The organism is Streptococcus parasanguinis, assembly GCF_040908565.1.
Lineage (GTDB): Bacteria > Bacillota > Bacilli > Lactobacillales > Streptococcaceae > Streptococcus > Streptococcus parasanguinis_AC.
Genome location: NZ_JBDGEA010000002.1, coordinates 126,775 through 184,445, shown reverse-complemented (window position 1 = coordinate 184,445; position 57,671 = coordinate 126,775). Strand labels below are relative to the sequence as shown.

Below are 57,671 nucleotides of genomic sequence, written 5' to 3'. Positions count from 1 at the left end.
CAAAGAAAGGACAGCTCCCCACCATGGAATTTTTTAAAAAATCCTATACCTATGCTGCCTGCTTTGGCCTTCTTTTGACCAGCAGTTTTAGCTACTCGATGCTCAAGACCTTTGTCTTATCCGATGCCATCCAAACCGTAAAAGCTACTACTACGGACACTAAGGCAGCCAAAAAAGCAGCTGCTTCAGCTACAACGACCGATACTAGCTATTCAGATGACAATATCCAGGTGACTTTAACAGAAAAAACAGTTGAAAATACCCAGGTTTACATCGCAGATATCACAGTCAGCTCGGCAGATTATCTCAAAACAGCCTTTGCACAAAACACCTACGGGACAAATGTAACGGCTAAGACCTCCGTCACGGCCGCCAACAACAGTGCTATTCTAGCAGTGAACGGTGACTATTACGGGGCTAACAGTACAGGATACGTCATCCGAAATGGAGTGGTCTACCGCGATACCGTTCGGGAAGATTCAAGCAATGGTGACCTAGCCATTTACAAAGATGGATCCTTCAAAATTATCTATGAAGATGAGATCTCTGCAGATCAATTGGTCAAAGACGGGGTCGTCAATCTCCTTGCCTTCGGTCCTTCCTTAGTTGAAAATGGTGAGATTACGGTAGACACCAACTCAGAAGTTGGACGATCCATGGCATCCAACCCACGTACAGCGATTGGGATCATCGATGAAAACCACTACATTATCGTCGTGTCAGATGGACGGACTTCAGAAAGTGAAGGACTATCTCTCTACCAATTAGCGGAAGTGATGAAGTCTTATGGCGTTAAAACAGCCTACAACTTGGATGGTGGTGGATCTTCTACCCTTTACTTCAATGGCCAAGTTATGAACAAACCAACAACAAATGGTACTATCTCAGAAAGGGCGGTGAGTGACATTGTCTACATCGGTTACTAATCCTATTAAACAACGGTTGAAAAAGACCATCCTCTGGTACACTCTAATCTCAGCATTTTTCTTTGTCGGAAGTCGCATCTACGAACACTTTAGTTTTGGCGAAACTTCCGCCTTCATGCACTACCTCTTCTTGATTCCTTTTATCAGTGGGGCCCTACTAGTGGCTCTACAGTTAATGGTGAAAGGCCTCTCTCGCCTGAGTCTCAATCTTTGGAATTCTGGAGTGGCTACGCTCACAGCCGGAGCCCTCTACCGAGGGATTGTCAATCTCTCCGGTCGCTCTACCACAATGGATCAGCCCTATTATTACCTTGGAGTTGCCTTTCTAGCACTGGCTCTGATCAGCCTCTTCTTTGTTCGCAGTGTCTGGATAGAGAAAACAGCCTAAGACATGAAAAACGTCCGTTTCTTAAAAGAACGGACGTTTTAGTTTGAAGTCAAAGTATTCTGAGAAACTTTCCTTAGGTGAGAACGGACGTCAGCGAACTTCTTCAAAGTTCCATGACTTAGTTTTGAACCTAAAGTTTCAAAACTCCCGAGTGCTTGAAACAATATTGTTTCAAGCACTTTTCTCACGGCGGAAAGTCCCAGTAAGGAGTAAATGATATCTATTGCAGAATCATTTAATTTTTTATGCAAAAACAGTTTGTATACTTTCTATCCCCAGTTAACCTTCGCGTTTTTTGCTGACTACAAAGCCTGCTAAAGCTAGTGAGGTCATGCCAAAGAGGCTAAGGACTGTGGAAGCCAATTCTTCTTGACCTGTTTTTGGAAGACCTGTTGCTGGTGTAGCAGCTACTTCTGCTTGGCCACCCGTATGATAAGTGACAGCGACTGGTTTGACACTTGCTACTTCTTTTGTTTCGCTTGCAGCTGGTTGAGCTGGAGTTACTGGGTTTTCAGGTTGAGGTGTTGGGGTAGTAGGAGTCACTGGAGCTACAGGATGGACTGGATTTACAGGACTTACTGGATCAACTGGCGATGGCTGTGGTTCCGGTTGTGGTTGAGGTTCTGGAGTTGGTTTTTCTTCTTCCACTTTTTCCACAAATGTCTTGTTACCCAAGATTGAAGCAGATAACTTCTTCCCTGCCTTATTCACATCTTCGATGTATTGGATAAAGACTTCAGTATCTGGATTAATCGCACCGATCAATTTTGTATCGCGGAAGACTGAGAAGCCATCACCACCACCATACAAGAAGTCGTTGATAATCGCCTTGTAGGTCTTGTTGCGATCAATTTCTGTGCCATCTGCCTTGTAGACTTTCACGACCTTATATGGATTTTCTTCTGTTGCATCGGCTGGTTTTGTATAGGTGTACTTGATCCCTGCCATTTGCAAGAAGTAAAGTTCTTTCTCATCATACTGTTGGTCCAAAGCTTTATAGATTTGGTCTCCGGTAATTTCGACTACTTGGAGGATATTTCCAAATGGTTGCACCGCTTGAGCTGCACCCCAAGTGACTGTTCCGTCTGGTTTCACCACGAGGTCTGCACGGATTCCTCCATTATTAGTGAAGGCAAAGTCAACATCTGGATAACCTGATTTTTTGGCAATATCTAGTTGCGCTGCTGTGACCAAATCTCCAACAGCACTTTCTTTTTGCGCATTCAATTCACGGGTAATATTTTCAGCCTTGTCTGCTGTACCGATTTTTGCTTCTGTTACTTTTTTAACCGTCGCATTAGCATCATCAATGATCGCTTGAACCTTGGCATCTTTAGCTTTACCTTTAGAAGGATCGACAGCGATAATTTTAGCAGTTGGGGCTTTGACAAAGTCAGCTGTATCTGTATCTAGGACCCCACGGACATCAGAGTAGGCCTTTCCTTGAGAAGTTCCTTGCACAATCAAGGTATTTCCGACCATCCCATTTGTATATTGGTGGTTGTGGCCTGCAAAGACAAGGTCCACAGAGTTTTCAGGATAGATCTGGTTTAATTTTTTGATCATGTCTGCGGCAGGACCTTCTGCTACTCCATTTTTACTAGTGGCAGCAACGTGGGCCAAGACAGCGATAGCATGAACACCTTGGTCATTTAATTCACGCGCATATTTGGCAATGGATTCTGCTTCATCCAAAACACGGTATTGTTCATGATTTTTACGCAAAACAAGATTTGGGAATTCTGTCGTAACAACCCCGATAAATCCGACCTTAACGGTCTTATCATTGACTGGGATTTCTTTGATGGTATAAGGTTTCCAGTCAAATGGGATTTTGTTGGTATCCTTGTCGACCAAGTTAGCAATCACGACTTCTTGTTTAGAAGCTTCATGAGGATACTCATCGACGATCTTATTGAATTGACCAGGTGTTGGGGCTTCTCCCTTCATGATCCGGTTGAATTCACCAAGTCCTTCGTCAAACTCGTGATTACCAAGAGTTCCGTATTCAAAGTTCATTTCATTGAAGACTTTTACAGTTGGTTCATCTTGAAGAAGGGCAGAATTGGCTGGACTAGCTCCGACCATATCTCCAGCTTGCACACGGATGCTGGCATTTGGCGTTCCGGCATTCTCCGTTTCAAAGTCTTTTTGCGAATCGTTCAAATAGGTTGCCAAAAGTGGGGCTGTTCCTGCGTTTTTCACAGTTTCGCCTTCTAAACGAGCTGTCCCCGTTTGTTCCAAGGCACCGTGGAAGTCATTGACCCCCATGAACTGCACGGGCAATTCGTCTGCAAAGACACTATTGATCGCAAAAACACTGAGACCAGCAGCGACTGCTAGGATACTGCTTTTCAAGACAACTTTTTTCTTCATTAAATACTCCATTTTCTAATGTCGGACACTTCTCCAAAAAGGAGAACGCAGAACAGTTGATTTGCTGCAATCAGCTCTTCCATTTTACTATTTTTTCGGCTTTTCTTCAACATTTCTTTGAAAACTCTTCCATCTTTCTCTAGAAAACGCTTGATTCCCGAACTTATATCCAGCTGTCTTTTCTTTAGTTCCTAGATCTATAGTTTAACTTGTAAAATAAAAAATCAGTCCCTAAAGGTTCATCAAAAAAGAACTGAAAACTGTTGTTACGTTTAAGAGTAAGATAGTCACAATGAATCATATGAATCGACTATACTTTTCTCCTATCAATACAAATCCTTTGTGCTATAATGTGATTTATGGAAAATAATAAAAGTACAATCACTAGAAAAACTTTCAGAAAGCAGGAACCTGATGTCCTGGGTAAGGCAATCGCTTCTACCCCTTGTCTATCAGAAGCCCAAATTCATGGCCTCCTGGTAGACAAGGAAAGTAGGTGCCAACACTATCATTCTCCACTAGATATTCTTGCCCTAAAATGCTATGACTGTCAAAAGTATTATGCCTGTTATCAATGTCATGATCATATAGAGGATCATAAATTTCGGGCTTATCCTTGCCACTTAAGGCAGGATAAGGTAGTTATCTGTGGTGTTTGTCTACATGAAATGACTATTGAAAACTATCAAAAGTCTGTCTCTTGCCCTCATTGTCACAGTCGGTTTAACCCAGCTTGTTCAAAACACTATGACATTTATTTTGCAAAATAAAAAGATTAAAGACATTGTTCGTGTGAACAGAGCCTTCAATCTTTTTTTATTGGAAGTAGCTATGATTTTTTAGAGAGTTTAAAATGGGTTTCATCACCAAAGCGACAACAAGGCCTTTCAAAAGATCAGGAATGATAAAAGGCACTAAACCAACAGCTATAGCACCAGACCAAGGCATATTGCCAAGGAAGTGAAGACTGATGATACCTCCAACAAAGACAAGAGCATCACCTAAAACAAAAGCCAAGAAATTTTTCCAAATAGGAGCTGTAGCATGAGTCAGTCTAGAAGTGACAAATGCAAAAAGTGGATAGGCGAGCAAATAGCCTATAGAAGGTTGAACGAAGGATTGAAGGCCACCTCCTCCACCTGCAAAAACTGGTAAACCAATAGCTCCTAAGAGAAGATAGAGGAGTCCAGCTAATGCAGCTTCTCTTGGTTTAAAAATAGCGGCCACCAGCCCCACAGCAAAGGTCTGTAATGTGATGGGAACGACACCAATCGGGATAACTATTTGAGCCAATGCGGCAATAATAGCAGCTCCGAAAGCTGGAAGAACAATTGAAAAAGTATGATGTTGTTTCATTTTTTAGTTAACCTCACTTTTGAACATGGTTAACCTATTATACCAAACAACCCCTTAATGGTCAACCAAGATATAAAAACAGGTTGACTGTAGAAACTGGAATTTGTTTGTAATTTTCTTTTTCAAGTAATCCCACTTACCAGTATTCTTTTTTTAGGAAATCATTCACCTAGTTACTGATGGGCTAATCAAATATTTTTAAAAAATATCAAGTTCTTTTACCGCTAGCATCATCGATGTAATCCACAAGGTAATTCCACCCTCTGTGGATAGAAGACTTCCACAAACTGATGAAACAGCGCCTAACTGTTTCAAAAAAAGCAAGTGAAAATGTAAAAGACGGTCTGAATAAGACAAAAAAGCCGGATTGTACCGGCTTTTTCTATTAGTTATTTACGTTTTCCCATTTCCAGTTGTGTACTTCTGGAATATCATCACCGTGTTCACGGATGTAAGCATTATGGAAGGCAATTGTTTCGTCCATTTGAGCTGCAAATTCAGCTGCTTCTGCTCCAAGAGCTGCATTGGCTGCATCTTGTGCCAATTGGAAGCGATCTAATTCAGACATCACACGCATATCGAATGGTGTTGTGATATCTCCGTTTTCACGGTAACCATGTACACGAAGGTTATGGTTGTGACGGTTGAAGAAGATGTCACGGATCATACCTTCATAACCATGGAAAGCAAAGATCACTGGCTTATCAGTTGTGAATACTTTGTCGAATTCTTCGTCTGAAAGACCACGCGGATCAACGGATGGATGACGCAATTTCAAGATATCTACCACATTGACAAAGCGGATCTTCAATTCTGGGAAGGCTTTGTGCAAGATTGTGATGGCTGCAAGAGCTTCAAGGTTTGGCTCTGTACCTGCAGCTGCAATGACAAGATCTGGCTCTTCATCTGCTGACACAGTTGATGCCCAATCGATCACCTTGTATCCTTCACGAACCAATTCTTCCGCTTCATCAGCTGAGTAGAATTGAGGACGTGGGTGTTTTGAAGTAACAATCAAGTTTACCTTGTCTTCTGCCTTGAAGGCTTTATCCATCACTGCAAGCAAGCTATTGGTATCTGCTGGCAAGTATTCACGGATGTATTCAGGAGTTTTCTCAGCCAAGTGAGTCAAAATACCTGGATCTTGGTGAGTGTAGCCATTGTGGTCTTGTTGGAAGACTGTTGAAGTCGCAATCAAGTTCAAGGCAGGGTAGTTTTTACGCCATGTCGTATGTGTCTTCGATTTACGCAACCATTTGAAGTGTTGAGTAATCATAGAGTCTACGACACGAAGGAAGGATTCGTAAGAAGCGAAGAAGCCATGACGACCTGTCAAGACATATCCTTCCAGCATTCCTTCTGCTTGGTGCTCTGACAATTGAGAGTCAATGACACGTCCAGCAGGGCTCAAAGCTTCGTCGTAGTCTGGTTTCATACGTCCTAACCATTGACGGCTTGTACGAGTGAAGACTTCTTGAAGACGGTTTGATTTGGTTTCATCTGGTCCAAAGATACGGAAGTTGTCTGGGTTTGCATCCACAAGATCTGCTGCATACTTACCAAACTCGATCATATCTTGCGCCATGATAGCACCTGGTGTTTCGATCTTGAAGGCATGTTTCTTCCAATCAGCAGTGTCCATTGGTTTGATGACACCTGCGTTTGTGATTGGATTCATCGCCATGCGACGGTCACCTTTTGGTGCGATTTCTGCAATTTCAGGAATTAATTTACCAGTTTCGTCGAACAACTCAGCTGGACGGTATGATTCCAACCAAGAAAGAAGAGCATCCACATGTTCCATGTGGTGAGCATCTACTGGGATTGGCACTTGGTGAGCACGGAAGCCACCTTCAATTGGTGTTCCTTCCCAAGCTTTTGGACCTGTCCAACCTTTAGGAATACGAGCAATCAAGACAGGGTATACTGGTTGAGTTGCTTCTTCTGCAGAACCTTTACGAGCTTCTGCTTGGACTTTCTTGATTTCTTCAATCGCTTCGTCCAATTTTTCTGCAAACAAAGCATGAGCTGCTTCGTGGTCGTCAGAAATAGCCGTTACGTCTGCAAAGATTGGTTTCCATCCAAGACCTTCAAAGAAGAGGGCTAATTCTTCGTCTGTTTTGCGTTCGAAGATCGTTGGGTTGTGGATCTTCCCACCGTTGAGGTAGAAGATTGGAAGAACAGCACCATCGTTAACTGGGTTCAAGAAGGTATTGGCCAACCAACCAGCCATCAATGGACCAGTTTCTCCTTCACCATCACCGATTACGGTTGCAGCAATCACATCTGGATTATCTAAAACAGCTCCAGCTGCGTGAGAAAGAGCATAACCAAGTTCTCCACCTTCGTGGATAGATCCTGGAGTTTCAGGTGCCGCGTGAGAAGCAATCCCTCCTGGGAATGAGAAGATTTTACATAGGTGTTTAAATCCTTCTTCATTTTGTGGGATATTTGGATTCAATTCTGTATAAGAACCATCTAAGTAAGAGTTGGACACCATTACTTGTCCACCATGACCTGGTCCTTCAATGTAGAACATATCCAAGTCATACTTGTTGATTGCACGGTTCAAGTGTGCGTAAATAAAGTTTTGACCAGGTACAGTTCCCCAGTGTCCGATTGGGTGAGCCTTCAAGTCGTTTTCGACCACTTCACGTTTCAACAACGGGTTGTCTTTCAAGTACATTTGAGCAGCTGAAATATAGTTTGCTGCGCGCCACCACGCATCCACTTTATCCAAGTATGTTTTGCTGTTAAAATCAACAGTCATATTGTCTCCTCACAATTTCTAGACAGGTCTTTTGATCAACCTGTTCATTTTTATTATATAGTTTAAACAATCTGTTTCAGCGTCAAACAGATGATATTGAAGAAAATATTCAATATTACTTCTATTCTATCAAGATTTTCACTTTTTGTACATTAGAAAGTAAGAAAAATATTCTTTGAATATCAAATTTTTTCATCTAAAATAGGCTTCACTATTCTCACAAAAATCCATTGCAAACGGACTTTATCGTTTTTAACAATCAAACAAAGTCCTGTATTGAAATAGTGTTCAATTTAGAACACTTTTTTTCCATTTTAAAAAACACAATTGATACAATCTCATCAGCATGGATACCCAGTTTAAAGTCCATTTTATTGCTAGCTTCACTATAAAATAAGGGACTATTTTTTCAATGATTTTAGTTTAAGTAAAATTAAAAGGAAGAAGATAGGATCATTCTTTCGATTTTCCTAATCTTCTCCCTATTTTTTCATAGATCTATCAACCTACTTAAAGCTAGACCTGGCGGTGAAAAAGGGCTTTCGTTGCCTGATGAACTTGATGAGCAACTTCTGCATTATTCATCGTGTATAGATGAATTCCTGCTACATCTTGCGTTACCAAATCCACAATTTGGTCTACAGCATAGGCAAGTCCTGCTGCTCTGAGTGACTCAGGGTCATTCTCATACTTGTCTAATATAGCCTTAAACTTACGTGGAAGATGAATATTCTCACAAGTCTTCAAGAGACGAAGCGCTTGGTTACGGTTGAGGATTGGCATGATCCCTGCATGAATGGGCACATCAATTCCAGCCAAGGTACACTTGTCTTGGAAATCATAGAAACGCTCATTGTCAAAGAAAAGCTGAGTTACAAGACTTGAGCAACCTGCATCCACTTTTTTCTTGAGATGTTGAATATCTGAGATTTGGTTTGGCGAATCAGGATGTCCCTCTGGATAGCAGGCCCCAATAATTTCAAAATGCGGTGCCTGGTCCTTAATGAATTCAATTAGGTCTGTAGCATAACGGAAATCTTTTTGAGGCTCCACATCAGGAATGATATCCCCACGCAAAGCCAGGATTTTCTGAACCCCAACCTTATCCAAATCTGCAATAGTCTCAGCAACCTTATCCTTAGTCAAGTAGATTGCTGGCAAGTGAGCTATGGTTGGAATGTCTAGGTCGTTTTGAATATGATCTGCTAAAGCAACCGTCGTTTCTTTAATATTGTATTTATTATTGCTAGCGGTCACACTAATAAAGTGTGGCGCCAAGGTCCGCATACTTTCAAGTGCCTGCAAGATATTTGCATTGCCTACGGCAGGATTAGGAGGAAAAACTTCAAATGAAAGAGACGGTGTGTGTTGTGACATATTCTTTCCTTTTCTTTTACTTCTTTGACCAAGTCCTGCAACCACTAAATTTTGTCAAGAGAGTGATGTGAAAACCTTCTACACCAATATAGAAGGTTTTCTACAAATTTCTTACAAGTGTTCACGCGCTTCTTTAGCGGCTTCAACCAGTTTGATCAAGCTTTCTTTTGTTTCTTTAATTCCGCGAGTCTTCAAACCACAGTCAGGGTTGATCCAAACTTTGCCACTTGGTACTTTCGCCAAGATCGCTTCGATAGTGTGATCAATTTCACCGTCTTGTGGGACACGTGGTGAGTGAATATCATATACCCCAGGTCCAACTTCTGTTTGGAAGTTTTTGGCTTTGAGTTCGTCCAAGATTTCAAGGTTTGAACGGCTTGCCTCAAATGAGATGACGTCTGCATCCAAGTTGTCGATGGCTGGGATGATATCTGTAAATTCTGAGTAACACATGTGCGTGTGGATTTGTGTGTCTGGTGCTACTGTTGAGTGTACCAAACGGAAGGCTGGAATCGCCCAGTCAAGGTAGTCTTCGTACCAGTCACTACGACGGAGTGGCAATTTTTCACGAAGAGCAGCCTCGTCGATTTGGATGATTTTCACGCCTGCAGCTTCAAGGTCAAGAACTTCATCCTTAATGGCAAGAGCGATTTGAAGAGTAGAATCCTTGATAGAGATATCTTCACGTGGGAATGACCAGTTAAGGATGGTAACAGGTCCAGTCAACATCCCTTTAACAGGTTTGTCCGTACGGCTTTGTGCGTAGCTAGACCATTTCACAGTGATTGGGTTGAGACGAGTGACATCACCCCAGATGATTGGTGGTTTAACCCCACGCATACCGTATGATTGTACCCAACCGTTTTTAGAGAAGAGGTAACCTGACAAGTTTTGACCGAAGTACTCAACCATGTCGTTCCGTTCAAATTCACCGTGTACAAGCACATCAAATCCAACTTCTTCTTGCCATTTAATCCATTCATCAATTGTTTCAGCAAGGAAGGCATCGTATTCTTCTTGAGTCAATTCACCCTTACGGAAGGCCAAACGTTTAGCACGAACTTCTTTCGTTTGAGGGAATGAACCGATGGTTGTTGTTGGAAGCGCTGGAAGTTTGAAGGATTCTTTTTGGATTTCTTCGCGTTCTGCGAAAGCTGGCAAACGAGTGTAGTCTGCTTCTGTCAACGCTGCGATACGAGCATGCAGTTCAGCATTTGCTCCGACACGTTCGGTTGCAAAGAGTTCTTTGTTGGCAGCAAGAGCTTGATCTCCTTGGCCATTGCGGATGGCATCCAAGTCACGCAATTCACCCAATTTTTCAACCGCAAAGGCGAAGTGGTCCAAAATAGCTGGTTCAAATTCTTCATTAGCAGTTGTAAATGGCACATGAAGAAGGGAGCAAGAAGTAGTCAAGACAACCTTTTCAGCTGGAGCTTGATCCAGGATTTCTAAGCTCTTTTCATAGTTATTGCGCCAGATGTTTTTCCCATTCACAATACCAGCATAAAGGGTCTTATCAGCTGGGAAGCCACCTTTCACCAATTCAAGTGTTTTCTTTCCTTCAACAAAGTCAAGACCAATACCATCTACTGGCAAGTTCACAAGGTCATTGTAGACATCACGAACATCACCAAAGTAGGTTTGAATCAAGACTTCAAGGCCTTTCTTGTCCGCCAAGAGTTTGTTGTAGAGGTTCAAGAAGAGAGCTTTTTCTTCAGCTGACAAATCTTTGACAAGAGCTGGCTCATCGAGTTGGATACGAGTCGCGCCAAGCTCTGCCAATTTTGCAAAGACTTCTTGGTAAGCAGCAGCCAGGCTGTCGACGAAGTCTTCCGCTTTCACACCATCTTCAAAGTCAGATAATTGAAGGAAAGTGAATGGTCCAACCACTACCGGACGAGTGTTGATTCCCAATTCTTTAGCTTCTTGGTACTCATCAAAAATCTTGTGACCAGCCAATTTCACTTCTGTTGTTTTTTCAAATTTAGGAACAATGTAATGGTAGTTCGTATTGAACCATTTTTTCATTGGAAGGGCACGCACATCCCCTTTTTCACCTTGGTAACCACGCGCCAAAGCAAAGTATTGTTCAAGGTCTGTCAAATCCAAGTTTTGAACAGATGCAGGCACGACGTTGAAAAGGAAGGCTGCATCAAGGAAATTGTCGTAATGTGAGAAGTCATTTGAAGGAATCTCTGAGATGCCTTGCTCTTTGACAATGTTCCAGTGTTTAGCACGCAAGTCTTTGGCAGCTGCCAAGAGCTCGTCTGCTGAGATTTCTTTTCTAAAGTATTTTTCAGTTGTAAATTTTAATTCACGGAATTCACCCAAACGTGGGAAACCGATAATTGTAGTTGACATGTTGTGTCCTCCAAAAATTCTAATTGACACTATCATATCAGAAGATAGCCATCTTGTATAATTGCTTTTACACGAATTTTGATATAGGTAAAAACTATAACACGGATTTAATAGGCCTTGGGACCAGAGATCAAAAGTAAAAACTAGGACTGCTTATAAATATTTCCTATAGCCCATGTATCACCGAACCATTTTTGAGCGGATTCTGCTAGAAGAACAGCCCCTAAAAAGCAAAACAGGTCTCCTCTACCAAGAAAGACCCGTGGGAGCATAAACAAACTGCTCTTGTTTACAAATCTAATAAATCTAGTAAATTCTATAAAAATTTATTCGTTAGAATTATTCTATCATCTACTGAAACTTTCCGCCGTGAGAAAAGTGCTAGAAACAATAGTGTTTCTAGCACTCGGAATTATTGAGACCTGAGGCTCAATAATTAGTCTTGGAACTTCGTAGAAGTTCGCTGACGTCCGTAACTCACCTAAGGAAAGTTTTTTAGATGACGTCGTTCCCAATCTGACAGGCCTTCTCTATTGAGAAAGACCTGCTTCTACGAGGAAGTAATTTCCTCTATTATTTTTACTTTTATTAGGCTAATTTGACACAGAAGGCATCCCAAGGGGCTAACTTGCCCGATTCGAGGACTTGCTCCACCTTGGTATTGGCAATGAGAACCTCTTCAACTCCATTGACAAGTGGTAAGTCTTGCTCTTGACTTGAGAGATTGACCACAACCAAATAGACTTTCTCTCTTTCTACCCGCTTGTAAGCAAAAACCTTGTCTGCCGCGTCCACCAATTCATAATCAGCCGTCACAAGCCAAGGATGCTCTTTTCTCAAGGCCACCAGAGCTTGGTAGGTATAGAAAATGGAGTCTGGATCTGCTAGGGCAGCCCCAACATTGATCTCTTTGTAGTTTGGGTTAACCGCAAGCCATGGTTGACCTGTCGTAAAGCCAGCTTCTGCTTCATCATTCCACTGCATCGGTGTCCGTGCATTGTCCCGACCAATATGGCGGATCTGATCCATGATCACTTCGAGTGGCACTCCTTTTTCTAAGGCTTCATGGGCATAGTTGATTGACTCGATATCTTCCACATCCTCGAGGGTCTTAAATGGATAATTGGTCATCCCAATTTCTTCCCCTTGATAGATATACGGAGTTCCCTTCATCAAGTGAAGCAGAATAGCCAAAGCCTTGGCAGATTTGACACGGTAGTCGCCATCATCCCCCCAAGTTGACACAATCCGTGGGAGATCATGGTTGTTCCAAAAGAGGGAATTCCAGCCTTCGTCTTTTCCTAATTCCGTCTGCCACTTGGTGAAAATTTCTTTCAATTTTGGCACATCCAATTCCTTAGCGTAGTGCCATTTTGGTTGACCCGGTTGGTATTGAAGACCAATGTGTTCAAATTGGAAGACCATGGACAATTCTTGATTTTTTGGATTGGAATATTGCTTAGCAATCTCTGGAGTCGCTCCCCAAGTTTCTCCCACGGTGAGCAGATCCTTATCGCCAAAGGTAGCTTGATTCATTTCCTTCAAATAAGGATGGAGCATGGGACCATTGCTGATGATTTCCTGATCTGGGATCTTACCGATCATATCGATGACATCCATACGGAAACCACCAATTCCCTTTTCAATCCAGAAATTCATCATGTCATAGATCTGATGGCGAAGCTCCTCATTTTCCCAGTTGAGGTCTGGTTGCTTCTTACTGAAGTTATGCAGGTAGTATTGGCCTGATGCTTCATCAAATTCCCAAGCAGAGCCACTAAAAGCAGAAATAATGCCATTGGGCTTATCGCGCCAAATATAGAAATCCCGCTTTGGACTATCTGGATTTTCACGTGCTTCGATAAACCAAGTATGCTCATCAGAGGTATGGTTGACTACCAAGTCCATAATGATTTTGATCTTACGTTTATGGCCTTCTGCGATCAATTCTTCCATATCTTCCATATTACCAAAGATGGAGGCAATATCCTCGTAATCCGAGATGTCATAGCCGTTATCATCCATGGGACTCTTGTAGACTGGTGAGAGCCAGATCGCTGTAATCCCTAATTTTTCCAAGTAGTCTAGCTTGCTCGTGATCCCCTTGAGATCCCCGATGCCATCGCCATTACTATCCTTGAAACTCTTTGGATAAACTTGGTAAATTACGGCATTATGCCACCATTTTTGTTCCATTTTTTTCTTCTCCTTTATGATTGTGAAATCACTTTCATCATACAAAAATAGGGGTAAAATTGCAAGAATTTACAAGTCTTCATTCTCTTCACTGGAATAAATCACTTCAAAGAGACGTTGACGCAAACCTTCCTCTAAAGGCGTAATGATCTTCATCAACTGTTTCCAATTCTTGGCTGTTGAACAAGCCGCAAATAATTCATTCTTCCTATCGTAGGCCAGGTTGGCAGATTTCAAGAGCTCAAACATCCGATCTTCTTTGGCAATAGGACGTGATCGCAGCTCACCCATCGCAATTTCCTGACTGTGATTGTCCACTAAGATAGGGGTTGTCTCAAAGGTATGGAGGAAGAACCGGTGCTGTCTCTTTTCAGGAAGCAGCGTTCGATCACCTGTTAAATCCAGCTTAATCTTTCTTTCATCCCAATTGACAGTTAGGCGGGTTTCAACCTTGTTATCTCCTTCTCCTTCAACGAGTACGAAGGAACGATTGTCACCTGGGAAAAGATGCCAGTCCAGCATTTCTGGGAGCTCTACCCCTGTCTGCGGTTGTGCATCCATAGGGATGATGGCTCCTGCACGCGCAAAGACCGGAATATCCTTGCTAGCTCTAAAGACTGTAAGCTTGCCTTTTCCTTCGTATCTCCAATCATGGAAGAAATCATACCAAACTCCGTCTGGGAACCAAACACTCACAGAAGCACTATGATAGACAGGATCCAGAGCCTCTGTAATTGGAGCCACCATGAGTTCACTACCAAAGAAATATTGATTTTTAGCCTCATAAGCCTCTTCTTCGTTTGGGTAATGGTAATAGAGGGGCTGAACCAAAGGCAGTCCTTCTTCATGCGTCGCCACATTCATGGTGTAAAGATAAGGCAGTAAGCTGTGACGCAGGTGCAAATACTGCTTCATCCAGCGACAGGTCTCAGGCGAGTAAAACCACGGTTCCTTGCTGTTAAAGGCATTACAAGAACTATGGAGACGATTGATCGGGCTAAAGACCCCAAATTGCAACCAGCGAAGAGCCAAGTCTTCATCATAGTAACCCCGCATATGACCACCAATATCGTGACTCCACCACGTATAACCGATATTTGAAGCTGTGCTGGTAAAATAGGGTTGAAAGGCTAGGGATTCCCAAGTCACAATGGTATCCCCTGAAAAACCGATCGGATACCGGTGGCTGCCAGGACCTCCATAACGCGATAAGATAAGACCAGCTTGACCTGTACGACAATTGTCTAGATAATGATAATGATTTAACAACCAAAGGGGATCCATCTTGCCATGACTTCCCTGTTGCCAATCAATCCACCAAAAGTCGACTCCTTGATCTTCCAAGGGATGATGGACATCTTCGAAATAAGCTTCGCGAAAGGCTGGACTGTAAAAGTCAAAGCTAGCCGCTTCTTCTTTTTCCGCATCTAATCCCAAGCGTTTTGCGACCATGGGGTAAGCATCTTCGAAGGCGCGAATCCCATCTGCTGGATGGACATTTAAGGTCACCTTTAAACCACGCTCATGAAGACCATGTAAGAAGGAAGCTGGATCAGGAATCAAGTCCCGGTTCCAACTATAGCCCGTCCAACCACTTCCAAAGCGAGCAGGAATTGCTGTCTTGTGCCAGTCCATATCGATCACACTGACAGCTAAAGGCACCCCTTCAGCTTTGAAACGATCCATTAAATCTATGTACTCCTGACTGGTATAAGGCCAATACCGACTCCACCAGTTTCCCAGAGCATAACGTGGCAAGAGGGGTGGTTGTCCCGTCAGATGGTAAAAATCTTTCAAGGCCCCTAGATAATCGCGCCCATAACCGAAGAAATACAGATCCACTTCTGGACATGGCCGTGCTCTAAATCCGCTTTCGACATCATACAAGTAGGAACTGGAATCGTCCAAAAGAGCATAACCGGCCTTGCTCAAGATCCCATCTTCCAACTCCATAGCTCCATCGACCTCGTCAAGCGTCCGACTGGTCCCTTTCAAGGTCTCAGGTTGATCTCCATAGTGCCACCGGCTACCATAGACTGCATACTGACCCTTGAGCTCGATAAAAAGCCGATCCGGTGTAAAAGGTCCCTTTTCAAAATGAAGGTGGAGATGCTCCGTATGCAGATCGAGGACCTCTTCTGTCTCTACGACCTCACAGGCAACAGGTCCAAAATCACGATTTTGCACAACTTGCGTCTGACCATCTTCAAAAATACCACCCTCTGAATATTCCAAGCGCACCAAAGATTCCGTTAATACGGAGATCCGGTAGTTCTCTCCCTGTATCACTGATCCTGCCATTTGTCTTTCCTCCTCTTTTTTATGGGGCACCTGACTGCCCGCTTTTTATCTGCTTCTCCTCACTGCGTAAGCGTTTACGATTTTACTATAGCACTCAAAAAAAGGCCTGTCAACACCTGACAGAGCCTTTCCTAAAATTTTATGAGATCAACTTCCCCAACGGATCAAGAGATACATGAGACTCGATCCAAACATATCTGCCAAGGCAAGCATGAGGAAAAATGGCAAGAGATTCTTGACGACCTTGAGGACGGACGTTAGGTGAAATTATCCAGTGGATGATTTCAGCAATCCAGGAAGTTCCATGGCTAAATTAAGATACAGAGGGCGTCTGCGGAGTAAAAATTAAAAATCATTTTTCTGCAGAATCATTTCATCTATTTTAGTTAAAAAATAGGTTATCAACATTCTGAGGCTGGGACAAAAGTCCTAGCCTCTCAATTGTCTTTGGATTGTCGAGCAAGACGCAGTGGTTGAGTGGGCTCTACTACGCTGATTTCATCAGCTTTTACAGCCCTACTCAACTGTGCGGAGGTGGGACGACGAAATCGAATTCTAATGAATTACCGATTTCTGTCCCACTCTCAATTACACGATTAGTCTAACAAGTCTTGGATTCTATCCAGATACTGGTTGTCTGTCACCGCCATCACGCGTACCTTAGCTGGCCAGATAAAGTCGGGAGCAATCTGAATATGAAGCGGTTGATCTTCCGCATCTCGATAACCAATAATGTTGAGATGGTACTCCTCTCTGACAGCCAAGTCCTGAAGGCTTTTTCCTACCCAGCTGGATGGAACCGTAAACTCGACTACTACCACTTCTTCATCCAACTGGAAAACTTCAATCCGGTGTTGGAAAAGAATCATTTTAGCGAGGGACATGCCTGCTTCTACCTCTGGCAGGATGACCAAATCAGCCCCAATCTTTTCCAGAATTTCTTTGGTCACTTCATTTTTGACCTTGGCAATGACGTGCTCGACTCCAAGCGCCTTACAGTGCATGACAGCCAGCACACTGGACTCCAGGTTTTCACCCGTCGCGATCACGACTGTGTCACAGTTCCCAATATCTGCTGCATCCAAGAGGTCCAACTCCGTAATGTCTCCAACAATTCCAGTTGTAATCATGGATTCATACTGATTAATCACATCTGCGTGATCATCAATTGCAACAATATCCACATCCTGGTCCTGCAGAGTTTTCAGGACACTCTGTCCAAAAATTCCTAATCCTAAAATTCCAATGGTTCGATTCGCCATGAGTTTCTCCTATCCGATAATGATGTCTGCTTTAGCATATTGCAAGGCATCTGCCTTCTTAGCTTTGTAATTTTTCAAACTGACCATGAGGGTCAAGGGGCCGATCCGACCGATAAACATAAGCACCATGATGATCCCCAGCCCTGCTCCATTTAAGGTCGAGGTCACATTGGCTGTCACGCCTACTGTCGCTAGAGCCGATACTACCTCAAAGACCAGGTACAAAAAGCGTTGACCATCCGGAGTCACGAGACAAAGACCAAAGAGTCCAAGGAGAAAAGTCAACTGGAAAATCACTGCCGTCCCCAAAGAGCGTTGGACCAAGTCTGGTGCGATGGTGCGCTTACCCAGGTTGGTATGTGGCAAGCCGAGCAACTCTTTGCGCGCTAAGAGAATCAGCACCAAGAAGGTGGTGATCTTCATCCCTCCTGCTGTCCCGCCTGGTGCTCCTCCTAGGAACATCTGTAAGAGATAGATAAAGAGCGTCACTGGCCGGACTGCTGTATAATCTAGCGAAGCAAAACCAGCTGTCCGCATACTGACAGTTTGGAAGAAGCTGACCAAGATCTTCTCTCCTAATGGAAGGGACCCAATCGTTGCTGGATTATTAAACTCTGTCAAAAGACTAGTCACTGTCCCCAAGAGGAGGATCGCAGCTGTTAACCAGAGAACCACCTTAGTATGGAAGCGAAGAGTTCGCCGTCCTGATTGATTGCGGGCCTTGGTGGCTAGGTCAAACCAGACCATGAAGCCCAAGCCCCCAGTAATAATAAGAGCAGACAAGGTCAGATTGACCAACCAATCGGTCTGGAAGCTCATCATACTATCGCCTCCAAAATTATCAAAGCCCGCATTACAAAAGGCCGAGACCGCAACAAAGATGGAGTTAAAGATCCCATGCCCCCAGCCAAAGCGAGGGATAAAGCGGGTCATGAGGAGCAAGGCCCCCACCCCTTCGATGGTAAAGGTGGTAATAAAGATGGAGCGGACAAAACGGGCCAAGCTCTGGTTATTGCTAAAACTAAAACTGTCTCGAATGGTCTGCCGGTCCTTGTAACTAAGTTTTTGGCGACCTTCCATAAAGAAGAGACCAATAAAGGTCAAGATCCCTAGGCCTCCGATCTGGATCAAGAGCATACAGATCAATTGCCCCCAACCATTATAGGTCGAAGCCACCGACTGGGTAAAGAGCCCCGTCACACAGACCATGGAGACCGCTGTAAAGAGGTGGTCGATATAGCCTGCTTTTGAGCTCGCTTGCTGGACAAAAGGCAGACTCAATAAGAGCGAGCCCACCAGGATAACCAAGGCAAAGCTGAGAAAGATTCGCCTTGCCGGAGACAGGCTTTTAATTTTGGCCTGCCATTGTTTAAAAAATAATTTGACTAACATAGCTTCATTGTATCATAAAAAGAGAATAGACCTACAAGTGATGAACCATTTCTAGGCACAATTCTAAGGCCTTCTCAAAAGCTTCAGATCCCCAATCACGCTGGTCATAATTTTCCAGATCTGCAAGAGAATCTGCGGTAAATAGGAGCAAGCCCCAAACCGCATCACGAAGCTGGGCGACAGCTGCCAATGAGGCACACTCCATCTCCACAACATGACACCCTTCTTCAATGCGATAGGCCACCTTGTCAGGTGTTTCTCTGTAAAAACCGTCCGTCGACCAGGTCATGACCTCTTGATAAGGAATTTCTTTTCCTTTCAAGACAGTTTCGATGGCGGTCAGTGCACGACTGTCCACTTCCATATAACGAGAAGGCGCTACATAATGGTAACTGGCTCCCTCATCTCGCAAGGCCTTGGTCGGGATCAAAAAGGCATTTTCTTCCATGTCAACCAAGACGCCACAGCTTCCTGAGGAAATGATTTTTCCCACCCCATAGCCAATCAACCAATCCATGAATTGGGCAGCAGGTGCAGATCCAACTGGCGCTTGTGCCAAGCAGACTTTCTCCCCTTGGTGCTCCAGAACATAGACTGGATAAGCCTTGGTAGCTGAGAAAAAGGTAGCCACTTGCTCAGCTCCAACAGTCTTGGCAAAGCGATCAATCTCATCCCCTAAGAAAGCATAAACGCATTTTTCAGGCAGGTGCAGGTCTAACCCCTCATGGGTCGGCATCAGGACTGCCTGTGGGTTGTCGTCAAACTCTAAAATAGGAATTTCATGTTTTTGGATCATCCCTTCTCCTTTTTAATGGGTATTTCTTTAATGACACGGGCTGGGTTTCCTGCAAGGACCACATTGTCACCGAAGGATTTGGTCACGACTGCCCCAGCGCCAGCGACCACATTATCACCCAGCGTGACACCAGGAAGGATGGTGACCCCTCCTCCTGCCCAGAAATTGTCTCCTATCGTAATCGGAGCTCCGTACTCAAGACCCGAGTTGCGCTCATCTGGATCCAGCGGGTGTAAGGGAGTCAAAAATTGGCAATTGGGACCAATCATGGCATTCTTTCCAATCGTAATGGGACAAATATCCAACATGGTCAAATTGTAATTGGCATAGAAATGCTCTCCCAAATGGATGTTGACCCCATAATCCACAAGAACCTGACGATTGAGATAGAGGTTTTCACCAGTAGAGCCAAACCACTCTTTGATGATGGCCTCTCCTTTTTTAGGATCCACCTCTTGATTAAAGGCTTCCTGCTTCTCCCGAGAGGCTTTGGCCAAAGCCCGTAATTCAGGGTCCGCAGGTCTATAATAGTCACCTGCAATCATTTTTTCATATTCACTGGCCATAAGGAAACCTCCACGTTATTTTGACATATTATAGCAGAATTCCCCCTTTAAAACAAACGTCAGAAATAAGGTTTATAAGAAAAAGATCATAAACACTTAAATATACTTAACAGCGCTTGTATCCACTTACAAAATGATGTACAATAAAGGCAAGAACAGCAATAAGGAGCGAATTCATGTACCAGGAACAACGGCTCGAAAAAATCCTAGAACTTTTAGAAGAGCGAAAACAGCTATCCGCTAAAGAAATGGTCGATTATTTCAAGGTCTCAAAAGATACTATCCGCAGAGACTTTGCCCTTCTGAGCCAACGTCAGCTAGTCCGTAGGACCCATGGTGGACTTCTCCCCTTAAACAAAGAACCTGGCCCTTCTTACCTAGACCGCAGTCAGAAAGCCAACAAGGAAAAGACTGTCATGGCTCAAAAGGCCCTGCAATTGATCCAAGATGGACAAATGATTTTTCTTGATGTTTCCACCTCGATGACCCTGCTTGCTGGCATGCTGAATAAGGAAGTCACGGTCTATTCGCATTCCCTTGACAATGCCATCCAGCTCAGTAGCCATTCCCAGGTTGACGTTCATCTCTTAGGCGGGAAATTCTACCCTAAAAACCGCTTCTACTATGACGCGAATCAAGCACACATGCTGGACAATCTTCGCTTTGATCTTGCTTTTTTTGGAGCGAGTAGCTTAGCCAATGGCGAAGTCACCTTTGAGGATGCTGAAGACGTTGCAGTCAAGTCTCTCGTTTTTGAACGGACTCGTACCAAGGTGCTGGTGGCAGAAAGTGCCAAGTTCCACCAACATGCCAACTATTATCTCGCTCGTCTCCAGCAATTTGACTATTGGATTACTGATCAAAAACCAAGCCCTGACATCCTTAAACAAATCGGCAGTGAAACCACTATTCTCTATTAGGAGGTCCCCATTATGTCTCACATTCGTCTCATCATCAGCGACATCGATGGTACCATCTTAAATGATCACCATCAGATCGATCCACAGTTGGCAGCATTGATCCCGGATTTAAAACGCAAAACCATTCCTTTCGTACTGGCCTCTGCTCGCTCTCCAAAAGGGATGGCTCCCATCGCGAGAGAACTCGGTATAGAAGACTGCCCCAAGGCTTGCTACAATGGTGCCTTGATCCAAAAGGGAGAGCAGGTTCTTTTCGAGCATCCTTTGGACAAGACGGAAGCCCGGAACTTTATCGACTGGGCCAAAGCACACTTTCCTCAGGTTTCGATCAACCTCTATAGTGGAAAAGACTGGATGACCGACCGCCTTGACCAATGGAGTCAAGAGGAGGCCCGGATTACAGGAGAAAAACCTCTCATTCTTCCCCTATTGGATCCTTTGCTGGATGCGACAAAGCCCCTCCACAAATTGCTCTTAATTGGAGAGCCAGAAAAGATCCAAGCTCTCTATCGCACTATCTCTGCCACTGACTTCCCTTCCACCGCCTTTTATCTCTCCAAAGCCAACTACCTAGAAGTCACAGCTAAGAACGTTTCCAAAGAAGATGCTCTGGTTGAGCTCGCCAACCATTACCACTTGAGCTTAGAAGAAGTCCTCACCATGGGAGACAACTTCAACGACCTCCCTATGCTCAAAAAAGCAGGCATCGGGGTCGCTATGGGCAACGCTCCACAAGAAGTGAAAGAGGGAGCGACTGTCGTGACAAAGACCAACAATGAAAACGGGGCTGGGCAAGCGGTTGAAACCTATGTGTTGATTTAGAAACATAAATAAAGTGACTAGCTAGTATTTTTGACGGATAAAAAATATAGTAGAAATAGCGATAAAGTAAGGATTCCTGCGGATTAGTAGGAATCCTTTTTCTATTACACCATTTGTATATTTAAATTATTTTATGAATATTTTCCTCAATCGGTTCTTTATCAATAACTAGGGATAAAAGAAAACCAAAAACCCTTGATTATTATACCGTTGACAAGTTTTTCAAAAACCTGTATGATAGAAAAAAGTTTATTAAAAAGGGGACGTATTTTGAAAAAATATACTATTTCACGTAAACAAACTTTAACTTTAGCATCCGTTGTTTTAGGAACTGTCTTCACAGGAACGACTATTGCTTCAGCCGATGACGTTGCACCTAGCACAACCCAAGCTGCTCCTGTAGCTACTACAGCAGCAAAATCACCTATCACTGCTGCAACAGAAGAAATCAATGCCAAAGCCAATACACCAGTTGTTCCTGCTGATAAAGCAAAAGCTGGGGATATTATCGCTGTAGACGTCAAGAAAACTGGCCCATCTGCTAAAACAGACGGCGCAGACACCACCACTACTTCAACAGCAACCATCAAAACGACTAGCTTAGCCGATCAAGACACACCTGTTGGCGCTTCAAAACCAGTATCATCTACCAAGACAGCTACATCAACTAAGGAAACAGCTGACTACACTGAGACAACAACTGAAACCGTCAACAAAACAACTGTAGTCGAAGTGACAAAAGAAGCCGATGTGGTCAATAAAAAAGAAGTCCAAGGAACATCCGACATCGTCTTTGTCATTGATAAATCGGTCTCAATGGATTCCCACATCAATGATACGATGAAAAATGTTGAGACATTCGTCCGTAATTTATCTGCAAAAAATATCCAAGCACGCTTGGGATTGGTTGATTATGAAGACTCAGAGCATACCAACTACCATGATTTTAATGGATCAAAATTCACAACAGATCTAGAAAGCTTTATTTCTGCTTTAAAAGCAATCAAAACCATCGGTGGTTATGAAAATGCTACTGTTCCATTGCACCATATCGCTACTTCAGCAGACTACAACTGGGGGACTGGAGCAAACAACCATCGCTTTGCTTTCTTGATCACAGACGAAGACATTGATCTTACAAAAGATACACCAACCAAAGAAGCAACACTGAAGGCCCTTCAAGATGCAGGTATCTCTTTGACCGTAGTTGGTGAAACATTTGACAAAAAAGACTTTGATCCATTGGTCAATGGGACAAATGGTCTCTACCTAGATATTGACAAAAACTTTGCTGACTTGTTGAACGTTCAATTTGCCAATAAAGTCGTTGAAACCGTCCAAAAAGGTCGTGTCTTCAAGGTACAAACAGACAAGTATGAGTTGATTTCAAAAACTCTTCGCGTGGCGAAAGCAAAACCACAAACACCTAGCATCCAAACGCCTGCAACACCGACTCCTACTCCTCAAAAACCGGCTGTTGTAACACCTGAGAAACCGACAGTATTCACACCAGCTAAAAACGAGCCTGTGAAAACCGCAGTCTATATCGCACCAGCAGCTCTTCCTCAGAAAGAAGCAAGTCTTCCAAATACAGGAAGCAAAAACTCCATTGCTTTGACGACTCTAGGTCTTGGTCTTCTTAGCATGGGTGCTGCCTTTGGACTCTCTCGTAAAACAAAAAAAGACTAACATGAAAAAGCCTAATCAAATGATTAGGCCTTTTTAGCTCGGTACGAATGATTTCTGTTTGCCATTTTCATCAGGAATGTTAGAATCTTCAACTTCTACCAAGAGATTCTTGCCCTCCGCTATGATATAATGGGGACAGTACAAGGGAGGAAACCAATGTTACAAGAACTAGCCTTTACAGGCCAATGGAGACACTATCAAAAACGCGTTCTCGATAAGAGTGACGCTTTTATGGCGGATGGCCACCTGCATTTGGTAGCAGCGCCCGGCTCTGGGAAAACAACCCTGGGTATCGAATTTATCCGGCGCTTTGGTCAGCCAACCCTGATCTTAGCTCCCACGGTCACCATTCGCCAGCAATGGGTGGACCGGATTATCCAGGCATTCCTGAGTGATGAAAGCCAAGCGGAGCAATTAATTTCACAAGACTTAAAACATCCTAAGCTGATTACAGTGGCTACCTATCAGGCCCTACACAGCGCCATGACCCAAGTCGTCGGTCAATCACAAGCTGAGGATACCGATGACCAGGCAGAGATTGAAACATTTGATTTCAAAGGTTTTGATATCTTTACTACTTTCAAAGCCATCTCGCTTGGGACCCTTTGTTTAGATGAGTGTCATCACTTACGCAATGAATGGTGGAAGAGTTTGGAAGCCTTTCGTCAAGCCTTCCCTGACTTAAAGATGATCTCCCTTACCGCTACCCCTCCCTATGAAGGAGACCCTGCCCTTTGGGATCGCTATATCCGCATGTGTGGTGAGATCGATGAGGAAATTACGGTACCCGAATTGGTCAAGGAAGAGACCCTTTGTCCCCACCAAGACTATGTCTACTTTGCCTTTCCAACAAAGGAAGAGCAGGCTCAGTTGGACGCCTTTAGCCAACAAAAGAATGCTTTCTTGCAACAACTGACTTCCGATCCCCTATTTTGCCAATATCTCCAAAACTGCCAGGCCTTATCTGGTCAGATCAGCGATGATGAATTGCTCAATGAGCCCAAGTATCTCTCTGCCACCCTGATCTTTCTTCGTAGCAAGGGAATCGTCTTTCCCAAACGTTTCCAAGACCTTTTAGGAGCTAAAAAACTTCCTGCTTTCACCATGGACTGGCTAGAAATTCTCCTGCAAGGCCTGCTTTTTCAGGTTCCCCACTGGTACAATCTACCAGAAGAATACGAAAAGCAACTCCTCCATGAATTAAAAGCAGCTAGTTTAATCGATCGAAAACAAATCAAACTAGTCCGCAACAAAAAACAAGACCTCCTGCTGAACCAATCCCTTGGAAAACTCAATGCGGTTCGAGAGATTTTCAAGGCGGAATACCAGGCTCTTGGAAGCCAACTGCGCCAACTGGTTTTAACAGACTATATTCGCCAAGACTTTGAAGTTCATCTCGGGGATAAGGATGCCCAATTCACTCAGTTGGGAGTACTCTCGTATTTTGAATCCATTCGCAGAGAAAGCATCGAGCTAACGACTCCTCCTGCCATCGCAGTCTTAACAGGTAGTATCGTCATCATCCCGACGGTCGCTAAGCCAAGATTGGAAGAGCTTCTAGGAGCGGATCGACTGACTTACCAAAGTGTCGGCCAATTATCTCCTGATGACTTTCTCAAAGTTCGCTTAGTTGGTTCTCAACATGATTTAGTGACAGCTGTGACCCAGCTCTTTCAAGAAGGTCTCATCCAAGTCGTGATTGGAACCAAGTCTCTTCTGGGAGAAGGCTGGGATGCTCCTTGTGTCAATTCCCTGATCCTAGCTAGCTTTGTCGGTAGCTTTATGCTCAGCAACCAAATGCGAGGTCGTGCCATCCGAGTGTGGCCTGAGGATCCAGACAAGACCAGTAACATCTGGCATCTGGTCTCTATCAGCCTTTCCCTAAAGAAATGGTATGAAAAGTCCGATCTTGAAAAAGAAGAGATCGAAGCCATCACTGATCAGCTGAAAGAATATAGTCCTGATCTGGAGCTCTTAGAAAGACGGATGAAGCAATTTTTAGGCCTCCACTACAAGGAACCCTTTATCGAATCCGGTATCGAGCGTCTAGCCTTTGACAATATCCGCTATACCAAAAAACAGTTGCAAAAACTCAACGAAGAGACCTTAGAGCGCTCCACTCACCGCCAAGAGCTCCGAGACGGCTGGCAAAAAGCCCTTCCGATTCTGGAGAATATGGAGATTGCAAATGAGGTCCAAGTGGATAAACACTTCCTGCCCCTGGCTCTATTTTTTGACGCCAGAAAGCTGGCTCGCTGGCTGACGGCCGCCACTTTGACCGATGCTTTCGCCAACCTGATTTACTATTCACATAGAGGTGGATGGAATACAGCTTCTCTTATTTTTCTATTCGTCTTAGCTGTTCTCGCACTCCTTGCTTGGCTCCGCTACTATCTCTATAAGAGTCCTTATAAACGATTAGAAGTTTTTGGCCAGGCCATTCACCAAGCTTTACTCCTTTCTGGCCAGATCCAGACCCAGGAGACCCGTATCCAAGTGGTCCGAGACAGGAAGGATGCCATCAACACGCTGATCTATATGAAGGGCGGAACCATGCGAGAGAAAGAAGTCTTCTCGCAAACCATGATCGAATTTTTCGCACCGATTGAAAATCAACGCTATATCTTGAAAGCACAAGAAAAGGTATCCGATCAGACAGAATATTTCGCCGTGCCAAGCCTCTTTGACAAACGGAAAGAAGATGCCCAAGCCTTTGTCGAGCAGATTCGAAAGAGTATAGGCAAATATGACCTCGTCTATACCCGAAGTGCCGAAGGTCGTGCCATTCTCCTAGATGCTCGCATCAAGGCCCTAGCCAACAAACAAGAGCGCACCTTCACCAAGAAGCAAGTGATGTCGGATTTGAAGTAAGCATTTATTTCAACATTAAAAAAATTCTAGTAGACAGCCTCTACTAGAATTTTTTTGTTAGTCAATGACAATCATAGCCTTAATGGTCTTGCGTTCGTCCATGTCTTTATAGGCTTGATCAATCTCATCCAAGCTGTAGCTATGGGTGAAGACGCGACCTGGATTGATATCGCCATCAAGGACGGCCTTGAGCAAGAACTGCTTGTCATAGGTGGTAACAGAGGCTGCTCCACCTGCCACGGAAATATTTTGGGCAAAGGTCGATCCAAGCGCACGATTATTGTAGTGAGGGACACCGACGAAGCCTAAGCGACCACCATTATGAAGAACCCCAAGGGCTTGGTCGACGGCTGCCGCTGTACCGACACATTCAAGAGCAGCATCTGCTCCTCCACCAAGGATTTCACGGACCTTGTCAATCCCTTCTTCCCCACGATCCGCTACGACGGCTGTCGCACCAAATTCCAGAGCCAATTGTTGACGGTCCTCATGCCGGCTCATTAGGACAATTTGCGATGCTCCCCGCATCTTAGCTGCAATCACAGCACATTGCCCCACGGCTCCGTCCCCAATGACAACCACTTTGTCACCCCGTTTTACATGAGCCACACGCGCTGCATGGTAGCCTGTCGGCATGACATCTGCTAGCGTCAAGAAGGATTTGAGCATGGCTTCTGTATAATCTGATGGTTGCCCAGGAATCTTGACAAGAGCCCAGTTAGCATACTCGAAGCGCATGTACTCTGCTTGAACCCCATCAGACCAGTTGCTGCCGATATGGCGGTCACAGGTCCCATCATAGCCAGCGCGGCAGGCATCACACTCCCCACAGCCATGAGTGAAAGGGGCGATGACAAAGTCTCCCGATTTCACCGTTGTAATAGCTTCTCCAATTTCTTCAACGATCCCAATAGCTTCGTGCCCACTATTTTGGTGCCCCTCTTCAATATCTGGATTGCGGTAGCTCCATAGATCAGAGCCACAGACACAGGTGCGAACGATGCGGAGAATGACATCATCTGGTGCTTCGATGTGTGGACGCTCCACTTCTACTAGACCCACTTGCCCAGCTTTTGTATAGACTGTTTTTTTCATAGGGACGACCTACTTTCTATTGCTTACTTGACTATAGTATACACTTTTTATCGAGCACTAGCCCACTTCCTGCTTTCAAACTCCATCATTTAATCATATTTTTTTCCATACTTCTTTTCAAGCATTTTCTTAACTAGATAGGGCATCTTGACATTCTCTCGACCTTTTTTAGCAATCAATTTTTTGACGAAATCAGGCATCTGAATATCTTTTTCTGCTTCCAAAATCTGACCTGTACTTGAAGGAGCTTCCAACTCATCAAAAGTCTCTAGCTGAGGTTGATAGTAACGATAGTCACCATCTATATGAGACTGAATGGCTGACAGAAGAGCTTTAATCAGTCGTGAATCGCTATTTGGCATAGGAGGTCGGTGATAAGCCACTCCGAGCTCTTGGCATAGCTCCTTACACTCCACATCATTATCAAAAAGAACCTCAATATGCTCACTAATAAAAGCAATCGGAACAAAAATATAGTGGTTCGGGTGTTCACTCTCATCTCGCAGATATTCTAAGACATCTGGTTTAATCCAAGGAATACCTATATCACTCTCACTCTGCCATGTATTGGTATACTGGTCTTCTTCAAGGCCTAAAATTTCCACAATCAAGCGACTATTGTCATAAATCTGATCGATATAAGGATCACCAAAATCAAGTGCCAAAACTGGGACACTATGAGCTGAAAAAATCACCCTAAAGCTGTCATCTCCAATCTTATCTAAAATCTTTTGGATCTCATCAGCCCAATAGTGGAGTAGGTCATGTTCACGGTACCAATCCTTGATAATTTGGAACCTAATCTGCTCACTTTCTAAAAATTTCTCATACCCCATGACAGAATAGTAGGAATAATGAGGCTCTAAAATCAAGCACAAACATTCTTCAATTCCGTCATTCTCCATCTCTTTGATTACATCAGTGATAAAAGGGCGGGAAAATTTATTAGCAAAGTAAACCGACGCTTGATTTCCAAGAGCAGTAGCAACCATGTCCACTTCTTCTCTAGTTATCCTTTGGAGTGGGGTTCCACCGATTCGGACGTAATTGTCATATAAAGTCTGAATTTCATGTGGTTCAGGACGAACCCCACGGCGTATATTTGTGAAAAATTCCGCTACTCCTTCATAGGTAATCTCTTCTGGTGACCCAAAAGTCATCATCAACACAGCTCTTTTACTCATAACTACTCCTTACTATATACTTTCCACTATTTTACCATGAAAAGGATTTCTTTAGGAAACTCTTTTATAAATCATTTGGAAGAAGCAACTAATTTTCTAGGTAAATACACAAGCTATTAAAAGAAATCATTCAAAGAAAGTGGAACAAATATCTTTTTATGTCCAATCCGATACTGTATTATTCTTTGAAAACAACATCTATTTGAAATGACCATCTTTCATGTAAGGAGAGAAGATTTGAATCTCTTTCTAAGAATTTCTACACAATAGAAAAAGTGGATAAAGAAACATTCTTCTATCCACTTTATTGTTTACAGCTTTTATTCGCTACGTAAAGATTCCACTGGGTCTTTCTTTGCGGCGATGCGTGAAGGGATGAGACCAGCTAACATGGTAAGGACAATGGAGATACCGATCAAGATGAGCGCTGCTTCCCATGGTAACCGCGCCACGTTCTCCACGTTAGTCATTTTCGCAACGACGGCATTGATTGGAAGTGTTGCAAGGAGTGTAATTCCGATACCGAGCACTCCGGATATAAATCCTTCGATGGCTGTTTCGGCAGTGAAGATACGACGGATGTCTTTCTTCGAAGCCCCCATTGCACGTAAGATTCCGATTTCTTTTGTACGTTCGAGAACCGAGATGTAGGTGATAATTGCAATCATAATCGATGATACGATGAGCGAGATGGCTACGAAACCGACAAGTACGGTTGTAATCACGCCCACCATTGTCGTAATCGAAGACATGATGGTTTGAATATCGTCGGAGTAGGCGAGCACTTTGTCATCTTCGCCGGCATCTTTTTTAGCCGTATTATAGGCGTTGATGAAGTCCTTCAACTCTTGTTTTTGTTGGAACGAAGAGGTGTAGAACTCGATGGCAGCCGGTTTGGATTTGTCGATGACACCCAATTTCGCGAGGTTTTCCTCGTAAGTGGCAGCCGAGTTTTCGTTGTATTGTTGGATGTATTGCGCTTGTTGTTCAGGCGTCAATTTGACCAATTGGATTTTTTCTTCTTCGGTTAAATCAGCCGAATTGAATGGTTTTGGATCTTTGGCAAATTCTTTTCCAGTAAATACATTGATGGTTGGGTTGGCTTCTTGCTCTTTTACGATGTCACTGTTTTGAATTTGTTCAGAAGTGTAATCGATAAGGGCGCTTGTATAAGCCACACCGCCAGAAGGAGAGTTCACACCAGAACTGGTGCCTTCTTTTTGACGAAGAACACCGACGATTGTAAGCTCGAGGCCATTCTCGATTTGCGTCTTCATGTAGGCTTCGTCGTCAATTTTATTCATCCATTGGTTGTTTTCTTTCACGAAACGGTTCGTGTTCACAACGGCTTTGAATGTTTTCCCGATGAAATCACTATATTGATACGTTTGTGATTTAAGTTCGTCGAGTTTCTTTACATCGTTTAATTCGCTAGGGTCTTTGATGCGTAAGCTATAAAGGAGCAGGTCACTGATTTGGTTATCTTCATCCACGATAAGGACGATTTCAGATTTATCCTTCGGAAGGCGACCTTCTAGCACATCATATTGCGCATTCAGCATCTCCTGGTCGCTTGACAGTTGGCTCCAGTAGTCGATGTTTTGCAAATAGCCTTTAATTGTTTGGTTGGCCGTATCGACTTCGTCCGCAAGGTTAGACGGAAGAATGCTCTTTGGACCGTTGGAGGTGTCACTGGCGTAAATATAGGGTTGTAAATTGTACTGGTAACGAATATCTTTTGTAAGGTGTGCGACTTCTGAAGCGTGTTTATCCAAGTAGGTTTTGAAGGACGCGAGGTCATTTTTCCCGATTTGTTTTTTCAATAGATTCGTTAAAAGCGTATTGACACCGAGTTCGTTTTTATCCCTATAAGGCTTTTCACTCAAGTCTGGAGAGGTTGCCATCAGATTACTCTGGTTCTGCTCGCTAATCGTCAATGGCAAAGAGACAAGAGTGTCTTCTTGCACCTTTTTCACATAATCGCTCACACCGTTTGAGAGGGCCAAGATCAGGGCAATCCCGATAATCCCGATGGAACCAGCAAAGGCAGTCAGAAATGTCCGACCTTTCTTCGTCAATAGGTTATTAAACGAAAGGGACAAAGCCGTCAGAAAGCTCATCTTTGTCTTTGTAAACTGAATGTCCCCTTGTTTGGGTTCTTCGGTTGGTTCGTATGGATTCGAGTCGCTTAAGATATTTCCATCTAATACTTGTACGATACGTGTAGAGTAAGTTTTCGCCAGTTCTGGGTTATGCGTCACCATGATCACTAGACGTTCCTTGGCGATGTCTTTTAATAACTCCATGATTTGAACAGAAGTCTCAGAATCGAGCGCTCCTGTTGGCTCATCAGCTAAAATGACTTTAGGATTATTGACAAGGGCACGCGCAATCGCGATTCGCTGCATTTGTCCACCAGACATTTGGCTTGGTTTTTTATATAAATGATCTTTTAAGCCAACGCGTTCAAGTGCTTCGATGGCACGCTTCTTGCGTTCCGCTTTGGAAACACCAGAAAGTGTCATTGCAATCTCGACGTTTGAGAGTGCCGTTTGGTGGCCGATAAGATTATACGACTGGAAGACGAATCCTATGGTGTGGTTTCTGTAGCTATCCCAATCGCGGTCTTTAAATTGCTTGGTTGATTTTCCTTGGATGAGTAAATCACCCGATGTGTATTGGTCGAGTCCACCGATGATATTTAAGAGGGTGGTTTTCCCTGAACCCGATTGTCCGAGAATCGAGACGAACTCATTTTCACGGAAACGAATCGAGATATCCTTCAAAGCGTGAAACTCTTGATTCCCCGTATAATAAACTTTTGAAATACGTTGTAGTTGTAACATATACTCGATCCTTTCATAAATATGAGTAGTCTATCACAATTTGAATCGGGAGTCAATATATTAAATCAATGATTTCTAAAATATCCTCAACAAAGGAATGATCGATTTCCATTAATGATGGTGATGGTGGTGGTGATCATGTCCATGACTTTGACTGGCTTCCAGCTCTTCGATATTTCGCTTGTGAGCTCGGTGGGTTGCCAAGTCTTCATCCACTTCGATGGTGACATTTTGAAAGCCACTCTCTTTGAGCAAGTCTCGGATAGACTCTTTACAGACCTCCATATGTTTGACATGGTCCAGACAAACATGGACAATAGCATTCTTCTCTAAGCCGTCCATGGTCCAGAGATTGAGCTGATTGATACTAGCGACATTGTCCAACTGCTCTAAATCATTCTTAACTTGATTGATATCTACCCCTTCTGGCACAGCATCCAGGAAAATCTTAAGCGTGCTCCAAAAACGTGGAATGGCTTTGGAGAGAATAAAGAAGGAAATAGCAAGAGACAAGAGGGGATCTAGGATATACCAGTCCGTAAATCGGAGGACAATGGCCATCAAGATGACGGCCAACCAACCCAAGGTATCTTCCAGAAAATGCAGGCTAAGAATGGATTCATTCTTGGTTTGCCCTTTGCGAATGACAAGGCTCGCTAGCACATTGACACTGATAGCAATCATTCCCAACCAAAGAAGCCCTTCGTCATTAACGGGCTGAGGGTGGAAAAGCTTGCTTACATTTTCTAAAATCACCATACCAGATCCGGTCATCAGAATGACTGCCGTTACTAAAGCCCCTAATAAGCTAAAACGCTTGTAGCCTAGGGTATAGCGACTATCTTCTTGACGATTGGAGATCGTTTCTAGAAAGGCCGAAAGGCCAATGGCTAGAGCATCCCCCAAGTCATGGACCGAATCAGCGAGGACTGCACTGGAACCAAAGATTCCCCCTGCAATAAACTCAACAATGGCAAAACTAAGATTCAAGAAAAAAGCCAGCCAAACTGCACGTTTTGAACTCATTTTTTTACCTTCCTTTGGTATAATAGTAATAGTATTATCTTCTCACTAGTATTATCTCTAACTCTAAAAAGAAAGGATAGGGGCAAACTGTTTAGGATGTACGTTACTGAACAATTTGTTCAAAGTGTCCATATGACAACACAGGATCGTCGTATTACCAAAACTAGAAAAGCTATCTATCATGCTTTTTTACACTTACTCAATGAAAAAGACTACGACATCATTACCGTTCAGGAAATTATTGACCGTGCTGATGTGGGGCGTTCAACTTTTTACAGCCATTATGAGAGCAAGGAACTTTTGCTGGATGAACTCTGCCAAAAACTCTTTCACCACCTCTTTGAGCGAGATGATCAGCTCTCTCCCCAAGACTACCTAGCCCATATCTTTCAGCATTTCAAGAAAAATCAAGACCATGTGACCAGCCTCTTGCTTTCAAAAAACGATTATTTTATCCGGCAGCTGCGAAAAGAACTAGAACATGACGTCTACCCCATGGTAGCTGAGAAACTGATTCAATCTCACCCCAACATCCCCCACTCTTATCTCAAACACCTAGTCGTAACTAACTTCATTGAAACCCTCAGCTGGTGGTTGAAAAAAGGCAAGACTTACACCGAACAAGAAGTCATCCAGTTTTATTTGGAGATTTTAAACGTCGCTTCTAACTAAAGTGCGACTTTACATCATGTATCATAGAAAGGAAAACTATGCTCCTCCCCATTCTACTCGGCTTTTTTACAGCCTTATTTGCCCTTGCTTTTGCTCTTCTTCATTTATTAGTCAGCCTTTCCGAATTAAAAAAGGGCAAGAAGACCCTTGGAATTTACCTACTTTTTCTAGGAAGTAGCCTTGCGGCCTTCTCTCTCATTCTCTACTTCTTTTTGCCGATTGTCGCACTATTTCTTTGGCTGATTAGTTGTGGGTTGATTTGCTACGGAGCCTATTGGAATGGTAAGCACAAAGAAAACTTCCATCTAGCCCACCATATCATTCGGATTGGAATCGCTCTGATTCTTACCATTTTGTTAGCCCTCATCTAAGAAAAACTCAAGTTTTATCAATGAAAACTTGAGTTTTTTGGTAGTTACGAAATCAATAAGGAATTAAAAATCCTGCTTTTCTTTGAACATTTTAATCTTTTCTTGGCAGTAATCCATTAATTTCTGTGCTTTTTCAAATGAGTAGTCTTTTTCAGATACAGACTTGACTTTCTTTTCATCAAAATAGTAGCCTGTCAAGCCCCTGACTTCCTCTGATAAGGTGAGATAATAACCTGTTTCAATCCCCTGATCTAGATCTTTCGATAGAGACTTCATCAGGCGTCCGAAGAGAGTCTTTTTCGTCTTTGCATCACTGGAATTATTCCCTAAGTTAGTCGTGATAAGACCAGGATGATAGGCATTAATAGTGATATTTGAACCTTTTAAAAAGAAATCTCTTGCCAGATATCGTGTCATCCAGATGGTATAGAGTTTGGAATTATTATAGGCCAATCCGGGATTGTAGTTGTTCTCAAATCCAAAATCCAAATCCTTGACCTTGGCAAAATGATGCATATAGGAAGAAGTATTAATGACACTGCCGTCAGGCGCTTTTTCTAACAAGGGGCTTAGCTCAGTTGTTAACAGATAGGGAACGAGAACGGATAACATAAAAGTCAACTCGACATTTTCAACACTCGCTTTTCGTTCTTTTCCTGCATACAGTCCTGCATTGTTAAACAAGACATCGATCCTTTGAAAGTCTCGCTTGATTTCCTCTACAAATCGATAAACATCATCTAATTTTGAAAAATCTGCCAAGTAGCTCGAAACTCTGCCTCTCAGGGAAACGGCCCGAACCTCTTGAAGCGCCAATTCCAGTTTTTGAGGATTGCGACCATGAAGAATGACCTGATGACCTTCACTGGCCAGTTTCTTTGCCAAATGTTTACCAATGCCATCCGTAGCACCTGTTATTAGTATGGTTTTGACCATATTAGTCCTCCAAGAAAGCAATGAGTTCTTTTGAAAACTCTTCTGCATATTGGAAGATCGAACCGTGACCAGCATTTGGATAGATGATGAGCTTACTATCTTTTATTTTCTCATGCATATCATAAGAATTTTCTGTTGGAACCTGCATATCCTTGTCGCCGTTGACGATTAAGGTTGGTTGGGTGATAAATCTTAGGTCGTCTTGAGAATCTTTCCCCCAACGTTTAATAGCTTTGAGTTGCGTCAAGAAACCAGGCACACTCATGTCTTTGTCCGCAAATTCCTTGGTGCGCATCCCCATTCGTCCGAGAACTTTCAAGGCTTCGATTTTTCCTTGCTCATCATGGTTATAGAAGATATAGCGTTTAGGATCGATGCGCTCAAGTCCCGCTTTAAACATATAGTTAAAGGTTTTCCCTGTGACCTTATCGACCTCTTTTCCTCCTCGAGGTCCTGTTCCTGCCAAGATGAGACGGTTGACCAAATCATGCTTGATTCGGATGATTTCTTGGGCAATCATGCCTCCCATAGAAAGACCAAGGAGATTGATCTTATCGTAACCAAGGGCTTTTACAAAGGCAATTGTCTGCTCAGCCATTCCAGGAATGGTTGGAGCCACTTTGCCTTGACTGGCTCCCACACCAGGAAGGTCGACCACAATCACATGGTGTTTTTCAGCAATCAAGTCCAAGAGTTTTGGATCCCAGTTGTCGAGGGTTGCTGCCAAATGGACCAGCATCAGAAGAGGTAGTTTTGATTTGCCTTTGCTGAGTTCTCGATAGGCGATTTTGTTTCCATCGACAGTGATGTATTGAGTTTTAGTTGTAAGATATGACATTGTGTTTTCCTTTTTATTTCTTAAAGCTGAGGACCGTTTTTCCACGTGAGCGACCATTAGCGACCTTGTCTAAGGCGCTATTCACTTCTTCAAATGGATAGACTGTATCGATAGATGGCTTGATTTCCAATTTGCTAAAGAGGTCAGCTACCTCTTGTAATTGAGCACCATTGCTTTCCACAAAGATAAAATGGTAGTGAACGCCGTATTTGTCAGCCATCTTATCAAATTTGCGACCGGCTAGTCCAAGTAAGATTTGTTTCCATTTTGGCAGGTTCATACGTTTGGCAAAGTCACCATTTGGCATAGCACGGAGGGAAACAAGCTGACCACCTTTTTTCATGATAGACATTTGTTTTTCAGTCTCAGTGCCACCAAGGGTATCAAGGACATAATCAACCTGGCTAACCGTTTTTGTATAATCCTCTGTTTTGTAATCGATAAAACGATCTGCTCCTAGGTTCAATACACGTTCAGCACTATCTCCAGCCCCATTGGTAATAACCTTCAAACCTTTGGCCTTAGCAATCGGAATGGCCATCCCACCGACACCGCCTGTACCACCAGAGATAAAGATCGTTTTGCCAGCTTGAGCACCCATGAGTTCTAAGGCTTGCATAATAGTCAAGGCAGTCAAAGGCACAGCAGCGGCTTCCTCGTCTGAAAGATAGTCTGGAACTTTAGCTAGAGCCTGACTATCGACAGCTAGGTATTCTGCAAAGGCACCAATGTGGTCGAGTGGGAGACGTCCAAAAACTCGGTCTCCGACTTTGAGATTTTTGACTTGTCTACCGGTCTCTTCAATGATACCGACCACTTCATTTCCAGCAGTTTGTGGAAGTTTGTAAGGGACGATCATCTTTACTTCACCACGGGAAATCATGTTATCCAGAGGATTAACACCAGCTGCGGTGACTTTGACTAAAACTTCTTTGTCTGTGATACTTGGTGTTGCGATTTCTGTGATGTTAAGAGTGATATTCTTTTTGTTATAAGTAGTATGTTGTGCAGCTTTCATTGTCTTCTCTTTTCTATTTTTTTGTTGTATCTGATATAGATACAAGTACAGTCTTTTTAAAACTGATCTGTATGCAAATCAGTTTCGTTTTTGTTTGGCATCTTTATAAAGATTGTTAATGACATCTTCTAAGGTTTGCTGGGCTAGTTCCTTCTCAAGTTGAGCTTCAGCGCTAGCAAATAGTGGTGAAACGGCAGCCTGGATATGTTTCCCTACTGGGCAATCCGGATTGCTATTTTGATGAACTGGAAATAGGCTGATGTGGCTGACTTCTTGTGTCGCAAAATAAATTTCAAGTAAGGTCACTTCCTTTGGGGACTTACTGAGTTGATAGCCTGTTTTTCCTTGATGGGAAGTAATTAAGCCAGCGTTTTTCAATAAGGAGATCACCTTACGAATATAACTAGCGTTGGTTCCGACGCTCTCAGCCAGAGCTTGTGAACTTAGGTTTTCCTTACTCTCACTAATCATGGTTAGGATATGCAAGGCTACTGAAAATTTTGTATCCATATAAACTCCTTTGGATAACTTGTATCTAATACAAGAACAAGTATAACACAAATAAAAAGAAAAGCAAGACTTTTGCTTCACTTTTTTAAAAACGATCAAGCCATCAACACCATGAGAATAGGAATGACCACCATGGTAGCAAGGGTCGTCTCTGTCACCATGACCGCTGCGTAATCACTATCAGCTCCGTAGAGTCTGGCAACGACCGGGGCATTGGTCATCACTGGCATAGCGGACTGGATGATAAAGACTTGCTTCATCAAGCTTGGAAGAGGGGCCCAGTAAACAATGGTCGCCATTAGGAGTGGAGCAACCAGGAAACGCCCTATTAAAATTAATAGCTGATCTTTTCCAAGCACCAACTGCTTCACGCCTACATGAGATACCGACAAACCGATGAAAATCATGGATAGAGGGGTTGTTAAATTGCCCAGATACTGCAAATCACTGGCTAGAAATGCAGGGAGCTTTATCTGCAGTATCACCATGACTAGTCCCAAGATGAAGCCCATCAGAGGAGGTGAAAAGACTTTTTTCACACTCGTTTTGAGATCAAACTGAGCTTCTCCCTCACCGTCTCGCTGGATCAAGTAGGTCCCCAAGGTCCAGAAAAAGGTCGTATTACACATGTAATAGATCAAAACATAAGGAATACTGGCATCCCCGAAAAGGGCTTGGTTAATGGGGAGTCCCACGAAAATGGTATTGGAGTTAAAGAACATGGAAATAAAGAGGCCACGGCGGTCCTGTCTCACTGCAAAGATCCTGGCTACTCCTGTCGCTATTCCAAGCAAAACGACCATAGCCAGGGCAGGAAACCGCAATGCTGGCAACATTTTTAGGAGATCAGCCGCTGTAAAACGCTGTGTAATGGTATAGAGCATATAGCAAGGAAGAGCAATTTGAGTGACCAGTTTAGCGATCAGTCCACGTGACTTGTCATCAAACCAGCCTTTTTCACCAATGACAAAGCCCACTAAAATCATCCCTAGGATGACCAGGATACCTGATATGCTCCTCAAAAAGATGTCCATGTTTTCTCCTTTTACTTCTTTGAAATGAGAGTTCTTCTACAAGCTCTCAAAAACTACTCTAGTATATCACAAAAAGAGGTGGAGCAAAATGCCCAACCTCTTGTATTTTATTGATTGTTACTAGTAGCCTTTCTTGGCCGCCTTCGTCCATTGGTACCAACCAACCAGACTATTGATCAAGTAAATGAAGTATTTCCCTTGAATTTGAAAGCTTTTTCCCCACCAAAGATAGATGGAGAATACATTGGTAGCCGCCCAGAAAATCCACTGTTCGCGGTAGACAGCCGTCATCAAGAGTTGGCCGACACCATTGGTCGCATCTGTAACGGAATCCCGGAAAGGCCGATTGGCTCCAACTGATTGGTAAATATAGCCAAATACCAGCCACCAAATGGCACTGATCGACAAGTACTTGGTCCAACCTACCGCATCCAGCTTACGAGCAACAAACTCTTGCTCTTCCTTTTTGAACTGGGCCTGGTAGATCAAAAAGTGTTAAAAATAAGACAGTAACCTCAGAATAGATACTGTCTTATCTCTTTTTTTTACTTAAAGCCTTGATAGACTTGACAAATGGTAGAAAAGAACCGTGAGTTCTTGCCAGAAGCTGAAGTTAATCCTTCAACCTGGAAAAACCGCAGAGGTGACTTTTTCTATACATCTCGATTTTTCTGGCAATAATCATTAACCGATAAATATGTCTGTGAATCACCCAACGACTCCGCTATGTCCATAATCCGCGGTGGTAGTAATCCCACTCGCTGGACAAGTTCGCGATCGCTGAACAATTCCCGTGGACTGCCGGCGAAGCTAAACTTCCCGTGTTCCATAACATACACCGACTCAAACTCGGCGGCGACCCAATCCATGTCATGGGTGATGGTCACAACTTGGTGGCCCGAATCAGCCAACTGATGGAAAATTGCGGTCAACTTGCGCCGGCTTTCCCAATCAAGCGACATCATCGGCTCATCAAATAAATAAATCGCCGGATCCACTGCCAAAACTGTGGCAACGCTCAACAGCTTGCGTTCCGACAATGACAGGTCATATGGACTTTCAGCTGTTTTATCATCCAAGCCAACTCTTTTTAGAGCCGCTAAAGCCCGACTCGTAATCGTGTCGTGGTCATCCATGACCTGCGCGACACTCCACTCCACCTCTCGTTGAACGGTCGGGTTGAAAAGCTGATCGTCAGGATTCTGAAAAGTAATCCCAACCTTCAGTAACTTTTCGACTGGTTTAAGATCATTAAAATTTTCTCCATCGATCTTAATCACACCGGTTTGTGGTGTCAGCAAGCCCGTCAACAATTTGAAGAGCGTTGATTTGCCAGCACCATTTTGGCCGACAATCGCCACCATCGGATCGGCGAAGTGTTTGTCTTCAACATCCAAGCTAAAGGACCGTTCCGGATACGTGAACGTCAGGTGTTTCAGTTCAATTGTGGACATAACGAACCTCCTTCAGTTCAGCGTCATTCACCGGATACCGGCCATCAGCCAAGTGCCAATCCATTTTTTGAGCAAGTTGCTGTATTGTCGGGGCTGGAATCTGCCAGTCAGCTGCCAAATGATTAAACACCTCACCCGGCTTGCCCTGGGCTACCATTTGACCCTCGTGCAGCACCCACACAACGTCGGCGACTTCGCACAAATCGTCAATTTCACTGGTGACAATGAAGACAGTCGTCTCTTTGACTTGGGCCAGCCATTGGAAAAATTGTCGGCGGCCAAGGGGATCCATCTGACTGGTCGGATCATCCATAATCAAAACAGCCGGGTTAGCCGCAATCGCCGTGGCAATTGCCAACCGCTGGATCTGACCACCGGAAAGGCTCTCGGGACGCGAATTCAGCTGTTCAATCAGCCCCATTTGCATGGCAACTTCTTCAACCCGTTTTTGAATCAGTCCTTCAGCCATTCCCTGATTAATCAAGTCAAAGGCGATTTCATCGGCAACCTTTTCTGCCAACCCGCTTAGTTGGCCAGCTGGATTTTGCAGTACAACTCCATTCATGGCATTATAAACGGGCCAATTGTCGGACACTCGCTGGCCAAACATGTGCCAGTCGCCCTCAATCTCAGCAGACACAATTTTGGGAATGACCCCTGCCAGCACACGGCACAAAGTCGATTTGCCGGAGTGGCTATTCCCGATAATCCCAACCACCTGGCCGGCATGAACCTCCGCGTTAATCTGACGCAGTTGTGGTTGCTCAGTACCCGGATAACGGGTGGTCAAATTTTCAATTACAATCCGTTTATCTTCGTCCATATCTTCCACCCAATCAATAAAATTGCCAATCCAGTCAGACCAATGTGCAGCGTCCGCGACAGGCGATACACGCGCTGGGAGGTTCTGACAGTCCGGTTGGGATTATCAAAACCTCTCAGTTGAAGAGAAATCGACCGCGCCATCGATTGATCCAAGGTCTTAATCACCAATGGAATTAGAACCGGTAGGACTGACTTTAATTTCTGAATCAACGTTTTTTGCGGATTGGTTCCGCGAACTTTTTGTGCCTGCTGGATTTTCCGCATATTGCGCATCATTTCCGGCAAAATATAACACACCGACATCAGAACGTAGACGGTTTTATAAGACAATCCGGACAGTTCCAAATAGGCTGCGTTTTCTGAAATACTCGTGGTCACCATAAAAAAGCCACTGGTCAAAATAATCACCAATACTCGACAACCCAGAGTGGTGGCGTAAATCAGGCCTTCTTTGTAGAACGACACCCCAAGCACAGAAAACAGCACAGTTTGATTCCGACTGTAAAATAACCCTTGGATGATCAGCATGGTGCAAATCAGAAACAGGCTGAATCCCAGCGCCTTAAAGATGGTAGAACTCAATTTGGAAAATAACAATAGCAGTGTTGCGACAAGAATTAATCCGGTCTGAAGCAATAAATTCATACTGGCAAAGCTCAACAACGTCATGTCCAAGATGAACAAGAGCTTAGTAATCGGATCGATCACCTGGTACCACTTGAGCTTGACCCGTGGCGCTCCAGAAATCAATGTTTGATCAGTCATCATTTATCACCGCTAAAGAAGTGCACCATCCGCTTCGGCAGCTGACGATAGATGAAGAATGCCAGGTAGGCCACGCAGACTTTATCCAAAATATCCAAGACAAACTCATCGGTAAATGAGGCCAGCCACACTGGTGCATGATTGGCGACCATTACCGCAAACAATGAGTCACCCCAAGCGATACCGGTCTGACCACCCCAAAAGATGACATTGAGTGGCGTTGAAATGACAGCTGAAACGATGGCAATAATAATAGCAGAAACAAATACTCGTCGCGCTGACGAGAACCACCCATTGGCGTGCAAAACTCCGACAGCAATCCCAATTCCGATGCTGGTAATCGCATACACGGTTGAAATTGGCGATAAGGTCAGCCCATAGATCACGTTGTTGATGAAACCACTGATGGCACCGGCAACCGGCCCAGCCAACATGCTGGCAAGAAAGGTTCCCAAAGACCCCAGCCAAACGGGCAACTTTAACCCCTCTGCCAAGGCTTTAGCAACATAGTTAATCCCCACGGCAGCGGGAATCAAAGTCATGGTGGCAGCACTTAACTTAAATTTCCAAATACTGGTACGATGAATCGGTTCTGTTTTCATAATCTTCTCCTTTTGTTTTTAAAGAGCCGTGTCTGTTTAGACTTTCGGACGCAACGCTCTATAGATTTTTATGCTTGAACTGCCATCATTTTAGCAGAATCACCTTAGTCGACATCGGATCTTCTCCTTAAAAACACTTGTTCAACAGTTCACAATTAATCATACTCTCTTTTTCTAAAATGTCAAGGTTTTTCTGAAATTTTCTTAAAAATGTTGGGGAAAGAATTTCCAATTACAGTCCAAAGCTTTATTGAAAGGTTTGTAACTCCCCATCATCCGATCATTCTGTGCCAGAAGAACAAAAAAACAAACACCATTTCTGGTGTTTGCTTCATTTTAGCCTAGCTTATTTTTTCTTTTTCTTCAGAATATAAGCAGCGATACTTGCCAAGACAAAGGCTAAGACAAGACTAATGATAGAGATCGTCGTACCCGTATTTGGTAAGAATCCTAAGATCTTGCCTGGTTTCTTCGGCTCTGGTTGGCTTGGTTTTTTAGGTTCAGGTTGACCCGGTTTCTTCGGTTCAGATGAACTTGGCGGAGTTGGTTGTTTCGGATTTTCTTTTGGAACATGCTTGTTAGTAATCACCGCATTTCCTTTTTCATCCTCTACCTTACTTGCTTCATAGCCTTTTGGAAGATCTACTTCTTCCACATGATAGCTGATCGCTTGGCCAGCTTTATTTTCAGGCAAGTTGCTGAAGGTGTGAGTCCACTTATTGTCCGCAGACAATTCAACCGGATCTCCTACTTTTTCATCATTTGCATACAATTGAACCTTAATAGATTTTGGACGGAGGCCATCTTGGTCATTGGCATCATCCCATTTCTTAGTGACCTTCACGTCTCTATGGGCTGGTTCATGAGTGTTTGTCAAGACAACATTAGCCTTGTCCTTATCATTTACCGTCACCTTGTAACCATCTGGGACAGCTACTTCGTTAACAGTATAGGTGATCGCTTTCCCAGCAACCTTGGCATCAAGGTTTTCAAATGCACCTTTCCAATCATTCGCTGCAGAAAGTTCTAATACTTGGTCAGTAGGAACGCCATCTTTGTACAATCGAACTTGAATGCTTGTTGGGCGCAGACCATCTTGGTTATCAGCATCTTCCCATTTCTTACTCACTTCTACCTTGGTCTTTTCTGGTTCGTGCGTATTAGTCACAACTACTTGACCTGGATTCGTTGCTTCGACGGCTTGTGTGTAGCCTTCTGGAACATCGATTTCTTTGACGGTATAGTTGATAACTTGGCCAGCTTTCTTCTCGTCAAGGTTTGAGAAGGTATGCGTCCATTTGTTTTCTGCTGACAATTCAACAGCTTGACCAACTTTTTGATCGCCAGCATAGAGTTGAACCTTGATTGCTTTTGGACGAAGGCCATCTTGGTCGTTGGCATCCTTCCAGTTTTTTGTAACAGTGAGGCTCGTTTTACCTGGTTTGTAAGTATTGGTAATCGTTGTTCCATCAATCTTAGTGGTGTAATTGTCCACTTTGTCTTCTGTCACTGTGTAGACAACTTTTTGACCATCTTTATAGACTGGTAGATCTGAGAAGGTATGCGTCCATTCATTTCCTTCACCAGTCAGATCAAGAGCTTGCACCTCTGTTCCATTTGCCAAGAGGTGAACTTTGATGGTCGTTGGACGAAGACCATCTTGGTTTTGTGCATCCTCCCAGACTTTCTTGACGGTAACTGTCGTTGTCTCAGGAGTGCGTTTATTGGTGATGGTTGCTTTTCCATCTGTGAAGCTAGCTTCTTCTGTATCGACCGTATAATGAGTCGGTACTTTCACTTCTTTGACCGTATAGGTATTGAGCTTGCCATTGCTATCTTTATCTGGAAGGTTCGTAAAGTGAGCTTTCCAGTCTGTTGCAGCAGAGACCGTGACTGGTTTTCCTTGCGCTTTTCCATTCTTATAGAGTTGGAATTCGACACTTTCTGGGCGAAGCCCTTCTTGATTGTCTTGGTCATCCCAAACTTTTGAAGCTTCAAGATCGATATACTTGATATCCGCTTCATTCGAAATTTCTAGAGGAAGGGCTTTTGAGCCAACAGCTTTTCCATCCACTGTAACGTGGTAGATTTGCTTGTCTGCATCATAAGCAACAACTACTGCATGTTCAGTTTCATCCAACTTATAGTTTGCAGGTGCTTTGGTTTCTTTGAGCGTATAGGTTCCTTCTGTCAAAGTGTTAAAGGAAAGTTCTCCATTTTTATCAGAAGTTGCCGTCGCAACAACCGCACCATTTGCATCTGTCAAGGTAAATGTAGCACCTTCAAGGGCTTTCTTCGGATCGTCCTTATCGACTTTCTTGACTTGGAAAGCTGCTGAGAAGATTTGTGCGGATACGGTATTTGACTCACGGTTTCCTTGGTGGCCTTTGGCCTTGTATCCAAATTGGTTATGGGCTTGGACCACTCCTGAACGTCCACCGTTGTCTTCATTATCTTTGGTACGTTTTTGCATCAAGTCTTTGACGTCGTTTGTCAACTCAGTTGGGTTAACAACTGGGACACCAAAGTTTGCTTCACTACGGGCTGGGATCGTCGTTCCTTTATCCGCCACAAACTTGATACCTGTCACTTGACTGTAATCAGCTACGGCTGCCGTCCAGATATCCTTATCTGCCGCCTGCTCCATGGTGTCGCTTGTGACACTAGGATCTGTCGTGTAGTAGGCTGTCCAGCCTTCAGGAGCAGCTATAGGTCCACGGAGACTAACCGTATATTCAGTCAAACGATTCGAACCATCTAGGGTATTGACATCGTTTACTTTTGGTAGAGCATCGTAAACAACTGCGTCTTCGACTGGCTTGTCTGTATTATTTTTAATGGTGATCTTGTAGTTAAAGGTTTCACCAGGCTTGAAGGTACGAGTGACAGCAGATGCATCTGATAGATCATCATTTTTAGCAATGTATTTGCGGGCATAGATTCCTTCAGCTGCGACAATCGTATAATTTGATTGAGCATAAGGAATCTTATCGGTTGTTGAACCATTACCGTTCAAGTCATAGACGTCTTCGGTAACTCGATCAGGGTTGGCATTTTCAAGATCGTGGATTCCGTCTCCTGCGACATAAAGTTTATTGGTAAAGGTTCCACCATCATCTTTCCCTTTTAGTTTTGCATAGATGAATGGCAGACGAACCTGACCATTTTTTTCAAGAGAAGCTTTAATAAACTTATTCTGGTCCAAATGCATCACAATAGCCGTGCGACCAGAGTTGCGATAGTTTTCAACGACATCGTAGCTCTTGAAGAAGTTCATACCGTTCTCGCTAGAAGCAAGGTAACGATTTAAATCTTTAAAATCGACATCCAAAGTATTGGGATCATAAAGATCGATCACCCGAAGATCGCCATAATTCTTATCAGGATCAAGGATAACTCTTGTTGCTACCAGACCGAAACGAATTGTCTTCCCATCTGTGTATTCCACATCGTTGTAATCCGTCGTTTTGGAAATCTCAAAACTTTCCTTCAATGGAATGAGTTTGAAGGACCAATCTGCCGACTGATCTTTGGCAACGTTTGACTGTGTTTTATAAGTCACACGACCTGTATTCTTGTAGACATTTTGGGTCGCATCATTTTCATCGTAACGCGTCTTTTCAGGATCCTTGAAGCTTGTATAGCTATGGAGGCGAATTCCCTGACCAGATTGAAGGACAAAATCATCCTTCATTTCCATCCGCCAGCCTACAACCGTTCCATACTTGGTCAAATCAATTAGACCATTTCCATCTTTATCTGCTTCTGACTGGATTTCTTTGGTGCTACCATCTTCCATGGTCAGGATAATTCGTTTGACAATGGTATGGATTTGCTTCCCAATACCATAGCCTCCTTCCATCAGACGAGTATAATCGATCTTAGTAAACTTCAAGCGATGGTCCACAGCCTCATCGTAAAAAACAAAATTCTTCTGAGGTGCAGGGGTATTGTTTTCGAAATTTAAAAGCCATTTATAATTAGCAGCCTTGTATTCGGTTGAGTCATAAACATCCCCATCTGCCCGTTTAGCAAAGCTTCCAGCACCTTCAAGGTCACGTGAAGTCAAACGGAAAATAAGGGAATCTTCCGCTGTAATATCTGGTTCTCCCTCTCCACGGTTGTCAGGAATTCCTACGATGCTACCAGTATTGGTCAAATCCTTACTAAGAACGTCCTTGAGGGTTTGGTCTTTTTCTAAGACCAAATCAGGGAATTTCAAGTAGAGGTAACTTGTATCCTTGATTTTGGTCATAAATTCTTGGTGATAAGCTGCTGGATTGTTGCTTGCATCCGCCTTGAAAGTCTTCGTAACGGTACCATCTCCATTGTCTACCCAGCCTTCAGACTTGGTTGTATCAAGAACAGCTGTGCGAGTCTTCCCACTCTTATCTGTATAGGTTGGTAACTTATCAGTGATCGTTGCTGATTCTAACTGACGGTATTGACCACCGTATTGACCACGCATTCCGTCCAATTGGAAGGCAAATGGGACAGAAGTTGGTGTTTCAATATAGTTCTTTCCATCCGCACCTTTGACAATACCTGGCATTGCTTCCGCATAGTCCTTAGACATGGCTTCGTTCAAGTTTTGGTTGATGTACTTGGTGAAACGATAATCGTTGTACTTAGGCTTCCAAATGATATCATTGAGCGCTGTTTCTTGCCCATTGATATTCAGGGTCCCCGTAATATCCAATGAATAATTTGTTGGTGCATAACCAATATTAAATTTTCCAATAAATGGTAGAGTTAGGACTTCTGACTTTTGGTAATTGTTAAAGTGAAGTGTGACTTGATAATCATCTCCAACTTTTGTAACCGTTGGTTTATCATGCTCTGAAGCACTATTGAAGTCAGGAATACTAACTTCTCGTAGGTACTTCCCAGGGACATTCAAGGTAACCGTTACCTCATTAATATCCGTTGTCAAATTCTTAGGGGTAATCTGGATGTAACCAGACATGGTGTCACCTGTATAATAGGACATGCCACTTGGATGGTCTTGTTTGTCCCCATATAAGAGAGTGACATCCAGAGCCCCACTATCTCCGACCGCTAGCTCATTCGCAAAAGCTGTAATAGCTCCTTGCCCAATTTGACCTAGCATCATGAGAATCGTTAAAATGGCAAATCCTTTTTTAAGGAAGATTTTCCATAATGAACTCATCTTCTTCATTTTGTGTCTCCTTTATTTATTGTCAGCCCAGACGAATAGGCTTTCACTCCTATTTTATCATATAGAATTTCTAAATTCTCTTCTTTATAAAATAAAGTTTTAATATTTATTTAATATAGACATATTTCGCAACAATGTCTATATTACAAGTCACTATCTGGTAATGTTTTCCCCTTTCTTTTATCCAAGTGCAAGAAAATAAAACATCTATAAACGAGGGAATAGACCTACCAATTCTTATCTCTCCTTAATTTTTTTATTACAAAAAAACTCAAACACAACTGCTTGAGTTTTGTACACCCTACTATTGATTGGTTATTTCATCTAACTCTTCACCATTTGAAGGAATCCTTTGTTTTTCCTTCTATATCGCACCCATAGCATGGCCACTCCAAAGAGATGACTGCCAAACAAAGCCGTTACAAAAATCAGTTTGCCCCTGTCTGGATAAGAAAGCGGAAGAGTTCTAAACCCGTAGCGAGCCAACTCAATAAAGATCGGATGCGAAAAGTAAAGCGCCATACTCATCTGCTTTAGGTACTGCAAATCATAGCCTTTCAAAAAGGATGATTGCAGACAAGCATTGACCAAATAGACCGTCACAAAGGGAAGGAGCAAGAAAAAGTTCTTATCGATTCCTTCATGTTGAAAAATGATGAGGCCTTCTAAACAGAACAGTCCAAAGGAAAGGGCCACTTTTTGCCAACGGTGAACCCTAAAGGTTTGATCATAAAAATGATCATACAGATAGTAACCCATATAGATAAAAACAGGCGTGTAAAAGAGACCATTTCGCGCTGTGAAAAATAAATTGCTGTAGAGCTGGTAGCCTTTGAGAAGACTCGTGGCGTCCAGATAAGCCGAATAGGTCTCGATCAAGCCCCAGCAATAAAGGAGCAAGGTGATCACACCCGTCCAAACCATACCTAGGCGTTTGACCAATTGATTGACCAAAAACCAGCCCAGCAAAAAGGCCGGGATATACCAGAGTTGGTAGCACATTCCCAGATAGATCAGTGCAATGAGAACACCTGCTGGGAAAAGATAAACAGGGAGTTTGAGGCTAGAAAAAAAGATCCAGGCATATGGTAAATAGACACAACTCCAAAATAGATAGGTTTTAACAATTTTGACCAGATAGGCCTTCATTTTCTTAGAATTCCCTAGGGATTGCTTGAGGAAAAAGCTGGCACAGACGATAAAAAATGGCACCGCTAGCCGTCCAAGGATGCTCTTAAGTCCAAAATGCAGTGGTTCATAGGATGTTAAGCGACCACTATGCACCAAAATCACTGCAATCGCAAAGAGGTATTGAAACAGACTAATACTGGAAGTGTTATAGAGGGAATTCTTTTGCATGTTCCTACTCCTTGTAAAATGCAGATTCTATGGTTATTTTAGCATGAAAGGGAAGGTCAAGCAAGGAATCTTACATCCTTATCTACCTTTTTTCCTCTATTTTTGATATACTCAAAGCATGCATAAACAAACCATCATTGATTTTAAAGAGCTTGGTTTGCGCCACCTTTTCACCAAGCCCATAAAGGAATTAAAAACCAGAGACCTCGACCAAGTAGAGGCACTTCTTAAAGAAGTGGAAACTTACCAGGAGGCTGGTTTTTATGCTGTCGGCTATGTCAGCTATGAGGCTGCTCCTGCTTTTGAGAAGAAGTTTGCTGTCCATCCAGCACCTCTTATGGGAGAGTATCTGCTCTATTTTACTATCCACGAGGAGGTCGAAACTCTTCCTTTTCCAGAGGACTATGAGGCTGTGGAGCTTCCAGCCAATTGGAAGGAAGAGGTAGAGGCGCCTGCTTATCAAAAAGCCATCGAGACCATCCATCACCATATTCGCCAGGGAGATACCTACCAGGTCAACTACACTGTCCAGCTTTCTCAAGAGCTAAAGTCTGACCCTTTGGCCATCTACAACCGCTTAGTGGTAGAGCAGAAGGCCCATTACAATGCCTTCTTCCAGCACGATGATGTCTCCATCCTCTCCATCAGTCCTGAGCTCTTTTTTGAGCAAGACGACCGGCTTCTGACCACGCGCCCCATGAAGGGAACGACTCGTCGCGGTCTCACCAACCAAGCCGACCTCAAGGAAGCCGCTTGGCTAGAAGCTGATCCCAAAAATCGAGCAGAAAACATGATGATTGTCGATCTCCTCCGCAATGACATGAACCGGATTTCGGAAATTGGAAGTGAGCAGGTGACCCGCCTCTGCCAAGTCGAGCAATACTCCACCGTTTGGCAGATGACGTCGACCATTGAAAGTCGCTTGCGACCCGAAGTCGATCTGCTCCAAACCTTCCAGGCCCTCTTTCCTTGTGGCTCGATCACAGGCGCACCGAAGATCTCCACTATGGAAATCATCCAAAAGACAGAGAAGGCTCCTCGAGGTGTCTACTGCGGAACGATCGGCATCCTTCTTCCAAAAGGAAAACGGATTTTCAATGTGGCCATCCGGACCCTTCAAATGCAGGGAAATCAAGCCATCTATGGCGTAGGTGGAGGCATCACCTGGGACAGCAAATGGGAAAGTGAATACCAGGAGACCAAGCAAAAGTCTGCTGTCCTCTACCGACAAGAGCCTCACTTTGAGCTTTTGACGACCGGTCGCATCCATCAAGGAGAACTGACCTTCCTAGAGCAACACCTGTCCCGTTTGAGAGAAGCTAGTCGCTACTTTGCCTATCCTTATGATGAGCCAAAACTCCTGAAAGAACTTCAAGAAAAGCTTGGTCATTTGAAGTCCAACCTTGACTATCGTTGTCGGATTGCCTTACAGAAAAACGGGGCCTTCCAGCTGACCATCACCGAGCTGACAGACTTGCCAGCTAGCTATCTACAGGCCCAACTGACCGAGCAGAAGCTTGATTTAGCGACGCCAGTTACTTATTTCAAAACGAGTCAGAGAGACCATCTCGGCCAGTCAGATCACGAGCAAATTTTCCATCTGCCAGACGGAAGCTTGCTAGAGACGACCATTGGCAATCTCATCCTAGAGATCAAAGGCAAGCTCTATACCCCGCCAGCTCACCTCCCCTTACTCGATGGCATTTATCGGCGCCATCTTCTTGAGACCCAGCAGGTTGAAGAAAAACTCTTGACGCTGAAGGATTTGATAGACGCCGATCGTATCTATGCCTGCAATGCTCTTCGTGGTCTATATGCACTCAATCTTCAAAGAAAGGACTCATAATGAAACTGATTTTTTTACATGGACTAGGGCAGGATGTCCTCTCTTGGCAAGGAGTCCAATATGCCCTTTCACCCTTGCATTCCAAAACTTTTGATATTTTCTCCCATCCAAAAGAAAGTTATCAGGAAGTCAAAGAAAGGTTGATGGAGCGCCTCCAGCAAGAGAGTGAACCCTTTATTCTGGTAGGCCTCTCACTAGGTGGTGTCCTTGCACTTGATCTCTCTGAACAAGACTTTCCACAACTCAAGGGATTGGTCCTTGCAGGAACACAATACAAACTCACCACCAATCCCCTTTATCGGCTCCAGATTCTCCTTTTTCGTCTGCTTCCCAAGCATATCTTTGAAAAGCAAGATGCCAATAAACAACAGATGCTTCAAATCTTGACCGAATTAAAAGGACTCAATCTAACCGATACTGCTAAAGTTTGCTCTCTTCCTAGCTTGGTAATTTGTGGCAGCAAAGATTGGGCCAATCAGTCTTCTTCTAAGAAGTTGGCAAAACTCCTGCCCAAAGGACGCTATCAAGAAATCGCAGACGGAGACCATCTACTCAATACAGAGAAACCCTATGAACTCGCACAAGCCATCAAGGAGTTTGTTGGTGAATTTAAAAATGAAGAGGCTAGCATAAAAAACAGTTCCTCTTAATGTAGATAAAGTACTATTTCATGTTACATAACTTAAAAAATCAAAAAATTTAAAGAATTGTTTATTTTTTAAAGTTACTCATGAATACCTTGAGGCTTCCCGCCGTGAGAAAATTGCCTGAAACACAATTGTTTCAGGCAATCGGGAGTTTTGGAACCTTAGGTCCAAAACTAAGTCATGAAACTTCTTCGAAGTTCGCTGACGTCCGTACTCACCTAAGGAAAGCCTCTAAGAAAACTTATTCTTAAAGTCACGGCTAACTTTTAAAAGGTTAGTCTTTTTTTTAGAAATATTTTAGAATTACTTGATAGTTATTTGAAAAGCAAGCTGTATACTAAGAGTGTAAAGAAAACAACTAGTCATTCGGACGAAGGAGAAAACCATGGAAAAAGTATTAGAAATTTCCCATTTGAGTAAAAAATTTGGTCAACAATACGCCCTTAATGATGTGAATGTGACTATTCGCAAAGGCGATGTCTACGGCCTGATCGGTAAGAACGGGGCTGGGAAAACCACCCTCATCAAGGTCATCACCCAGCTGATTCAAGAAACGGACGGAAGCGTCTCCCTCTTTGCTTCTACGAATCGCTCCCAGTGGACGCAAGCCCTGAAACGTGTCGGATCCGTCATTGAGAGCCCCGTGGCTCACAAGCATATGACTGCCTACCAAAACTTAGTCTACTATTGCAAGGCACGCCATATTCCGAATCCCGACCAGGTCATCAAAGAAACCCTGAACTATGTTGGGCTGAATAATACAGGTAAGAAGAAATTCCGTGATTTTTCACTAGGGATGAAACAACGGTTGGGAATTGCCATCGCGCTCATTGCCAAACCCGACTTCCTCATTCTAGATGAACCCATCAATGGTCTCGACCCAGTCGGAATCAAGGAATTCCGTCAGATGATCAAGCGCCTCAACGATGAACTCGGCATGACCATCCTCATTTCCAGTCACATCCTCTCTGAACTCTATCTGGTTGCCAATCGTTTTGGCATTGTAGACCAAGGACGCCTAATCAAAGAAATTAGCAAGGCCGAATTCGAGGAGCAAGGCGAAGACTACATCATCCTCAAGACCAGCCAGCTAGCCCTTGCGAGTCAACTGATTCAAGATCAACTCCATCACCGTATCAAAGTCATCGATAAGGATGGAGAAATCCATATTTTCGGACAAACTCACGATATTAAAGTCATTGTCAAAGCTCTCGTTCAAGCAGATATTGATGTGGACGAAATCTACTATGCCCGCCAAGATTTGGAGAAATTCTTTACAGACTTGGTAGATTAGTCAAACCACCGTCTTGTATTACTTATCCCACATATTTCATTTAGGAGATTTATCATGTTGCATACCATTCAAGCAGATTTTTATAGACTTTTTCGCTCCAAAGGTTTTTGGATTACAGAAGCCATTCTCGTTCTCAACATCCTGTCTGGAGTCATTTTTGGTGCTACCGGTCACGTCGGTGTCAATACGGAATCCAAATTACCCCAAGCGACAGAAGTTTGGACGGGCTTTAAAGCCTTGACCAACTACTCCGCTAGCATCAGTGTGACCATTCTCTTTACCATTATTGTCATCACCTTGGTCCTGGGAACAGACTTAACACAAAACTTATACAAGAACAGTCTGGCCTACGGCGTTTCGCGCACCAGCTACTACTTTGCCAAAAGTGCAGTTGTCCTGACCATTGCTCTATTCCAATTTCTTGTTTCTTATGGTCTCGTCTTCTTGCTCGCGACCCTCTACAATGGAATGGGTACCATGCCAGAGCACTTCCTTGCTCATTTTGGTCTAACCGTGCTGATTCAGTTCCTTTCCACCTTGGCTTGGGTCAGCATCATTTCCTTCCTTCTTTATGCTAGCCAATCCATCACCTTGGCCTTCGTTGGCTACTTCATTGGAAATATCTTCTTAAGCCTTCCTGCGCTCTTCTTTAAAGATATTGATCTTCTCCACTATCTAAACTTGGAATTCCAATATTCCATGGTCCAAAGTACGACAGCAACAAATAACACCCTCTCGATCGCCCTTGGTTTCATCCTTGTTTTCGGCTTCCTAGGACTCGCTACTTTCAAGCACAAAGATTTATAACAATAAGGCTTGAGCAGTGCTCAAGCCTTTTTTCTTAGTGTAATGGTTAAGATAAACCAGTCTGCCTCCGTTGCCAGTTGCAAGTCACCACCTAAGATCTCTACAAAATTCTGAATGATGTAGAGACCCAAGCCAGAAGACTCTTCTGTATCCGATAGATTTTCTGAGTAGAAGCGACTAGCCAGTTGGTCTAAGTGCTGAATCGGTTGTTGCACAATATTACGTAGCTCGACCCGAATCGTGTCCGCATCCGACATCAAGGTCAGACGGGCCTGCTCCTTCCCATGCTTGAGGACATTGCTGAGCATATTTTGCAAGAGGCGCTCCCAAAGCTCCGGATCGGTAGCATAATGGAGATGCTCTTCTAGCTCTACCTCTAGTGCGATCCCCGCCTCAGACAAGCTATCATAATACTGGAACAACTGCTGGGTCAGCACTTGGCTGAGATCGACATCTGAAATCCGAGGTTGAATAGCTCCCTCCATCAAGCGTCTGTATTCCAAGAGAGACTCTAGGCGTTTTGAGACGACTTGAAGATTGGAAGCAATTTTCTTCAGCTTTTCCTCTTCTTGCGTTCCTCCTTTGATGATTTGTTGAGTATAGCCCGAAGCAATGGTCAAAGGTGTCCGAATATCGTGAGCAATATTACTGATGGCCATATCCAAGGTTTTCTTCTCTTGAAAGGCAATCCGATTGGTCCGCTCGATCTGATCAAAGAGATCACTAACCTGCTTGGTCAAGGCAACCAATTCTTTTTTTGAGACCTGAGAGGTCAACCGTACCCCACTCCCATTTTGGAGCTTCTTTTGAATTTGCTCTTGCAAATCTTTGAGAGCAGAGAGTAGGCGAAGGTAACCCAGTCCAATGAGAAGGACAAGGACGACTAGAACTAGAACCAATCCCCACATTACTGGTCTCCTTTCAAGCGAACTCCCAAGCCCCAGACGGTTTCAATATAGTCCTCATTAGGATCGAGCTGAGCAATTTTCTTTCGGAGGTTGCTCAACTGGGCATTGAGCGTATTGTCTCCAGGCAGATAAACTTCTTCCCAGACCGCTTCATACAACTCTTCTTTGGTAAAAATCTTCTTTGGATGCGCCAGTAAGGTCTCAAAAATTTGAAATTCTTTTTTGCCCAAGCGAAGCGTCTGTTCTCCAGACTCCAGTTCAAAGGTTTCTGGGTTCAGGACCAGATTTTTAAAAGTCAGCTTTTTCGATGATGGAGGTTCCTGTGCCGGAGTGTTGTTATTTCTCAGCTGCACCGTTACCCGAGCTGCCACCTCATCCAGATTAAAGGGCTTGACGATATAATCATTGGCACCTGCAAGGAGATACTGGCTAATGAGGTGTTTATCTCCAAGAGCGGTCATCATGATGACCGGCACCTGACTCTGCAAACGGATCTCCTCCAGAACCTGATCCCCATTCTTTCCTGGAAGCATGATATCCAGAAGGACCAAATCAACAGCTTCTTGCTGGAAGAGCCGTAGCCCTTCTGTACCTGAAAAAGCCTGAAGCACCTCATGGCCTTCACTTAAGAGACTGTATAAAATTTCTTGGATATCATTATTATCCTCGATTAATAAAATCCGTGCCACTTGCCTCGCTCCTTTTTCATTTAAACTCCAAATCATTTCTATTTCTCTAGCCTATCAAATAAAGGGACCTTCGTCAATGAAAATCTGATAAAATTCTATTGTCCCCAGGTAGATCTGCATGTTAGGTCATCACAAGATGAACTTGACGATCCTTTCTTTCAAAGGGTATAATAGGACCAATGACACAATAGGGAGACTCATCTATGAAAAATCATGCTAAAACTAAAATCAGTCTTGTATCCATCCTTGTCATCCTGGGCGTTGCTGCAAGAATGATGCGAGTCATCCACCGCCAGCAAATCAGGGAGCAAAACAGACAAACCATTCAAACGACTAAAAAGGTTGCAGAGTTTCAGAAAACACTAGACGAGGAAGAAACGAAGAAACGGAACGAAACCTTCAACAAGATTTATAATGAATCCCTTGTTCGGAATAAGTTTGAGAATTGGCAAAAAGTCGATGAACTCCATGGTTTGGGACAAAGAACTGGGCAATTTTATATCTATAACTTTGAAAAAAAAGAAGAGATTCTCTTAGAGAATACTGATCAAGCATTTGTTCTACCTATTCGAGACAAGAGTGACAACGTCACATTTCAGGCTATCTTTGCCCACAAGGACGGTCAGTGGCACATCATGAAGCCAGACGGAAGTTCACAGTTGCAACTAGGAGCAGCCAACATTTCCGCTGAATCTAAGTTTGTCATCGAGAACAATGTCTTAGATTACGACCAGTAAATCCGTAAGGACTTGGCTAAACTACATACAAAAAGCTTAGGAACCCAGCTTGTGAGTGGGATTCTAAGCTTTTTCGTTTATAGGAGAGAGTCGGCCAGCAAGTACCGAAAACTTTTATTCAACAGAAGCCCCATTGGTCGCAATGACGTCTTTGTACCAATAGAAGGATTTCTTACGTGAGCGATCCAAGCTTCCCTTGCCTTCATTGTCCCGATCGACATAGATAAAACCGTAGCGCTTCTTCATTTCTCCTGTCCCGGCAGAGACCAGGTCGATACAGCCCCAAGTCGTATAGCCCCAGAGGACAACGCCATCTTCATGGATAGCCTCCCGCATAGCCTTGATGTGAGCTGCTAGGTAGTTAATCCGGTAGTCATCTTCAATCTCCCCGGCTTCATTTGGGGTATCAACGGCGCCTAGTCCATTTTCCACGATAAAGAGAGGTTTTTGATAGCGATCCCAGATGGTGTTGAGCGTAATGCGAAGACCAAGAGGGTCAATCTGCCAACCCCATTCCGAGCTTTCTAGATAGGGGTTCTTCAAAGAGGCAAAGATATTGCCCGCTGTTTTCTCCCTTTCAGCTGGATCCCCTGAAGCGACCCGACTAGCATAGTAGGAGAAGGAAATAAAGTCCACCGTATGGTCTTTCAACAATTGCAGATCTTGCTCCGTCATCTCAACCGTAATTCCCTGACGCTCCCACTCTTTCTTAGCATAGTTTGGGTATTCCCCACGCGCCTGCACATCGATGAAGAAATAGTTCTTGCGGTCTTCTTCTAGACCAGCCCAGACATCTCGCGGAGCACAGGTATGGGGATAGTTTTGTCCTGCTGCCAGCATACAGCCAACCTTGTTGTTCGGATCAATCTCATGGGCTAGCTTGGTGGCAATGGCTGAAGCGACCAACTCATGGTGAGCTGCCTGGTATTTGACTTGCTCCTCATTCTCCCCTTCTTCAAAGCAAAGGCCCGCCCCCATAAAAGGCGCATGGAGGATCATATTGATTTCATTAAAGGTCAGCCAGTAGTTGACCAAGCCTTTGTAACGAGTGAAGAGCGTTCGGCAGAGGCGTTCGTAGTATTCCAACATCTTGCGACTACGCCAGCCACCGTACTCAGTAATCAAATGCATGGGGCAGTCAAAGTGGGTAATGGTCACCAAGGGCTCAATGCCATACTTGTGGCACTCCTTAAAGAGGTCTTCATAGAACTGTAAACCCGCTTCATTTGGCTCCAATTCATCCCCTTTCGGGAAGATCCGAGACCAGGCAATGGACAAGCGATAGGTTTTAAAGCCCATTTCCCCAAAGAGGGAAATGTCTTCCTTGTAGCGATGGTACATATCAATGCCATCTTTAGCCGGGTAAAAATAGCCCTCTTCAAAGTCGAACATCTTTTTCTGACCCGTAATAATCGCATGACGATCAGGCCCAATCGGTACCACATCCACATTAGCCAAGCCACGGCCATCTTCATTATAAGCTCCCTCACACTGGTTAGCAGCCGTCGCTCCACCCCAAAGGAAACCATCTGGAAATTGAAGTTTGTCGGTCATTTCTCTACCTCACTTGATTTGATAGTTCTATTATACTCTTCTCTCTCCAAAAAATCTTACAAGATCCTATGAAAAACTGAACCTATTCTAAGGTAACTATCGCTTTTATGCAACACAAAAAGACCGGATGACTCCGATCTTTTAATAGTTCATATTCTGTTTTAAGAATAATTATAATTATGGTTAACTTCAAATGACTAAGCATCCTATTTCATACGATAAAAATCAATCACTAGACCAGCAGGGCCTTCAACTAGCAAGCTTTCGGTTCCCCAATCGGTTACAACTGGGCCGTTTAAAACCTGGATACCAAGTTCTTTCAACCGTTTGTAGTTCTGGTCTACATTCTCAACCTCTACATGAAGAATGATTCCTGACTGAAAATTTTCCAAAGGAACCAAATGATTCTCTGACAACATGAGACAGTGACTGCCAATCGTGAATTGAGCAAAACCATCATCAACATAGTCTGCCTTTTTATCCAAGATACTCTCTAATTCAGCACAGACTTGAGGAACATTTGAAACGATGATATCTATTTGATTTAAATTCATTTACTATCTCCATAAAAAGACCGGATTACTCCGATCTTTTTAATTTCCATGAGAGAAATTATTTAATTGCGCGTGATTGCAATCCTTCTTCTTCCAAGAAGAGACGGAATGGTACAAGCTCTTCAGCTTCGTATTTTTCCTTGAAGGCTTTGATGGCTTCTTCTGAGTGTTGTTTTGGATCCAACTCAAGTACTTCTACTGGAAGTGGACGATGTGGAGTGATGTGAGCATCGATAACAACAGTTTTACCTTCTTTGTTCAATTTAACAGCTTCTGCAACAACTGCATCGATGTCTTCGATACGGTCAACTGTAAATCCTACAGCACCTTGCGCTTCAGCGATTTTCGCATAGTCAGCATTAGGGAAGTCACAACCAAACAAGTGTTTGTTTGTGTCTTCGTATTTGTCCTTGATGAAGGCATATTTACCATTTGAGAAGACAACGTTGATAACTGGAAGGTCGTATTGAACGTTGGTGATAACGTCTGGGTAGCACATGTTGAATGCACCGTCACCCATGATGTTCCATACTTGGCGATCTGGATTGTCTT

General features: G+C 43.6%; 46 protein-coding genes and 2 pseudogenes (2 of these 48 only partly in view). 15 read left to right on the top strand and 33 right to left on the bottom strand.

The annotated features are described in order from the left end of the window. The 3 genes in view from AB5Y61_RS01965 to AB5Y61_RS01955 are tightly spaced (each overlapping or abutting the next) and all read left to right on the top strand, a layout consistent with a single transcriptional unit that may run on beyond the window. Nucleotides 1–37, top strand: the final stretch of a protein-coding gene (locus AB5Y61_RS01965; RefSeq protein WP_368402918.1) for a GtrA family protein. Its footprint begins 1,016 nt before the window's first position; only the last 37 of its 1,053 coding nucleotides appear in the window; its start codon lies off the left edge, out of view; its stop codon occupies nucleotides 35–37. Continuing rightward, nucleotides 24–926, top strand: a complete 903-nt coding sequence (locus tag AB5Y61_RS01960) for a phosphodiester glycosidase family protein (protein ID WP_368402916.1) — start codon at nucleotides 24–26, stop codon at nucleotides 924–926. Before AB5Y61_RS01965 ends, AB5Y61_RS01960 begins: the two co-directional genes overlap by 14 nt. Beyond that, entirely contained in the window at nucleotides 907–1,314 is a 408-nt protein-coding gene (locus AB5Y61_RS01955; protein WP_368402928.1) for a hypothetical protein, read from the top strand. The genes AB5Y61_RS01960 and AB5Y61_RS01955 overlap by 20 nt, the downstream gene beginning before the upstream one ends. Before the next feature lie 279 nt (nucleotides 1,315–1,593). Here AB5Y61_RS01955 and AB5Y61_RS01950 read toward each other — a convergent pair whose 3' ends face one another. Then, nucleotides 1,594–3,690, bottom strand: coding sequence for a surface-anchored 5'-nucleotidase (locus AB5Y61_RS01950; protein ID WP_368402914.1), 2,097 nt, complete (start codon nucleotides 3,688–3,690; stop codon nucleotides 1,594–1,596). 431 nt (nucleotides 3,691–4,121) lie between these two features. Here AB5Y61_RS01950 and AB5Y61_RS01945 point away from each other — a divergent pair, with 431 nt between their 5' ends. Further along, nucleotides 4,122–4,460, top strand: coding sequence for a CHY zinc finger protein (locus AB5Y61_RS01945; RefSeq protein ID WP_368402926.1), 339 nt, complete (start codon nucleotides 4,122–4,124; stop codon nucleotides 4,458–4,460). 46 nt (nucleotides 4,461–4,506) lie between these two features. On the opposite strand, the gene AB5Y61_RS01940 is transcribed toward AB5Y61_RS01945, so the two are convergent. The 11 genes and pseudogenes from AB5Y61_RS01940 to AB5Y61_RS01890 form a co-directional block, all read right to left on the bottom strand. Continuing rightward, the gene (locus AB5Y61_RS01940; protein ID WP_368402912.1) at nucleotides 4,507–5,046 is read right to left on the bottom strand and encodes a biotin transporter BioY; all 540 of its coding nucleotides are present in this window, start codon (nucleotides 5,044–5,046) and stop codon (nucleotides 4,507–4,509) included. 385 nt (nucleotides 5,047–5,431) lie between these two features. Further along, complete coding sequence (locus AB5Y61_RS01935) at nucleotides 5,432–7,816, bottom strand: phosphoketolase (protein ID WP_368402910.1); 2,385 nt, start codon at nucleotides 7,814–7,816, stop codon at nucleotides 5,432–5,434. A 516-nt stretch (nucleotides 7,817–8,332) separates the two neighbouring features. Next, a complete protein-coding gene (metF, locus tag AB5Y61_RS01930) occupies nucleotides 8,333–9,193 on the bottom strand; it encodes a methylenetetrahydrofolate reductase [NAD(P)H] (protein ID WP_368402908.1) in 861 nt (286 codons plus the stop codon). 111 nt (nucleotides 9,194–9,304) lie between these two features. Further along, a complete protein-coding gene (gene metE, locus AB5Y61_RS01925) occupies nucleotides 9,305–11,554 on the bottom strand; it encodes a 5-methyltetrahydropteroyltriglutamate--homocysteine S-methyltransferase (protein ID WP_368402906.1) in 2,250 nt (749 codons plus the stop codon). Nucleotides 11,555–12,142: 588 nt separating this feature from the next. Next, a complete protein-coding gene (locus AB5Y61_RS01920; protein ID WP_368402904.1) occupies nucleotides 12,143–13,750 on the bottom strand; it encodes an alpha-glucosidase in 1,608 nt (535 codons plus the stop codon). Nucleotides 13,751–13,819: 69 nt separating this feature from the next. Beyond that, a complete protein-coding gene (locus tag AB5Y61_RS01915) occupies nucleotides 13,820–16,051 on the bottom strand; it encodes a glycoside hydrolase family 31 protein (RefSeq protein ID WP_368402902.1) in 2,232 nt (743 codons plus the stop codon). 147 nt (nucleotides 16,052–16,198) lie between these two features. Continuing rightward, nucleotides 16,199–16,291, bottom strand: a pseudogene (locus tag AB5Y61_RS01910) (CPBP family intramembrane glutamate endopeptidase); the annotation flags it as partial. 356 nt (nucleotides 16,292–16,647) lie between these two features. Beyond that, nucleotides 16,648–17,313: a TrkA family potassium uptake protein gene (locus AB5Y61_RS01905; RefSeq protein WP_368402900.1), complete on the bottom strand. Its 666-nt coding sequence runs from the start codon at nucleotides 17,311–17,313 to the stop codon at nucleotides 16,648–16,650. A gap of 9 nt (nucleotides 17,314–17,322) precedes the next feature. Further along, on the bottom strand, nucleotides 17,323–18,705 hold the full coding sequence (locus AB5Y61_RS01900; RefSeq protein WP_368402898.1) for a TrkH family potassium uptake protein: 1,383 nt from the start codon (nucleotides 18,703–18,705) through the stop codon (nucleotides 17,323–17,325). Nucleotides 18,706–18,736: 31 nt separating this feature from the next. Then, a complete protein-coding gene (locus tag AB5Y61_RS01895; protein WP_368402896.1) occupies nucleotides 18,737–19,501 on the bottom strand; it encodes a nucleoside phosphorylase in 765 nt (254 codons plus the stop codon). Continuing rightward, nucleotides 19,498–20,067: a sugar O-acetyltransferase gene (locus AB5Y61_RS01890; protein WP_368402894.1), complete on the bottom strand. Its 570-nt coding sequence runs from the start codon at nucleotides 20,065–20,067 to the stop codon at nucleotides 19,498–19,500. Before AB5Y61_RS01890 ends, AB5Y61_RS01895 begins: the two co-directional genes overlap by 4 nt. Nucleotides 20,068–20,243: 176 nt before the next feature. Between AB5Y61_RS01890 and AB5Y61_RS01885 the strand changes: the two genes are divergently transcribed. The 4 genes from AB5Y61_RS01885 (at nucleotide 20,244) to AB5Y61_RS01870 (ending at nucleotide 26,369) form a co-directional block, all read left to right on the top strand. Further along, the gene (locus tag AB5Y61_RS01885) at nucleotides 20,244–20,987 is read left to right on the top strand and encodes a DeoR/GlpR family DNA-binding transcription regulator (protein WP_368402892.1); all 744 of its coding nucleotides are present in this window, start codon (nucleotides 20,244–20,246) and stop codon (nucleotides 20,985–20,987) included. A 12-nt stretch (nucleotides 20,988–20,999) separates the two neighbouring features. Further along, entirely contained in the window at nucleotides 21,000–21,809 is an 810-nt protein-coding gene (locus tag AB5Y61_RS01880) for a Cof-type HAD-IIB family hydrolase (protein ID WP_368402890.1), read from the top strand. 270 nt (nucleotides 21,810–22,079) lie between these two features. Next, nucleotides 22,080–23,498 (top strand): vWA domain-containing protein, encoded by a 1,419-nt coding sequence (locus AB5Y61_RS01875; protein ID WP_368402888.1) that lies wholly within the window; start codon nucleotides 22,080–22,082, stop codon nucleotides 23,496–23,498. A gap of 156 nt (nucleotides 23,499–23,654) precedes the next feature. Further along, nucleotides 23,655–26,369, top strand: coding sequence for a DEAD/DEAH box helicase family protein (locus AB5Y61_RS01870; RefSeq protein WP_368402887.1), 2,715 nt, complete (start codon nucleotides 23,655–23,657; stop codon nucleotides 26,367–26,369). Nucleotides 26,370–26,426: 57 nt separating this feature from the next. Here AB5Y61_RS01870 and AB5Y61_RS01865 read toward each other — a convergent pair whose 3' ends face one another. The 4 genes from AB5Y61_RS01865 to AB5Y61_RS01850 all read right to left on the bottom strand — a co-directional run bounded on the left by AB5Y61_RS01865 (nucleotide 26,427) and on the right by AB5Y61_RS01850 (nucleotide 32,520). Continuing rightward, the gene (locus AB5Y61_RS01865; protein ID WP_368402885.1) at nucleotides 26,427–27,464 is read right to left on the bottom strand and encodes a zinc-binding dehydrogenase; all 1,038 of its coding nucleotides are present in this window, start codon (nucleotides 27,462–27,464) and stop codon (nucleotides 26,427–26,429) included. 89 nt (nucleotides 27,465–27,553) lie between these two features. Next, a complete protein-coding gene (gene hemH, locus AB5Y61_RS01860; RefSeq protein WP_368402883.1) occupies nucleotides 27,554–28,648 on the bottom strand; it encodes a ferrochelatase in 1,095 nt (364 codons plus the stop codon). 320 nt (nucleotides 28,649–28,968) lie between these two features. Then, a complete protein-coding gene (locus AB5Y61_RS01855) occupies nucleotides 28,969–31,494 on the bottom strand; it encodes an ABC transporter ATP-binding protein/permease (RefSeq protein ID WP_368402881.1) in 2,526 nt (841 codons plus the stop codon). Nucleotides 31,495–31,605: 111 nt separating this feature from the next. Beyond that, complete coding sequence (locus tag AB5Y61_RS01850) at nucleotides 31,606–32,520, bottom strand: cation diffusion facilitator family transporter (RefSeq protein WP_368402880.1); 915 nt, start codon at nucleotides 32,518–32,520, stop codon at nucleotides 31,606–31,608. A 132-nt stretch (nucleotides 32,521–32,652) separates the two neighbouring features. On the opposite strand from AB5Y61_RS01850, the gene AB5Y61_RS01845 reads away from it, so the two are divergent. Both AB5Y61_RS01845 and AB5Y61_RS01840 read left to right on the top strand, forming a co-directional pair. Continuing rightward, nucleotides 32,653–33,192 carry a TetR/AcrR family transcriptional regulator gene (locus tag AB5Y61_RS01845; RefSeq protein ID WP_368402879.1) on the top strand — a complete coding sequence of 180 codons (540 nt, stop codon included), beginning with the start codon at nucleotides 32,653–32,655 and terminating at the stop codon, nucleotides 33,190–33,192. Nucleotides 33,193–33,230: 38 nt separating this feature from the next. After that, entirely contained in the window at nucleotides 33,231–33,563 is a 333-nt protein-coding gene (locus AB5Y61_RS01840) for a glucuronide permease (protein WP_368402878.1), read from the top strand. Between the two features lie 63 nt (nucleotides 33,564–33,626). Here AB5Y61_RS01840 and AB5Y61_RS01835 read toward each other — a convergent pair whose 3' ends face one another. The 12 genes and pseudogenes from AB5Y61_RS01835 to AB5Y61_RS01780 form a co-directional block, all read right to left on the bottom strand. Continuing rightward, complete coding sequence (locus tag AB5Y61_RS01835; protein WP_368402877.1) at nucleotides 33,627–34,499, bottom strand: SDR family NAD(P)-dependent oxidoreductase; 873 nt, start codon at nucleotides 34,497–34,499, stop codon at nucleotides 33,627–33,629. A gap of 1 nt (nucleotide 34,500) precedes the next feature. Then, complete coding sequence (locus tag AB5Y61_RS01830) at nucleotides 34,501–35,337, bottom strand: alpha/beta fold hydrolase (RefSeq protein WP_368402876.1); 837 nt, start codon at nucleotides 35,335–35,337, stop codon at nucleotides 34,501–34,503. A 13-nt stretch (nucleotides 35,338–35,350) separates the two neighbouring features. Further along, entirely contained in the window at nucleotides 35,351–36,355 is a 1,005-nt protein-coding gene (locus tag AB5Y61_RS01825) for an NADP-dependent oxidoreductase (RefSeq protein WP_368402874.1), read from the bottom strand. 78 nt (nucleotides 36,356–36,433) lie between these two features. Further along, the gene (locus AB5Y61_RS01820) at nucleotides 36,434–36,865 is read right to left on the bottom strand and encodes an Rrf2 family transcriptional regulator (protein WP_368402872.1); all 432 of its coding nucleotides are present in this window, start codon (nucleotides 36,863–36,865) and stop codon (nucleotides 36,434–36,436) included. A gap of 95 nt (nucleotides 36,866–36,960) precedes the next feature. Further along, nucleotides 36,961–37,899 (bottom strand): AEC family transporter, encoded by a 939-nt coding sequence (locus tag AB5Y61_RS01815; RefSeq protein ID WP_368402871.1) that lies wholly within the window; start codon nucleotides 37,897–37,899, stop codon nucleotides 36,961–36,963. Nucleotides 37,900–38,019: 120 nt separating this feature from the next. Then, a pseudogene (gene pnuC / locus AB5Y61_RS01810) lies at nucleotides 38,020–38,385 on the bottom strand (nicotinamide riboside transporter PnuC); the annotation flags it as partial. A 167-nt stretch (nucleotides 38,386–38,552) separates the two neighbouring features. Continuing rightward, a complete protein-coding gene (locus AB5Y61_RS01805; protein WP_368402869.1) occupies nucleotides 38,553–39,353 on the bottom strand; it encodes an energy-coupling factor ABC transporter ATP-binding protein in 801 nt (266 codons plus the stop codon). Then, entirely contained in the window at nucleotides 39,340–40,176 is an 837-nt protein-coding gene (locus AB5Y61_RS01800) for an ABC transporter ATP-binding protein (RefSeq protein WP_368402867.1), read from the bottom strand. Before AB5Y61_RS01800 ends, AB5Y61_RS01805 begins: the two co-directional genes overlap by 14 nt. After that, on the bottom strand, nucleotides 40,152–40,943 hold the full coding sequence (locus tag AB5Y61_RS01795) for an energy-coupling factor transporter transmembrane component T (RefSeq protein ID WP_368402866.1): 792 nt from the start codon (nucleotides 40,941–40,943) through the stop codon (nucleotides 40,152–40,154). Before AB5Y61_RS01795 ends, AB5Y61_RS01800 begins: the two co-directional genes overlap by 25 nt. After that, on the bottom strand, nucleotides 40,943–41,545 hold the full coding sequence (locus AB5Y61_RS01790) for an ECF transporter S component (protein ID WP_195487526.1): 603 nt from the start codon (nucleotides 41,543–41,545) through the stop codon (nucleotides 40,943–40,945). The genes AB5Y61_RS01795 and AB5Y61_RS01790 overlap by 1 nt, the downstream gene beginning before the upstream one ends. 346 nt (nucleotides 41,546–41,891) lie before the next feature. Next, the gene (locus AB5Y61_RS01785) at nucleotides 41,892–46,724 is read right to left on the bottom strand and encodes a Cna B-type domain-containing protein (protein ID WP_368402864.1); all 4,833 of its coding nucleotides are present in this window, start codon (nucleotides 46,722–46,724) and stop codon (nucleotides 41,892–41,894) included. A gap of 324 nt (nucleotides 46,725–47,048) precedes the next feature. Next, nucleotides 47,049–48,083, bottom strand: a complete 1,035-nt coding sequence (locus AB5Y61_RS01780; RefSeq protein ID WP_368402863.1) for an acyltransferase family protein — start codon at nucleotides 48,081–48,083, stop codon at nucleotides 47,049–47,051. Between the two features lie 118 nt (nucleotides 48,084–48,201). Between AB5Y61_RS01780 and pabB the strand changes: the two genes are divergently transcribed. From pabB to AB5Y61_RS01760, 4 genes are all read left to right on the top strand, one after another. Continuing rightward, nucleotides 48,202–49,929 (top strand): aminodeoxychorismate synthase component I, encoded by a 1,728-nt coding sequence (gene pabB, locus AB5Y61_RS01775; protein WP_368402862.1) that lies wholly within the window; start codon nucleotides 48,202–48,204, stop codon nucleotides 49,927–49,929. Next, nucleotides 49,929–50,579, top strand: a complete 651-nt coding sequence (locus AB5Y61_RS01770) for an alpha/beta fold hydrolase (RefSeq protein ID WP_368402861.1) — start codon at nucleotides 49,929–49,931, stop codon at nucleotides 50,577–50,579. Before pabB ends, AB5Y61_RS01770 begins: the two co-directional genes overlap by 1 nt. A 382-nt stretch (nucleotides 50,580–50,961) precedes the next feature. Next, nucleotides 50,962–51,870, top strand: a complete 909-nt coding sequence (locus AB5Y61_RS01765) for an ABC transporter ATP-binding protein (RefSeq protein WP_368402860.1) — start codon at nucleotides 50,962–50,964, stop codon at nucleotides 51,868–51,870. Nucleotides 51,871–51,924: 54 nt separating this feature from the next. After that, complete coding sequence (locus AB5Y61_RS01760) at nucleotides 51,925–52,677, top strand: ABC transporter permease (protein WP_368397645.1); 753 nt, start codon at nucleotides 51,925–51,927, stop codon at nucleotides 52,675–52,677. 20 nt (nucleotides 52,678–52,697) lie between these two features. Here AB5Y61_RS01760 and AB5Y61_RS01755 read toward each other — a convergent pair whose 3' ends face one another. Together AB5Y61_RS01755 and AB5Y61_RS01750 are read right to left on the bottom strand one after the other, a co-directional pair. Further along, nucleotides 52,698–53,585 carry a sensor histidine kinase gene (locus AB5Y61_RS01755; RefSeq protein ID WP_368402859.1) on the bottom strand — a complete coding sequence of 296 codons (888 nt, stop codon included), beginning with the start codon at nucleotides 53,583–53,585 and terminating at the stop codon, nucleotides 52,698–52,700. Beyond that, nucleotides 53,585–54,274, bottom strand: a complete 690-nt coding sequence (locus AB5Y61_RS01750) for a response regulator transcription factor (protein WP_368402924.1) — start codon at nucleotides 54,272–54,274, stop codon at nucleotides 53,585–53,587. Before AB5Y61_RS01750 ends, AB5Y61_RS01755 begins: the two co-directional genes overlap by 1 nt. A gap of 203 nt (nucleotides 54,275–54,477) precedes the next feature. Here AB5Y61_RS01750 and AB5Y61_RS01745 point away from each other — a divergent pair, with 203 nt between their 5' ends. Then, nucleotides 54,478–55,011, top strand: coding sequence for a hypothetical protein (locus tag AB5Y61_RS01745; protein ID WP_150906533.1), 534 nt, complete (start codon nucleotides 54,478–54,480; stop codon nucleotides 55,009–55,011). A 114-nt stretch (nucleotides 55,012–55,125) separates the two neighbouring features. Here the strand turns inward: AB5Y61_RS01745 and AB5Y61_RS01740 are convergent, their stop codons facing one another. The 3 genes from AB5Y61_RS01740 to spxB all read right to left on the bottom strand — a co-directional run. Further along, complete coding sequence (locus AB5Y61_RS01740; protein WP_368402858.1) at nucleotides 55,126–56,565, bottom strand: 6-phospho-beta-glucosidase; 1,440 nt, start codon at nucleotides 56,563–56,565, stop codon at nucleotides 55,126–55,128. Nucleotides 56,566–56,771: 206 nt separating this feature from the next. Next, entirely contained in the window at nucleotides 56,772–57,119 is a 348-nt protein-coding gene (locus tag AB5Y61_RS01735; protein WP_368402857.1) for a VOC family protein, read from the bottom strand. A 58-nt stretch (nucleotides 57,120–57,177) separates the two neighbouring features. Beyond that, nucleotides 57,178–57,671, bottom strand: the end of a protein-coding gene (spxB, locus tag AB5Y61_RS01730) for a pyruvate oxidase (RefSeq protein ID WP_006148113.1). 1,282 nt of this gene lie beyond the right edge of the window; 494 of the gene's 1,776 nt are visible here — the last part of the coding sequence; the start codon falls outside the window, past its right edge — the gene reads right to left on this strand; its stop codon occupies nucleotides 57,178–57,180.

Excerpts from the sequence above, each read along its gene's own strand:
- AB5Y61_RS01960 (WP_368402916.1), top strand. The coding sequence starts at position 24 with ATGGAATTTTTTAAAAAATCCTATACCTATGCTGCCTGCTTTGGCCTT.
- AB5Y61_RS01950 (WP_368402914.1), bottom strand. The coding sequence starts at position 3,690 with ATGAAGAAAAAAGTTGTCTTGAAAAGCAGTATCCTAGCAGTCGCTGCT.
- AB5Y61_RS01940 (WP_368402912.1), bottom strand. The coding sequence starts at position 5,046 with ATGAAACAACATCATACTTTTTCAATTGTTCTTCCAGCTTTCGGAGCT.
- AB5Y61_RS01935 (WP_368402910.1), bottom strand. The coding sequence starts at position 7,816 with ATGACTGTTGATTTTAACAGCAAAACATACTTGGATAAAGTGGATGCG.
- metF (WP_368402908.1), bottom strand. The coding sequence starts at position 9,193 with ATGTCACAACACACACCGTCTCTTTCATTTGAAGTTTTTCCTCCTAAT.
- metE (WP_368402906.1), bottom strand. The coding sequence starts at position 11,554 with ATGTCAACTACAATTATCGGTTTCCCACGTTTGGGTGAATTCCGTGAA.
- AB5Y61_RS01920 (WP_368402904.1), bottom strand. The coding sequence starts at position 13,750 with ATGGAACAAAAATGGTGGCATAATGCCGTAATTTACCAAGTTTATCCA.
- AB5Y61_RS01915 (WP_368402902.1), bottom strand. The coding sequence starts at position 16,051 with ATGGCAGGATCAGTGATACAGGGAGAGAACTACCGGATCTCCGTATTA.
- AB5Y61_RS01905 (WP_368402900.1), bottom strand. The coding sequence starts at position 17,313 with ATGGCGAATCGAACCATTGGAATTTTAGGATTAGGAATTTTTGGACAG.
- AB5Y61_RS01900 (WP_368402898.1), bottom strand. The coding sequence starts at position 18,705 with ATGTTAGTCAAATTATTTTTTAAACAATGGCAGGCCAAAATTAAAAGC.
- AB5Y61_RS01895 (WP_368402896.1), bottom strand. The coding sequence starts at position 19,501 with ATGATCCAAAAACATGAAATTCCTATTTTAGAGTTTGACGACAACCCA.
- AB5Y61_RS01890 (WP_368402894.1), bottom strand. The coding sequence starts at position 20,067 with ATGGCCAGTGAATATGAAAAAATGATTGCAGGTGACTATTATAGACCT.
- AB5Y61_RS01885 (WP_368402892.1), top strand. The coding sequence starts at position 20,244 with ATGTACCAGGAACAACGGCTCGAAAAAATCCTAGAACTTTTAGAAGAG.
- AB5Y61_RS01880 (WP_368402890.1), top strand. The coding sequence starts at position 21,000 with ATGTCTCACATTCGTCTCATCATCAGCGACATCGATGGTACCATCTTA.
- AB5Y61_RS01870 (WP_368402887.1), top strand. The coding sequence starts at position 23,655 with ATGTTACAAGAACTAGCCTTTACAGGCCAATGGAGACACTATCAAAAA.
- AB5Y61_RS01865 (WP_368402885.1), bottom strand. The coding sequence starts at position 27,464 with ATGAAAAAAACAGTCTATACAAAAGCTGGGCAAGTGGGTCTAGTAGAA.
- hemH (WP_368402883.1), bottom strand. The coding sequence starts at position 28,648 with ATGAGTAAAAGAGCTGTGTTGATGATGACTTTTGGGTCACCAGAAGAG.
- AB5Y61_RS01855 (WP_368402881.1), bottom strand. The coding sequence starts at position 31,494 with ATGTTACAACTACAACGTATTTCAAAAGTTTATTATACGGGGAATCAA.
- AB5Y61_RS01850 (WP_368402880.1), bottom strand. The coding sequence starts at position 32,520 with ATGAGTTCAAAACGTGCAGTTTGGCTGGCTTTTTTCTTGAATCTTAGT.
- AB5Y61_RS01845 (WP_368402879.1), top strand. The coding sequence starts at position 32,653 with ATGACAACACAGGATCGTCGTATTACCAAAACTAGAAAAGCTATCTAT.
- AB5Y61_RS01840 (WP_368402878.1), top strand. The coding sequence starts at position 33,231 with ATGCTCCTCCCCATTCTACTCGGCTTTTTTACAGCCTTATTTGCCCTT.
- AB5Y61_RS01835 (WP_368402877.1), bottom strand. The coding sequence starts at position 34,499 with ATGGTCAAAACCATACTAATAACAGGTGCTACGGATGGCATTGGTAAA.
- AB5Y61_RS01830 (WP_368402876.1), bottom strand. The coding sequence starts at position 35,337 with ATGTCATATCTTACAACTAAAACTCAATACATCACTGTCGATGGAAAC.
- AB5Y61_RS01825 (WP_368402874.1), bottom strand. The coding sequence starts at position 36,355 with ATGAAAGCTGCACAACATACTACTTATAACAAAAAGAATATCACTCTT.
- AB5Y61_RS01820 (WP_368402872.1), bottom strand. The coding sequence starts at position 36,865 with ATGGATACAAAATTTTCAGTAGCCTTGCATATCCTAACCATGATTAGT.
- AB5Y61_RS01815 (WP_368402871.1), bottom strand. The coding sequence starts at position 37,899 with ATGGACATCTTTTTGAGGAGCATATCAGGTATCCTGGTCATCCTAGGG.
- AB5Y61_RS01805 (WP_368402869.1), bottom strand. The coding sequence starts at position 39,353 with ATGTCCACAATTGAACTGAAACACCTGACGTTCACGTATCCGGAACGG.
- AB5Y61_RS01800 (WP_368402867.1), bottom strand. The coding sequence starts at position 40,176 with ATGGACGAAGATAAACGGATTGTAATTGAAAATTTGACCACCCGTTAT.
- AB5Y61_RS01795 (WP_368402866.1), bottom strand. The coding sequence starts at position 40,943 with ATGACTGATCAAACATTGATTTCTGGAGCGCCACGGGTCAAGCTCAAG.
- AB5Y61_RS01790 (WP_195487526.1), bottom strand. The coding sequence starts at position 41,545 with ATGAAAACAGAACCGATTCATCGTACCAGTATTTGGAAATTTAAGTTA.
- AB5Y61_RS01785 (WP_368402864.1), bottom strand. The coding sequence starts at position 46,724 with ATGAAGAAGATGAGTTCATTATGGAAAATCTTCCTTAAAAAAGGATTT.
- AB5Y61_RS01780 (WP_368402863.1), bottom strand. The coding sequence starts at position 48,083 with ATGCAAAAGAATTCCCTCTATAACACTTCCAGTATTAGTCTGTTTCAA.
- pabB (WP_368402862.1), top strand. The coding sequence starts at position 48,202 with ATGCATAAACAAACCATCATTGATTTTAAAGAGCTTGGTTTGCGCCAC.
- AB5Y61_RS01770 (WP_368402861.1), top strand. The coding sequence starts at position 49,929 with ATGAAACTGATTTTTTTACATGGACTAGGGCAGGATGTCCTCTCTTGG.
- AB5Y61_RS01765 (WP_368402860.1), top strand. The coding sequence starts at position 50,962 with ATGGAAAAAGTATTAGAAATTTCCCATTTGAGTAAAAAATTTGGTCAA.
- AB5Y61_RS01760 (WP_368397645.1), top strand. The coding sequence starts at position 51,925 with ATGTTGCATACCATTCAAGCAGATTTTTATAGACTTTTTCGCTCCAAA.
- AB5Y61_RS01755 (WP_368402859.1), bottom strand. The coding sequence starts at position 53,585 with ATGTGGGGATTGGTTCTAGTTCTAGTCGTCCTTGTCCTTCTCATTGGA.
- AB5Y61_RS01745 (WP_150906533.1), top strand. The coding sequence starts at position 54,478 with ATGAAAAATCATGCTAAAACTAAAATCAGTCTTGTATCCATCCTTGTC.
- AB5Y61_RS01740 (WP_368402858.1), bottom strand. The coding sequence starts at position 56,565 with ATGACCGACAAACTTCAATTTCCAGATGGTTTCCTTTGGGGTGGAGCG.
- AB5Y61_RS01735 (WP_368402857.1), bottom strand. The coding sequence starts at position 57,119 with ATGAATTTAAATCAAATAGATATCATCGTTTCAAATGTTCCTCAAGTC.